General features: G+C 65.2%; 55 protein-coding genes (2 of these 55 cut by a window edge). 38 read left to right on the forward strand and 17 right to left on the reverse strand.

Features of this window, described 5'->3' with window-relative positions; all coding sequences use genetic code 11:
- The 9 genes from SG26_RS04365 to SG26_RS04405 all read left to right on the forward strand — a co-directional run.
- On the forward strand, positions 1-1382 hold the 3' portion of the coding sequence (locus SG26_RS04365) for a type II secretion system F family protein (protein WP_050036939.1). Its footprint begins 364 nt before the window's first position; the window shows 1382 of its 1746 coding nt (coding positions 365-1746); its start codon lies beyond the left edge, outside the window; its stop codon occupies positions 1380-1382.
- Positions 1383-1416: 34 nt separating this feature from the next.
- Positions 1417-1827: a hypothetical protein gene (locus SG26_RS04370; protein WP_255355540.1), complete on the forward strand. Its 411-nt coding sequence runs from the start codon at positions 1417-1419 to the stop codon at positions 1825-1827.
- A 30-nt stretch (positions 1828-1857) separates the two neighbouring features.
- Positions 1858-2253, forward strand: a complete 396-nt coding sequence (locus SG26_RS04375; RefSeq protein WP_014041062.1) for a hypothetical protein — start codon at positions 1858-1860, stop codon at positions 2251-2253.
- A gap of 8 nt (positions 2254-2261) precedes the next feature.
- A complete protein-coding gene (locus SG26_RS04380; protein WP_050036940.1) occupies positions 2262-3122 on the forward strand; it encodes a hypothetical protein in 861 nt (286 codons plus the stop codon).
- Positions 3110-6112, forward strand: a complete 3003-nt coding sequence (locus tag SG26_RS04385) for a hypothetical protein (protein WP_050036941.1) — start codon at positions 3110-3112, stop codon at positions 6110-6112. Before SG26_RS04380 ends, SG26_RS04385 begins: the two co-directional genes overlap by 13 nt.
- A gap of 50 nt (positions 6113-6162) precedes the next feature.
- The gene (locus SG26_RS04390; protein ID WP_050036942.1) at positions 6163-6591 is read left to right on the forward strand and encodes a DUF5791 family protein; all 429 of its coding nucleotides are present in this window, start codon (positions 6163-6165) and stop codon (positions 6589-6591) included.
- On the forward strand, positions 6588-7478 hold the full coding sequence (locus SG26_RS04395) for an SDR family oxidoreductase (RefSeq protein ID WP_050036943.1): 891 nt from the start codon (positions 6588-6590) through the stop codon (positions 7476-7478). The genes SG26_RS04390 and SG26_RS04395 overlap by 4 nt, the downstream gene beginning before the upstream one ends.
- A 49-nt stretch (positions 7479-7527) precedes the next feature.
- Positions 7528-8712: a bifunctional oligoribonuclease/PAP phosphatase NrnA gene (locus SG26_RS04400; protein ID WP_014041067.1), complete on the forward strand. Its 1185-nt coding sequence runs from the start codon at positions 7528-7530 to the stop codon at positions 8710-8712.
- 72 nt (positions 8713-8784) lie between these two features.
- Positions 8785-9870: an aldo/keto reductase gene (locus tag SG26_RS04405; RefSeq protein WP_014041068.1), complete on the forward strand. Its 1086-nt coding sequence runs from the start codon at positions 8785-8787 to the stop codon at positions 9868-9870.
- Here SG26_RS04405 and SG26_RS21510 read toward each other — a convergent pair whose 3' ends face one another.
- On the reverse strand, positions 9871-10041 hold the full coding sequence (locus SG26_RS21510) for an HVO_0758 family zinc finger protein (protein WP_004517187.1): 171 nt from the start codon (positions 10039-10041) through the stop codon (positions 9871-9873).
- A 119-nt stretch (positions 10042-10160) separates the two neighbouring features.
- Between SG26_RS21510 and SG26_RS04410 the strand changes: the two genes are divergently transcribed.
- The 5 genes from SG26_RS04410 (at position 10161) to SG26_RS04430 (ending at position 14470) form a co-directional block, all read left to right on the forward strand.
- Positions 10161-11297 (forward strand): MFS transporter, encoded by a 1137-nt coding sequence (locus SG26_RS04410; RefSeq protein ID WP_044951980.1) that lies wholly within the window; start codon positions 10161-10163, stop codon positions 11295-11297.
- Between the two features lie 32 nt (positions 11298-11329).
- Positions 11330-11800: a hypothetical protein gene (locus SG26_RS04415; RefSeq protein ID WP_050036944.1), complete on the forward strand. Its 471-nt coding sequence runs from the start codon at positions 11330-11332 to the stop codon at positions 11798-11800.
- Between the two features lie 89 nt (positions 11801-11889).
- Positions 11890-12510, forward strand: coding sequence for a CoA pyrophosphatase (locus tag SG26_RS04420; protein ID WP_014041071.1), 621 nt, complete (start codon positions 11890-11892; stop codon positions 12508-12510).
- A gap of 70 nt (positions 12511-12580) precedes the next feature.
- Positions 12581-13366, forward strand: a complete 786-nt coding sequence (locus SG26_RS04425; RefSeq protein WP_014041072.1) for a luciferase — start codon at positions 12581-12583, stop codon at positions 13364-13366.
- Positions 13367-14470, forward strand: a complete 1104-nt coding sequence (locus tag SG26_RS04430; RefSeq protein WP_050036945.1) for an FAD-binding oxidoreductase — start codon at positions 13367-13369, stop codon at positions 14468-14470.
- Positions 14471-14500: 30 nt separating this feature from the next.
- Here SG26_RS04430 and SG26_RS04435 read toward each other — a convergent pair whose 3' ends face one another.
- A complete protein-coding gene (locus SG26_RS04435) occupies positions 14501-15013 on the reverse strand; it encodes an Hsp20/alpha crystallin family protein (RefSeq protein ID WP_014041074.1) in 513 nt (170 codons plus the stop codon).
- A complete protein-coding gene (locus tag SG26_RS21515; RefSeq protein WP_004517194.1) occupies positions 15010-15168 on the reverse strand; it encodes a hypothetical protein in 159 nt (52 codons plus the stop codon). Before SG26_RS21515 ends, SG26_RS04435 begins: the two co-directional genes overlap by 4 nt.
- 105 nt (positions 15169-15273) lie before the next feature.
- Here SG26_RS21515 and SG26_RS04440 point away from each other — a divergent pair, with 105 nt between their 5' ends.
- The 3 genes from SG26_RS04440 (at position 15274) to SG26_RS04450 (ending at position 19790) form a co-directional block, all read left to right on the forward strand.
- A complete protein-coding gene (locus tag SG26_RS04440) occupies positions 15274-16071 on the forward strand; it encodes a DUF429 domain-containing protein (protein ID WP_050036946.1) in 798 nt (265 codons plus the stop codon).
- A gap of 69 nt (positions 16072-16140) precedes the next feature.
- Positions 16141-18063, forward strand: a complete 1923-nt coding sequence (locus tag SG26_RS04445) for an ABC transporter ATP-binding protein (RefSeq protein WP_050036947.1) — start codon at positions 16141-16143, stop codon at positions 18061-18063.
- Between the two features lie 272 nt (positions 18064-18335).
- Complete coding sequence (locus SG26_RS04450) at positions 18336-19790, forward strand: Na+/H+ antiporter NhaC family protein (RefSeq protein ID WP_050036948.1); 1455 nt, start codon at positions 18336-18338, stop codon at positions 19788-19790.
- A gap of 59 nt (positions 19791-19849) precedes the next feature.
- Here SG26_RS04450 and SG26_RS04455 read toward each other — a convergent pair whose 3' ends face one another.
- Positions 19850-20188, reverse strand: a complete 339-nt coding sequence (locus tag SG26_RS04455; protein ID WP_004957999.1) for a hypothetical protein — start codon at positions 20186-20188, stop codon at positions 19850-19852.
- A 148-nt stretch (positions 20189-20336) separates the two neighbouring features.
- Between SG26_RS04455 and SG26_RS04460 the strand changes: the two genes are divergently transcribed.
- From SG26_RS04460 to SG26_RS04490, 7 genes are all read left to right on the forward strand, one after another.
- The gene (locus SG26_RS04460) at positions 20337-22055 is read left to right on the forward strand and encodes a radical SAM protein (protein WP_014041080.1); all 1719 of its coding nucleotides are present in this window, start codon (positions 20337-20339) and stop codon (positions 22053-22055) included.
- Between the two features lie 68 nt (positions 22056-22123).
- Positions 22124-23941, forward strand: coding sequence for a flippase-like domain-containing protein (locus tag SG26_RS04465; RefSeq protein ID WP_014041081.1), 1818 nt, complete (start codon positions 22124-22126; stop codon positions 23939-23941).
- A gap of 380 nt (positions 23942-24321) precedes the next feature.
- Positions 24322-25164: a DUF726 domain-containing protein gene (locus SG26_RS04470; RefSeq protein WP_014041082.1), complete on the forward strand. Its 843-nt coding sequence runs from the start codon at positions 24322-24324 to the stop codon at positions 25162-25164.
- Positions 25165-25420: 256 nt separating this feature from the next.
- Positions 25421-26386, forward strand: coding sequence for a transcription initiation factor IIB family protein (locus SG26_RS04475; RefSeq protein ID WP_004517203.1), 966 nt, complete (start codon positions 25421-25423; stop codon positions 26384-26386).
- 443 nt (positions 26387-26829) lie between these two features.
- Positions 26830-27858: a site-specific DNA-methyltransferase gene (locus tag SG26_RS04480; protein ID WP_050036949.1), complete on the forward strand. Its 1029-nt coding sequence runs from the start codon at positions 26830-26832 to the stop codon at positions 27856-27858.
- 36 nt (positions 27859-27894) lie between these two features.
- Complete coding sequence (locus SG26_RS04485) at positions 27895-28584, forward strand: type I 3-dehydroquinate dehydratase (RefSeq protein ID WP_050036950.1); 690 nt, start codon at positions 27895-27897, stop codon at positions 28582-28584.
- Between the two features lie 84 nt (positions 28585-28668).
- On the forward strand, positions 28669-29085 hold the full coding sequence (locus tag SG26_RS04490; RefSeq protein WP_014041085.1) for a zinc ribbon domain-containing protein: 417 nt from the start codon (positions 28669-28671) through the stop codon (positions 29083-29085).
- A 36-nt stretch (positions 29086-29121) separates the two neighbouring features.
- On the opposite strand, the gene SG26_RS04495 is transcribed toward SG26_RS04490, so the two are convergent.
- The 5 genes from SG26_RS04495 to trpC all read right to left on the reverse strand — a co-directional run bounded on the left by SG26_RS04495 (position 29122) and on the right by trpC (position 34350).
- Positions 29122-30288 carry a 3-dehydroquinate synthase II gene (locus SG26_RS04495; RefSeq protein WP_014041086.1) on the reverse strand — a complete coding sequence of 389 codons (1167 nt, stop codon included), beginning with the start codon at positions 30286-30288 and terminating at the stop codon, positions 29122-29124.
- 228 nt (positions 30289-30516) lie between these two features.
- A complete protein-coding gene (locus SG26_RS04500; protein WP_014041087.1) occupies positions 30517-31320 on the reverse strand; it encodes a 2-amino-3,7-dideoxy-D-threo-hept-6-ulosonate synthase in 804 nt (267 codons plus the stop codon).
- Between the two features lie 26 nt (positions 31321-31346).
- Positions 31347-32228 (reverse strand): tryptophan synthase subunit alpha, encoded by an 882-nt coding sequence (gene trpA / locus SG26_RS04505; protein WP_050036951.1) that lies wholly within the window; start codon positions 32226-32228, stop codon positions 31347-31349.
- On the reverse strand, positions 32228-33538 hold the full coding sequence (gene trpB, locus SG26_RS04510) for a tryptophan synthase subunit beta (protein WP_050036952.1): 1311 nt from the start codon (positions 33536-33538) through the stop codon (positions 32228-32230). The genes trpA and trpB overlap by 1 nt, the downstream gene beginning before the upstream one ends.
- Positions 33535-34350, reverse strand: a complete 816-nt coding sequence (trpC, locus tag SG26_RS04515; protein ID WP_050036953.1) for an indole-3-glycerol phosphate synthase — start codon at positions 34348-34350, stop codon at positions 33535-33537. Before trpC ends, trpB begins: the two co-directional genes overlap by 4 nt.
- A 129-nt stretch (positions 34351-34479) precedes the next feature.
- Here trpC and SG26_RS04520 point away from each other — a divergent pair, with 129 nt between their 5' ends.
- From SG26_RS04520 to SG26_RS04530, 3 genes are all read left to right on the forward strand, one after another.
- A complete protein-coding gene (locus SG26_RS04520; RefSeq protein ID WP_044951990.1) occupies positions 34480-34977 on the forward strand; it encodes a GNAT family N-acetyltransferase in 498 nt (165 codons plus the stop codon).
- A gap of 100 nt (positions 34978-35077) precedes the next feature.
- Complete coding sequence (locus SG26_RS04525) at positions 35078-36265, forward strand: redox-regulated ATPase YchF (protein ID WP_004591222.1); 1188 nt, start codon at positions 35078-35080, stop codon at positions 36263-36265.
- 126 nt (positions 36266-36391) lie between these two features.
- Complete coding sequence (locus tag SG26_RS04530) at positions 36392-38032, forward strand: methyl-accepting chemotaxis protein (RefSeq protein ID WP_050038246.1); 1641 nt, start codon at positions 36392-36394, stop codon at positions 38030-38032.
- A gap of 63 nt (positions 38033-38095) precedes the next feature.
- Here the strand turns inward: SG26_RS04530 and SG26_RS04535 are convergent, their stop codons facing one another.
- The 3 genes from SG26_RS04535 to SG26_RS04545 form a co-directional block, all read right to left on the reverse strand.
- Positions 38096-38635, reverse strand: a complete 540-nt coding sequence (locus SG26_RS04535; RefSeq protein ID WP_050036954.1) for a hypothetical protein — start codon at positions 38633-38635, stop codon at positions 38096-38098.
- Positions 38636-38740: 105 nt separating this feature from the next.
- Positions 38741-39340, reverse strand: a complete 600-nt coding sequence (locus tag SG26_RS04540; RefSeq protein ID WP_014041095.1) for a hypothetical protein — start codon at positions 39338-39340, stop codon at positions 38741-38743.
- On the reverse strand, positions 39337-39993 hold the full coding sequence (locus tag SG26_RS04545; protein ID WP_014041096.1) for a thioredoxin domain-containing protein: 657 nt from the start codon (positions 39991-39993) through the stop codon (positions 39337-39339). Before SG26_RS04545 ends, SG26_RS04540 begins: the two co-directional genes overlap by 4 nt.
- Before the next feature lie 296 nt (positions 39994-40289).
- On the opposite strand from SG26_RS04545, the gene SG26_RS04550 reads away from it, so the two are divergent.
- From SG26_RS04550 to SG26_RS04580, 7 genes are all read left to right on the forward strand, one after another.
- Complete coding sequence (locus tag SG26_RS04550) at positions 40290-40541, forward strand: hypothetical protein (RefSeq protein ID WP_014041097.1); 252 nt, start codon at positions 40290-40292, stop codon at positions 40539-40541.
- Positions 40538-41008 (forward strand): hypothetical protein, encoded by a 471-nt coding sequence (locus tag SG26_RS04555; protein WP_014041098.1) that lies wholly within the window; start codon positions 40538-40540, stop codon positions 41006-41008. Before SG26_RS04550 ends, SG26_RS04555 begins: the two co-directional genes overlap by 4 nt.
- Before the next feature lie 313 nt (positions 41009-41321).
- Positions 41322-42341: a glycine betaine ABC transporter substrate-binding protein gene (locus SG26_RS04560; RefSeq protein WP_044951992.1), complete on the forward strand. Its 1020-nt coding sequence runs from the start codon at positions 41322-41324 to the stop codon at positions 42339-42341.
- Positions 42342-42347: 6 nt separating this feature from the next.
- Positions 42348-44780 (forward strand): methyl-accepting chemotaxis protein, encoded by a 2433-nt coding sequence (locus tag SG26_RS04565; RefSeq protein WP_050036955.1) that lies wholly within the window; start codon positions 42348-42350, stop codon positions 44778-44780.
- Positions 44781-45047: 267 nt separating this feature from the next.
- A complete protein-coding gene (locus SG26_RS04570) occupies positions 45048-45692 on the forward strand; it encodes a helix-turn-helix domain-containing protein (protein ID WP_050036956.1) in 645 nt (214 codons plus the stop codon).
- A gap of 119 nt (positions 45693-45811) precedes the next feature.
- On the forward strand, positions 45812-47401 hold the full coding sequence (locus tag SG26_RS04575) for an oleate hydratase (RefSeq protein WP_050036957.1): 1590 nt from the start codon (positions 45812-45814) through the stop codon (positions 47399-47401).
- A 56-nt stretch (positions 47402-47457) separates the two neighbouring features.
- Positions 47458-48834, forward strand: coding sequence for a hemolysin family protein (locus tag SG26_RS04580; protein WP_050036958.1), 1377 nt, complete (start codon positions 47458-47460; stop codon positions 48832-48834).
- Between the two features lie 65 nt (positions 48835-48899).
- Here the strand turns inward: SG26_RS04580 and SG26_RS04585 are convergent, their stop codons facing one another.
- The 3 genes from SG26_RS04585 to SG26_RS04595 form a co-directional block, all read right to left on the reverse strand.
- Entirely contained in the window at positions 48900-49619 is a 720-nt protein-coding gene (locus SG26_RS04585) for an aspartate/glutamate racemase family protein (RefSeq protein ID WP_050007550.1), read from the reverse strand.
- Positions 49620-49723: 104 nt separating this feature from the next.
- On the reverse strand, positions 49724-50914 hold the full coding sequence (gene eis, locus SG26_RS04590; RefSeq protein ID WP_050036959.1) for an enhanced intracellular survival protein Eis: 1191 nt from the start codon (positions 50912-50914) through the stop codon (positions 49724-49726).
- A gap of 79 nt (positions 50915-50993) precedes the next feature.
- A complete protein-coding gene (locus SG26_RS04595) occupies positions 50994-52058 on the reverse strand; it encodes a Brp/Blh family beta-carotene 15,15'-dioxygenase (RefSeq protein WP_050036960.1) in 1065 nt (354 codons plus the stop codon).
- Between the two features lie 149 nt (positions 52059-52207).
- Here SG26_RS04595 and SG26_RS04600 point away from each other — a divergent pair, with 149 nt between their 5' ends.
- On the forward strand, positions 52208-53731 hold the full coding sequence (locus tag SG26_RS04600; RefSeq protein WP_050036961.1) for an NAD(P)/FAD-dependent oxidoreductase: 1524 nt from the start codon (positions 52208-52210) through the stop codon (positions 53729-53731).
- Between the two features lie 118 nt (positions 53732-53849).
- Positions 53850-54398 carry a hypoxanthine/guanine phosphoribosyltransferase gene (gene hpt / locus SG26_RS04605; RefSeq protein ID WP_014041107.1) on the forward strand — a complete coding sequence of 183 codons (549 nt, stop codon included), beginning with the start codon at positions 53850-53852 and terminating at the stop codon, positions 54396-54398.
- Positions 54399-54416: 18 nt separating this feature from the next.
- Here the strand turns inward: hpt and SG26_RS04610 are convergent, their stop codons facing one another.
- Positions 54417-54725, reverse strand: coding sequence for a hypothetical protein (locus SG26_RS04610; protein WP_050036962.1), 309 nt, complete (start codon positions 54723-54725; stop codon positions 54417-54419).
- A gap of 117 nt (positions 54726-54842) precedes the next feature.
- Between SG26_RS04610 and SG26_RS04615 the strand changes: the two genes are divergently transcribed.
- Together SG26_RS04615 and SG26_RS04620 are read left to right on the forward strand one after the other, a co-directional pair.
- On the forward strand, positions 54843-55262 hold the full coding sequence (locus tag SG26_RS04615; RefSeq protein ID WP_014041109.1) for a disulfide bond formation protein B: 420 nt from the start codon (positions 54843-54845) through the stop codon (positions 55260-55262).
- A 62-nt stretch (positions 55263-55324) separates the two neighbouring features.
- A complete protein-coding gene (locus SG26_RS04620) occupies positions 55325-56356 on the forward strand; it encodes an aldo/keto reductase (RefSeq protein WP_050036963.1) in 1032 nt (343 codons plus the stop codon).
- A gap of 109 nt (positions 56357-56465) precedes the next feature.
- Here the strand turns inward: SG26_RS04620 and SG26_RS04625 are convergent, their stop codons facing one another.
- Positions 56466-57671, reverse strand: partial view of an MFS transporter gene (locus SG26_RS04625; protein WP_050036964.1) — the 3' portion only. 108 nt of this gene lie beyond the right edge of the window; 1206 of the gene's 1314 nt are visible here — the last part of the coding sequence; its start codon lies beyond the right edge, outside the window; it ends in the stop codon at positions 56466-56468.

The following is a 57671-nucleotide window of genomic DNA, read 5'->3' on the forward strand; positions in this document are numbered from 1 at the left end:
CGCTCGTCACGACACTGGTGCTCGGCGCAACGCTGTGGCCCAGTGCTGAGCGGGCGGCGGCGTTCGCCGGACGGGCCGGAAACGGCCTGCTCGCCACACGGCTGCAACACCATCGACAGCGAGCCGCGGGCACGCCACGGAGCGGTCTGGGAACGTTCGCGGCGGCCTGGAGCGACCGGTTCCCGGCGCTCGAACGCGCAGTCGGACTGGTCGAGAACGCGACGGCGGCCCCAGCCGAGGAACGGCCCGAGGTCCTCGAACGCGCGCGGCGATGCATCCTCGACGGGACGCGCGACGAGATGGCGGCCTTCGCGGCCTCGCTCCGCGGCCCAGCGACCGGCCTGTACGCGTTCGGTGTGCTCCTACCGCTGGCGATGGCGTCGCTGTTGCCCGCCGCCGCTGCCGCGGGTGTGCCAGTGACCGCCCCTGTGCTGGTCGGGACCTACGTCGTGGTCTTGCCCGGCGCACTGTTGGTCGCCTGTTGCTGGCTCCTGGGCCGGCGACCGGTCGCGTTCCCGCCGGCGACAATCCCGCGAAGCCACCCGGACGTGCCGGCATCGGCACTCCCGTCAGTTGTGGTCGGCATCGTCGCCGGAATCGGGGGGTGGCTCCTTGCCGGCGCGCTCGTCGCTGCGTGGGCGTCTCCTATCGGGGCACTCGGGGCCGGCGTCGGGAGCGCGCTCGTCAGCTACTACCGACCCGTCGCCGAGGTCCGGGCCCGTGTCACCGACATCGAAGCGGGCCTCCCCGACGCGCTGTCTGCCGTCGGTCGACGGCTGGGCCGCGGCCAGTCAGTCGAAGCCGCGCTCGTCGAGGCTGTCGACGAGACTCCCGAACCGACCAGCGCCGTCATCGAAGCCGCCGTCGCGCGTCAGGAGCGTCTCGGCACCAGTGTCGAGGGGGCGTTTCTGGGTCCCGGCGGCGCGCTCGCTGATGTTCCGAGCCATCGGGCCCGTCGGGTGGCGACACTGCTGGATACAGCCGCAACAATCGGGCCACCAGCGGGACCGTCCGTGGCGACGATGGGTGAGCATCTGGATGCGCTCCGCACCATCGAGCGTGAGACGCGTCGTGACCTCTCGCAAATAACCGAAACGCTGTCGAACACGGCCGCGCTGTTCGGTCCGCTGATCGGCGGCGCGACGGTTGCGCTGGCCGGGTCGATGGGCGGCGGCGAGCAGTTCAGCACTATTTCGAGCGCGCTGCTGGGCCCGGTCGTCGGCTGGTACGTTCTCGTCCTAGCTGTCCTGTTGACGGCGCTGTCGACGGGCCTGCACCGGGGCCTCGACCGGGCGCTCGTCGGCTACCGAACCGGTCTGGCGCTCCTGTCGGCCACGGCCACCTTCCTCGTCGCCGTGGTCGCTACCGGGCTGCTGGTCTGAGTGTTTAAATCGGAGGCCGCGGCCAGGCCGTTCTATGTTCGAGACGTACGTCGATACGCTGTACCTCTGGGTCGGTCTGGGAACGGTGAGCGTGGCCGTTCTTGGCGTCGTCGTCGGCCTGCCGACGACCGCACCGCCGGACGCGACGGCGACAGCCGCAACTATCGATGAGGTCACCACCAGCCCGCCCGGGTCCGTCGCACACCGACGAGTCGTCGCTACGGAGTGGCGGTTTAACGGGCGTGACCTCCGCCTTCGCAACGACGGCGGGACAGCCACCGCACGACTGATCCGAGCGGCTGTCCCGGCGCGGACCGACCGGCTACAGGCTGTGTTGAACGGTGAGCGACCGAAGGCGGTGTACGACTCGCCCGACGCCTTCCGTCGGGACACCCGCCAAACTCGGGCCGGTGACGACGGGTGGCGACCGGCCCCGACCGACTGACGGTCAGGCACGTCGCCTGGGGAGGGACCGATGTCACCATCGTCGGATAGAGCGACGACGGAGCCGCTGGCCGCACTCGTCGCCGTCTTCGCCGTCACGCTCGGCGTGGCGCTGTACGCCGGCGTAGTAGACGAAGCATTCGGAACGCTCGACGACGACCGCAATATCGCCACCCCGACCGCCGATGCTGTGGAACAGCGGCTCTCGTCGGCCGGCATCGTTCAGCCCGGCGCGCTCGACACCGCGCTCGATGCAGTGCCGGCGAATTACCACGGGAACGCGACCATCACGGCGACGGCTGGCGGGCGATGGAGCAGTGGCCAGAAGCCACCGAGCAGCGCCGACACCGAAACCAGAACAGTGAGCGTGCAGGTCGGGCCGGGGGCAGTCCGCCGGGGAACGCTCACCGTTCGGGTGTGGCGATGACCCGAGCCATGAGCGCCGTCGCCGACGTGACGGTGTTTCTTCTGCTCGTCGGTGCGGCCGCAGGGACTCTCGTGAGCGGTGTCGGGGTGGAAAAGCCGGTAGCAACCCCAAACCCTGCGGCCGAGCAAGCGTCGGCGCTGGCGACGAGCACCGCGAGCGTCGAGTACGATTTGCTCGTCCCACCGTCCGACCGCCACAGGCCACCCGACCACGCCACGCGACGGCAGCGGACGAGTCACGGGACCGTCGCGGAACTGCTCGGTGAGGCGGCGATGAGCGGTGTCACCGTGGACGGCGAACGGGTATCGAGCGCCGGCACGGACTTCGAGTCACGAGTCGCTGCGGCAACGCGTGACAGACTCCACAGCCGCGGGCATCGAACGTCCGTCCGTGTCACCTGGGCACCGTATCCCGGTGCGCCAGTCAGCGGCGAGTACCGTGTCGGCGACCGGCCCCCTGACAGCGTGGACGTTCGAGCGGCGACGGTAACAGTCCCGAGCGGGATGGAGAACGTCTCGGAGCCGGCCCGCGAAGCGGCGAAGACAAACGGCTACGATGGCGTGGCGACGGTCGTGGCTCGGAGCGTCGTCGACGGGCTGTTCCCGCCGACACAGTCGCGGTACGCTCTCCGTGGCGACTACCCCTCGGACGTGCTGCTGGCCGCGCGGTACGAGCGTATGGCCGACCTGACGGGGGCGAGCGTTGCCGTTGAGAAGCAATCGACGACAGAAATGAACCGCGACCTGACCGCGGCGCTCGCCGCCCGGCTTCAGACCGATATGCGGTCGCGGTACGACGCGCCAGCGGACGCCGCCCGCGCCGTTCGAGTGAGCCGTGTCCGCGTAACTGTCAGGACGTGGTCCCCGTGAGAGACGACACCCGCGGCCGGATCCCGTTCGCGTTGCTCGGCGTCCTCCTCCTGGTGAGCAGCCTCACGCTGGCCCCGACGTTCGTCACCGAGCCGGCCCCGAGCGAAACAGCCGTCGAGCGGGCGCTGAATCAGGCCACAGCGGAGACGCAGGTCGCCGTGCGGGACGGCGTCTCGACGGCTGGCCGGCAGGCGGCCGCGAACCCGGTCGTCACGCCGGCCGATACGCCCACTGGCCGGGTGCTGAACGACTCGACGGCGTTCCGGGACTCGCTCAGAATACGCGCCTATCTCCGGGTTGCGGACCGACTGGGGAGCGTCACCGGCCGAAGCGGTGACGTGACCGTGACCGCCAGTTTGCCGACGGTTTCTAACGCCAGCAACCTCCGGGCTGCGAAACGTCGCGTCTCGGTCGAACGCGCCGGGCCAAACGAGACCGCGATGCGGGCGACGGTCGAGAATGTCGTCCTGACGGTTCGGCGCAACGGCGCAGTGGTCTCGACGCGGCGGGTTTCGCCGACCGTCGTCGTCCCGAACCAGGCGCTCATGCTCCATGAGCAGGTATCGACCTACCAGACGCGGCTGAACAACGGTCTGGACAAGCCGGGCCTGAGCCAGCGGATGACAGCGCGGCTGTACCCGATGGCGTGGGCGAGAGGCTACGCCCAGTACGGCGGCGCAGGCATCGAGAACGTCGTCGCGAACCGGCACATCTCGCTGGCGACGAACGGCGCACTGCTCGGCGTCCAGCGGTCGACCTTCGGGCGGAGTGACCCCGCCGGTCGTCGTGCTCTGACAGAGGCGACAGCGATGACGGGAATCGAAGACGTCGTTCGGGGGAGCAGGGGTTCCGCTGTCTCCAGCGACGTGCTCGATCAGGCCGACTACAAACCGGTCAGCGAGACGCCGCCGCGCCCGAAGTCCACGGCCAGTCCGAGCCCGGGGGATTCGATGACCATCGGCGTCAACGAGACGGCCGACACCGCGTTCCGGTCCGTCACCGAGCCGTCGGCGCTCAACGAAACGCTCGAAGACGCGTACACCGTCGAGGTAGCGCTGGAAGTCGACGAGCACCGACTGGGCGGGGGGCCGCCGGGGAAGCCGGCCTCGCCGGGCAGCGAGTGGACACTAGTCGCCGACCGGACGACTACATCCGTTGAGGCGGTCGGGAACGCCAGCGGGGGTGTTGCGACGCCGGACGGCTGGCACAGATTGGAGACGTTCAGCCGGACCGTCGAGCGACAGTACACGCGGACCGCCGTTTGGCAGAACGGGTCAGTGCGTCGGCGCACGACTGTGTCGAGCACCGCGCGCTATCGCGTGACCGTCGCCGTCGTCGGCCGCCATCACGGCCGCTCAGTGGCACCGAACCGCTCGATTCGGACCGCACACGACGCCAGCGCAAGCCCGTTGAACGGGTCGAACCTCGCCGATGTGGAGCCGAAAGCGATGGACAGGCTCGTCGGCCACGCCGGGGGGAGAGACGAGACCGCCGAGCGAGTCGTCGACGACAGCCTGGGCCGGACGGAAGCGACGGTGACGGCCGACCGACCACCGGAACTGCACGAGTGGGTGTATCGGGACCTGATGGCTCTACGGGAGCCAATCCGCAACACGACCGTCACCGTCGAGCGCGGACGCGTCGGGACCTTCGAGACGAATCCCCCGCGGGAACTTCGGGAGCGGGTCGCACAGCGCCGTGCCGACCTCGCGGCCGTGCCGGACACCTACGACAGTACGGCCCAGAAGGCCCGCGCCGCGGCCCGGCTGACCTATCTGAATGCAGTGTTGACGGAGCTAGATAGGCAGGCCTCGGTTCGGGACAGTAACCGGAAGCGAGTCGACGCACAGCTAACGGAACGCACCGAGGGGTCGCTGCGTGCCCTCCGGAAAGGATTGACGGCCCGTGAGACGCGCGTCCCCCGGTCACGCCCGGTCCCGGTCGGTCCGGCCGGTCCCGTCAGGACGCGGGTCGATACGCAAACGCCGTATCTGACGCTGGCCGAACTGAACGAGAGTCGGTATCGCGCGCTGGACGGAAGCGAGCATCCGCTGGTGGCGCGGAACGCGAACGTGTTCACGGTCCCCTACGGCGACGCCGCCGACGCCGTCGTTGGCGGTGCGTTCGAGGGTGGCGATAGGGTGCGCCTTGCAACGGCAGCGAACGCACTCGCAGCCGCGAACGAAACCCTCGAAGACGAGTCGAGCGCCACGCTCGCTTCGGAACGTGATGCGCTCCAGCGGGAGGTGGAAGCGGCCAACGAGGAGCTGACGACGACGCTCTGGCTGGCAGTCTCCCAGCACACTGAAGCTGAACAGGGCGAGAGCAAGGCCATTGTCACTGAAGCGCTGTCGCCATGGGACACACCGGCGGCCCGAGCGCTGGCGCTGACCAACGGCTCCGCGCAGGAACGGGTCGCCCACGTCGCCGGTGCCCGGCTGAACCTCACGCGGGTCGAACGCGACCGTCTCCGCCTGACGCTGCTCTCAGTCGACACGCCAGCGACCAGACCGACGCTGGAGTCGACAAACGGGACGGCCTCGGCGGTACGGTCCGTTGCGAAAGACGAACTGAGCAAAGCGCTGGCGAACGCAGGGGAACAGAAGGTCCAGCAGTTCGCGAAGAAGCGTCTCGGAACGGACAAACTGCCGGCTGGCCTCCCGCTGGCACCGCCGGTCACCCCCTGGTACGCGACGGCGAACATCTGGTGGGTTACCGTCAAGGGCGAGTACGCCAGGTTCGCCGTCTCTGCGAGTCACGGCCCGCCGAGGGAGCCAGGCGCACGGACCACCTATGCGCGTGACGGGCACAACGTCACGCTCGACGTGGACGACGACGGATCGACAGAGCGATTGGGTACCGCCGACCGCGTCTCGTTCAGCGCCGATACGGGCGTTGTCGTCGTGGTACCGCCCAAACCGCGCGGGGTCGGTGACAAGGGCGGGACCGCCGTGGAGGAATCGAGCGGGTGGCCGCACGCAGGTACCTGACCCCGGGCCGCATAACGGAAGTGAAATACCCCGGGGCCATACCGACACCCATGCTTCGAGGCGAGTTTCCGGACGCGGGCGAGCAGTCCCACGAGGAGTTACTGGCGGCCTACAGCACTGTGCTGGCCGAGACAGTCGAGACAGTCGGCATCGAGGAAATCGTCGCCGAGACCGATCTCGATCAAGCGACAGTGACAGCGTTCGCCGACAGCGATATCGGCGACCGAACGCTCGATGAGGCGGTCTCGGTCCTGGCGACCCACCCGAACCGGCCGGACGCCGACGCGCTGCAGGCCGAGGCGCAAGACATCCTCCTGATGGGGATGACGACAGCCGTAATGGACGTGGAATCGCTGGCCTCCGGCATCGACGACGAACTGGAGCCGAAGGAGATCCAGCAGAAAATCGAGGGTAGATACCCGGTGACACTGGCCGAGTACGCCCTCCTGCACAGCTACATCGAGGGGGAGAAGCGGTGACGGAACGCGTCGCCATTCTAGGCTGTGGCTACGTCGGCTTGGAACTCGGACGGCAGTTGCGGAGCAGCCACGAGGTCGTGGGCGTTCGCCGGTCCGACGACGGCATCGCAGCTATAGAGGACGCCGGCTTCGAAGCGGTCCGCGCCGACGTGACCGACCCCGAGTCGCTGTCGGCGGTGCCGGACGCCGACTGGCTCGTCTTCGCCGCGAGTTCCGGCGGCAGGGGAGCTGAGGCCGCCCGCGAAGTGTACGTTGAGGGACTCCGGACGGCTATCGACCACTTCTGGTCGCGGGCGGACCCGCCCGAGCGACTGGTGTACACCTCCAGCACCGGCGTCTACGGCGACCACGACGGCGCGTGGGTCGACGAAGAGACGGGGCTGGACCCACAGACCGAGAAGACCGAGGTACTGGCCGAAGCAGAGCGCGTAGCCCGTGAGCGCCCCGTGGAACACGGCGGCCACGGCTCGGTCGCGCGCTTTGCCGGCCTGTACGGCCCGGACCGCTACCGACTGGAGCGGTATCTGGAGGGGCCTGTGACGGCCGGCTACCTTAACATGGTCCATCGGGTCGACGCGGCCGGTGCCGTGAGGCACCTGCTGACGGAGAACCACCGGGAGGAGGTCGTGCTTGTCGTCGACGACGAACCCGTCGAGAAGTGGGCGTTCGCCGACTGGCTGGCCGAACAGTGTGACGTCCCGTTCCCGCCGAAACAGACGACGGCGGAACGACTGGCCGACGACAGCCTCTCAGAGACGGCAAAACGCCGTATCCAGACGAGCAAGCGATGCTCGAACGACCGGCTTCGGGAACTGGGCTACGAATTCGAGTACCCGACGTTCCGGGAGGGGTACCGCGACGCCGTCCGGGAATACCGGCAAAATTAGCTGTATCGGGGGCGAACTTTATTACTGATAGGCTGGCGAACAGCGTGGTATGACACGCGTTGCCGCCGGCGGACTCCAGATCGACGCCGCCGCGGCGTTCGCTAGCGAGAATCCCCTGCTGGTCGCTGGTGTCGCTGTGGTCCTTCTCGCCCTCCTCGGTGCCGGCATCTGGTTGCGTCGGTATCTCAGCCGAACGCCCGGCGAGCGACTGCGTCGGACGCTGACCGGCTACGACCGGATCGCGGTGTTGATGCACCCGAACCCGGACCCGGACGCGATGGCCTCTGCCCTGGCCGTCAACCAACTCGTCGCCGGCACTGATACGTCAGCGTCGTTGCTGTACCCCGGGGAAATACGCCGCCCGGAGAACCGGGCCTTCCAGACGGTGCTGGATCTAGATTTCGACCACATCGAGACTGTCGACGACATCGACGGCGAGGCGGTCGTCCTCGTCGACCACAACACGGCACGCGGCTTCCCCGGTGCCGAAGAGATAGAACCGGTCGCCGTCATCGACCACCATCCCGGAAACGGCAGCGGGGACGAGTTCACGGACATCCGGTCCGATTACGGGGCCTGTGCGACCATCTTCGCGAGCTACTTCAATCAGTTGGAGTTCGAGTTCAGCGACACACAGGGGAACGGGGGTATCGATATCGACGCGTCACCGGCAGAGACCATCCCCTGTGCGCTGGCGACGGGGCTGATGTACGGTATCCAGTCGGACACCCGGTCGCTGACCAACGGGTGTAAGTCCGAGGACTTCGCGGCTGCCGCGTACCTCTACGATGGGATGGACAGCGACCTGCTCAACCGCATCGCGAACCCGCAGGTCGACGCCGAAGTCCTCGACGTGAAATCCCGAGCCATCGGGAAACGAGAGGTGCGAGCGCCCTACGCGTTCAGTGATGTGGGCGAGGTGTCGAACACGGACGCGATTCCGCAGGCGGCGGACGAACTGGAGACGTTAGAGGGCGTCTCAGCGGTCGTCGTTGTCGGCGAGAAGAAAGGGACCATGCGCATCGCCGGGCGCTCGCGGGACGACCGGGTCCACATCGGCCGGGCGATAGAGGCCGTCGTCGACGATATCCCGATGGCCGAGGGCGGCGGCCACGCTCGGATGGGCGGCGGCAAGGTCCCGGTCGAGCACATGGCCGGCCTCGGCCCCAGTAACGGCGTTTCCCGGGAAGATTTCCGCGAGCGGGTGTTCGATGCGATGAGCGGCGAACTGTGACAGGCGACTCCTGCGCTGTCGCCGACTCCAGTGAATCTCTGTCCTTTTGTCACTGCCCGACCAACACCCGGTATGGCCACACGGGAGGCGACCTGGGCGTACCGGGACGACCACGACGAGTTCGCGCGCACGTTCTACCGGCGGTTCGGCGACGGCGTCGTCTCCAGCATCGGCATCGGAACGTACCTCGGCGACCCGACCGACGAGCGGGACGCGAGTTACCACGACGCTATCGTGACGGCACTCGAATCCGGCATCAACGTCGTCGACACGGCGATAAACTACCGTCACCAGCGCTCCGAGCGGGTCGTCGGCGACGCCGTCGCGGACGCCGAGGTGGACCGCGATGCGATTGCCGTTGCGACGAAAGGAGGGTTCATCCCGTTCGACGGAGAGCGCCCGGCGGACCCCGGCGCGTTCGTCCGGTCGGAGTACCTCGACACCGGCATCGTGGACCGCGACGACCTCGTCGCGGGCCAGCATTGCATCGCGCCCGACTACATTGACGACCAGGTCGACCGCTCGCTCGCGAATCTGGGGCTGGACACCATCGACCTCTACTACGTCCACAATCCGGAGACGCAACTGAAATCCAAGTCCCGTGAAGCGGTGTACGACCAGCTAGAGGCAACCTTCGAGCGACTGGAGGAGCGCGCTGCAGCCGGCGACATCGAGCACTACGGTGTCGCGACGTGGGAGGCGTTCCGCGTGGCCGCTGCCCACGACAGCTATCTCTCGCTGCCCGAGGTCGTCGAGCGCGCACGCGCCGCGGCAGAGACGGTCGGCAACGCGGCGACGCATCTCCGCGCGATTCAGTTGCCGTTCAACGTCTCGATGGCCGACGCGTTCACCGTCGAATCCCACGACGGCGCGGAGGGGGCGCAGTCGGCGCTGTGGTTCGCTCACGAGGCCGGGCTGGACGTGTTCACCAGCGCATCCATCATGCAGGGCAAGCTGGCCGCAGCGGTCCCAGACGACGTGGCGGCGAAGCTCTCGGGCGAGACGAGCGCACAGCGCGCCATCAACTTCGCACGCAGCGCGCCGGGCGTGACCTGCTCGCTGGTCGGCACGGGCTCGGTCGAGCACGCCCGGGAGAACGTCGATGCCGGTCGGTACGAGCCGCTCGGTGCGGACGCGTTCGACGCCGTCTTCGAGTAGCTAGCTGAGTTCCTTCCACTTACCGTCGCACTCGGGGCAGACGCGCACTTTCCCGACCTCGTCCGGGTCGTTCTCCGTCGCGAGCGGCTCGTCACAGCTGGTACAGGAGAGCCGTCCGTAGTTGTCCTTCTCGACGTCGCCGGCCCGGAGGGCCTTCCTCACTGAGTCCATACCTGCCAGTGTGCTACCCGCGTGTAAAAACCCCGTGGCGGCGTTCCGGAACGTTGTTCATGGCTTCCGGTCTATCACCGGTCGTGTCTCGTCGCCGTATCTTCGGCTCGCTGTTGGGGATGGTGTTCTGCATCAACCTCGCGAGAGTCGTCTTTGCACCACTTATCGAGCCGATCCGGGCGACGACGGGTGCGTCCGATGCGACGCTCGGACTGCTCGCAACGATGGCCTGGGCCGGGAGCGCCCTCCCGAGGCTTCCCACCGGCGTCCTGCTGACCCGGATATCGCGGGCGAAGGTCATCTTCGGCTCCGGTGTCGTGTTGACGCTCGGGACGACGTTCACCGCGTTCGCGTTCGACCCGACGTTGTTGCTCGTCGGCGCGTTCACTATGGGGCTTGCCAGCGGCGTCTACCTGACTGCGGCGAACACGCTGGTCAGCGAACTGTACCCGGAGCGGCCCGGCCGCGCCCTCGGGCAACATGGGGTCGCTTCCCAGCTCGCCGCCGTCGGCGCGCCGGCGCTGATCTCGTTCGTACTCATCGTCGGAACGTGGCGGACCGCGCTGCAGGGGATAGCGGTCGCCGCGGGACTGGTGACCATCGCGTTCACGCTCATTGCGAGACGCTCGCAACTCCCCGACGCCGGGAGCGAAGACCGCGACCTCCTCGGCGCGGCGCGCGCCCAGTGGCACATCATCGTCACCAGCGTCGCCACCATCGGCGTCGCGGGCCTGGTCTGGAACGGACTGTTCAACTTCTACGTCACCTACGCCACGAGCGTTGGGCTGTCCGCGGGGTTAGGTCGAACGCTGCTGTTGCTCGCGTTCGGCGCCGGCGTACCGGCCTTCTACGTCAGCGGTCGGCTGGCCGACCGTCTCCCGTCGATTCCGTATCTCCTGACGATTCTGGCGGCCTTTACCGGCTGTGTGCTGGTGCTCCCGTCACTGACCGGATTCTGGTCGCTGGCCGCGTTCAGCGTCGTCGTCGGCTACGTCATCCACAGCATCTTCCCGGCGGTGGACGCGTACCTGCTCGGCTCGCTCCCGGACCGCCACCGCGCGAGCGCCTACGCCACCTACGGCGCGGGAATGATGGTGATGCAGGCCCCCGGGAGCGCGCTCGTCGGCCGACTGCTTGATGCCGGCGTCACGTTTCCGACACTGCTTCGCGGCATGGGAATCGCGTTGCTCGTCGTCCTCGTTGCGATGGTGTCGCTGCACCTCGACGGTCGCCTGCCGAGCGCAGCCCGAGCCTAAAGGCTGAAGCCGCTCGGTGCCGCGTCACCTGTATGGACCTGCAACCGGACGAGCTGGCTGGCGTCGTCGACCTCTTCGGCTCGCTCACCAGAGCGGAACTCGTCGACGCCTGCGGCGAACTCGCCTTCAAGCAGGGCGTCGACGCCGACCCGGACGCGGTCGCGGCGGCCATCGACGGCGCTATCGACTCGTATCACCTCGTCGCCGTCGACGACCACGCCGCCGATACACACGAGACGCTGCTGGTAGTCGGCCCGGTCGCGTTCCCGGCCCTGCCCGACGGCGCGGCCGACCTCCCGCATATCATGGACGTCCCGTCCCGCGACCTCGCGCGCGACGCTGTCATCGAGGCCGTCAAGTCCCGTTTCCGGGAGGACGCGGTGATGGCCGTCAAGAACGGCGACGAGGACCGCGTCGAGACACTGCTCGACGTGAGCTACGACATCGAAGCCTGGGAGAGCGTTGAAATGGACGGCCTCCGCGACCGTCTGGACGACGTGTGAGCCCGACATCCGTATTCTGCACCATTAAATCGGCTAGTTCGCAGGAGTGAGCCACCCGAATTAAGACGCTCGGGTACCTACGATGTGCTATGCAGTTCGACCGGGTCGCGGCCCACGAGCCAGTCGTCGTGGACGACGAGCCACAGGAGGCCGCCGTCATCGCCCCGGTGGTCACGCGACCCGAGGGCGAGGCGATACTGTTCACGAAACGCGCTGACCACCTGTCTGACCACCCCGGGCAGATGTCGTTCCCCGGCGGCGGCCGCGAACCCGAAGACGAGGACCTGCTGCGGACGGCGCTCCGGGAGGCCAACGAGGAGATCGGACTCGACCCGCTGGCAGTCAACGTCGTCGGCCGGCTGGACGACATCAGGACCATCACGCGCTACTCCGTGCGCCCGTTCGTCGGCCGGATCCCGGACCGCGACTATCTGCCCTCGGACGAGGAAGTCGCCGAGATCGTCCCCCTGCCGGTGTCGGAGCTGACGGACCTGGACAACTACGAGTCCGAACACCGCGACCATCCCCACTACGGCGAGATACGGCTCCACTTCTTCTACGTCGACGGCTACACCGTCTGGGGCGCGACGGCTCGGATGCTCGTCCAGTTGCTCGAACTCGCAACCGACTGGCGGATGCCGCCCGAGCCGGACCGCTACATGGAGCCGGACGACGACCTCCCGCCGAGCGTGCGCGACGAAGCTGAGTGACACAGAGTGGGTTGTGGTAGGGCCGAGAGCGACAGGATTTTGCGACCCCGAGACGTTGATCGCGTACTGGATGACCACGCTTACCGGTGCGACACTGGCGGCCGCCGGCATCGACGCGGTGGCGCTCAAGCCGACAGAAGTGGACGTGTCGCGGGCGACAGACCTCGACATCGAGACGCTCGCAATTGACTACGAGGGGGCGGCCCACGTCCCAGAACCGGACATTATCGAGCGACTGGCATCGACCGCCGACGTACGCGTCACCACGCCAGTCCGGGCCGACGGCTTCGATCCGCTGGGAGACGACAGCGGGTTCGACGCGCTGCCGGCCGGTGCGGGACACGTACTGGTCGCCGGCCACAGCGCGTATCTCTCGGAGGACGAGGCCGAACGGGCCGTCGCACCGCGGTTGCGGGCGGCCGTCGACGACGCCAGCGACCCCTGGGTCGGCACCGAGGGCATCGAACGCCTCGCGCTGGCGGTCGGGGGCACGCAGTACGAACTCCTCTCCCGGACGACGGCCCGCGACGTGCGGACGCTCCGGACGGCCGGCTTCGAGGGATCGATTGCCGTCTACGCCCCGCTGGTGCTCTCGAACAGCGAGGACGCGATGCTGGACGCCGTCGGCGACTACGCGGCCCGGCGCGGTCCGGTCCGGAACGCGCTGCCTGACGGTGCGCCGACGGACAGCCGAGCGACGGGTCGGGCCAGAGACGTACTCAAACAGGCCATCCGCGACTACGCGCTCGTCGGCTCCGTCGAGACAGTCGCCGAGCGAACCGAGCGACTCCACGACATCGGCGTCGACACAATTGTCGGCTATCCGGCGCGTGGGCTTGACCCCTTCCTCTCGTAAATGAACGTCGTCGTCGTCGGCGGCGGGGCCGTCGGTCTGTCGACCGCACTGACGCTGGGCCGTCACGGCGCGTCGGTCACGGTGTTCGAACGCGATGAACTGGGCAGCGGTGCGAGCGGCCGCGCCGCCGGCCTCTGCTACGACGCCTTCGCCGACGACGTGGACGCGGCCGTCGCCGCGGACGCGATCACTCGCTACCGCGACCTGGACCTGTTCGAGCCCCAGCCCTACGTCTGGGTCGCACGAGACGAGAGCGACGCCGCGGCCGTCCGCGAGCAGATCGCGGGGATGCAGCGAAACGGCGTCGCGGTCGAAGCGCTCACGCCGGCGGAACTCGGCGACCGCTACCCGGCGCTGGACACGAGCGGCATCGAGGTGGCCGGCCTCGCCAGCGACGCCGGCGTGCTCGACCCGGACGCTGTGGTAGCCACGCTCGCCGAAACAGCCCGCGAAGCGGGCTCGACCATCGAAACGGAAACCCCGGTCTCGCTCGCGTCGCCGACGACCGTCGAAACGCCGGACGAAACGCGGACGTTCGACGCGGTAGTGGTCGCGGCCGGCCCACAGACGAAGCCACTCGTTGCCGACATCGGCGTCTCGCTTGCGCTGAAAGCTTACCGGGCGCAGGCGCTCGTGACCGAGCCGGTCGACGCCGCGTTGCCATCGTTCTACGACGCGACGCGTGAGTTCTACTGGCGGTCGAAAGCCGACGCGCTGCTGGTCGGCGACGGCGCACACGAGGTCGACCCGACGGAGTGGAACCCGGAGGCTGACGCCGAGTTCGTCACTCGGAGCCTCGACCGTGTCGAGCAGTCAACGGCGCTCTCGCCGGCTTGTGACCGAGCCTGGTCTGGTCTGTGTACAGCGACGCCAGACGGCGCGCCGCTGGCCGGGCAGGTCGCCGACGGGCTCTGGGTGGCGACCGGCTGGCAGGGCCACGGGCTCATGCGCGCGCCAGCGATGGGCGACTATCTCGCCGCAGACGTTCTCAATCGCCCGAATCCGCTCTCCGAGCATTTGCCCGACCGGGTCGACCCAACGCGGTTCGACGGCTCCGAAGAGTTCGCCGCGCTGGACGACCCGACGCGTGACTGGGACGAGTAAATGCGCTGTGAGAAAGTGTATACGCTCCAATCAGGAGTCGTCTTCGCCCTCGTCAGCTGATTCGGCTTCGCCTTCGACATCGGTATTTGCATCCGCTTCGGTTCCCCCGTCAGTCCCGCTGTCGTCGGTTTCAACGCCCACATCCGTTGCCGCGTCCTCGTCGTGCCCAGGCTCAGCCTTCGGGACGCGGACGTGGAGCGTGCCGTTGCTCTTGAGTGTGGCCTGGGCCGTCTCCGGGTCGACAGCGGCGTCGCTCGGCAGGGTGACGCTTCCGTCGAGCGCGAGCCCGCGGCCGGGGTAGCGCATCTCGAAGCCCTCGTAGAAGTCACGGAAGCGGTCGATGCGGACCTCCACGCGGTCGTCGACGTACCGGACCTGAATGTCCGACGCCGTCGTGCCGGGCGCGTCGAAGACGACGAGGTAGGCGTCGTCCGACTCCAGCAGGTCCGAGGCCAGCGGCTTGTTCTCCTGCACCCGGCCGGCGGCCCGGCCGATGTTCTCGAAGATCGCGTCGCTGATCGAGGAGCCGATGTCCCGCATCATAGTTCCACTTCGTCGAGACAGTCCGTCCCGCCACAGTACGGACAGGAGAACGCCGCGAGTTCGACATCGTCCGGCATATCGTACGTGTAGTGCATCTCGAACATGTCGAGTTCGCAGCTGTCGTCCGTGCAGACGACCTCCATAGTGGCTGGCATACTATTCCGTTGGTCCGTCGGGGACAAACCCCTTACGGACGGGGAAGGGGCCACCCCGTTCGTGCCAGTCCCAACATTGATACCGTCACCGGCGTACTCGGGTGTATGAGTAAACGCGTCCTCGGGGTGGATTTCAGCGGCGCAGCGACCGCTGGCGACGCGCTCTGGGTCACCGAGGCGATCCCGACGGAAGACGGGCTGACGATTCAACGGTGCTACCGCGGGACGGACGAATGGGGCCGGGACCGTGAAGCGGCTCACGCTGGCCTTTTCGATCGCATCACCGACGATGATGTGGGCGCTGTCGGGCTGGATTTCCCGTTCAGTCTGCCACAGGCGCTGCTTGACGCGCAGTGCGGGGGGACCTGGGACGGCTTCGTCGACTGGCTTGCGAGCGGTAGCGGCCCGACTGACCCGGGGTCACTCTCAGAGGCGTGCCGGCACACCGCGGAGATGGCGACCGGCAACCGGGACCTGCGCCGGGAGACGGATTTCCGCCGCGGGGTGCTGTGTCCCTACACGAATCGGACGCGCAGTATGACCTTCTACGGCGTCCGGGACGTACTCGGAAAACTGCGAGACGACGACGCGACAGCCGTCGTGCCGATGCAGGGCTGGGATGCCGACACGCTGGTCGCGGAGGTGTACCCCGCGGCGACGTTCGGCTGGCTGGGCTGCTACCGCGAGGGGTACAAGAACGTCGATGACCCCCGGCAGCGCCGAGAGGCAAACGTCGCAGCGGTCGAAGCCTGTAGCGTTACGGTCGGCGATCACCGCGACACCTACCTCGGGAACCACGACGCGCTGGACTCGCTGGCCGCCGTGGTTTCGGCGGGCCGGCTGGCCGACGGTGCCGGACCGCCCGTCTCGGGTCCCGACAGTGAAGGCTGTATCTACGTTTGACGACGCAGTGAAGTCACCGTCTCCGGGTCGAAGCCCGGCATATATCAGTTTCCGGACCAACTAGCGTCTATGCCTGACGACCAGGGCGGCTTCGAGGGCGTCCGCGAGAACGTCGACGGCCACCCGATGGTCAACCTCGTCGGCTACGCCACCCCCTACTGGCTCCGTCTGCTCGTCGGCATTCTGGCGGCGTTCTGTACCCGGTTCGCCCGCCTCGTGCCGCCGATAATCGTCGCCGCGGCCATCGACCGTGTCGTCCTCAGCAGCGGCGAGCCGGGGCTGCTGACGGATGCCGGCCTGTTGCCGCCCGGCCAAATCACGGGCGAAGCCGCCCGTATCGCGTTCCTCCAGCGGCTGGTCGCCATCGCAGCCATCGCCTATCTCCTTCGGTCGGCGACGCGCTTTGCCTCCAGATATCTCCTCCAGTCGAGCGCCCAGAAGATACAGCGGGACCTCCGGAACGACACCTACGACCACCTGCAACACCTCTCGCTGTCCTTCTTTGCGAACCACCAGACCGGCGGGATGATGTCGATACTCAACAGCGACATCAACCGGCTGGAATCGTTCCTCAACACGGAGTTCCGCCAGATGATTCGGGTGGTGGCGACCGTCGGCGGTATCGCGGTCATCCTCTATCGGTACTCTCCGAAACTGGCGCTCATCGCGCTCGGCCCGGTGCCACTCATCGGCATCGCCAGCGGCTTCTTCCTCACCTGGATCGAGCCGAAATACCGCTCCATCCGCCAGACAGTGTCCCGGCTCAACACCCGGTTAGAGAACAACCTCAGCGGCGCGCCAGTCATCAAAGCGTTCGACCGCTACGACTTCGAGCGCAAGCGGGTGACCGACCAGAGCCAGGAGTATCACGACCAGAAGGTAGCCGCCCTGCGTATCCGCCGGGCCTTTTTCGCCGGCCTGCGACTGCTTACTGGTATCGCGTTCGTCCTGATTCTGTACGTCGCCGGGATGGACTTCATCACGGCTCCCGAGAGCGAAGCGGCGCTGTCGACCGGGGCGTTTGCCCTGTTTTTCCTGTATATCCGCCGGCTGTACTCGCCGATGCGCCGAATCGGGCGCTCCGCAAACAAGTACCAGCTCGCCAAGTCCAGCGCCGAGCGCGTGTTCGGGCTGCTGGGTCAGGACCCCGAAGTCACCGACCCCGCAGACCCGTACGAACCCGACAACATCGACGGGTCGGTCGAGTTCGACGACGTGACGTTCGGCTACGGTGACGAACCGCCGGTCGTCCGCGACGTGTCGCTTGACGTGCCCGATGGCGCGACAATCGGCCTTGCTGGGGCGACCGGAGCCGGCAAATCGACCTTGCTGAAACTGGTGCCGCGGTTCCACGACGTGGATGCTGGTGCGGTCCGGGTGGATGGCGTCGACGTGCGCGAGTACGGCCTCCAGAGCCTCAGGGGCGAAATCGCCATCGTCGAACAACAGCCGTACCTGTTCTCGGGGACCGTCGCCGAGAACATCGCCTACGGCGACCGCGAGGTACTCGACGCCGAACAGTTGGACGAGGAGACCGAAGAGGTCGGCTGGGAGACCGCACGCGACCGTGTCCGCGATGCGGCGAAAGCCGCACAGGCCCACGAGTTCATTCAAGACTTGCCGGATGGGTACGACACGCAGATCGGCGAGCGGGGCATCAAACTCTCGGGCGGCCAGCGGCAGCGGGTCGCCATCGCTCGCGCTCTGCTGAACGACCCCGAGATCATCATCTTCGACGAGGCGACCAGCGACGTGGACACGGAGACGGAAGACCGGATTCAGGAGAGCATCGAACAGTTGGTCGCGGACCGCACCGCCTTCGTCATCGCCCACCGCCTCTCGACAATTCAGGACGCGGACCGTATTGTCGTGATGGACGACGGGGAAATCGTCGAACGGGGTAGCCACGCTGACCTGCTCGCGGCCGACGGCGATTACGCCGATCTCTGGCACGCCCAGGCCGACGACCGAACGGTCAGCGCCGACGACTGAGACTGCGTCTGTTCGGCCGCCGCCGGTACTGGGTCAGCAGCGCCGAGATGCCCTAGTACCGTCGAGAACCCATTGAGTAGCCCGTTAAGCCCGGTCCACACCAACCAGCGTGAGCCGCTGGAGGGACGCATACTAAGTGCACATTAGTCCCGCTTTGCGTCTGTGATAGTGGTACTTGATAACAGTGCCTTCGAAAGAGATACTTTCTCATATGCACTACAGAGATATTATCGCTCTTTTTAATACATATGAGTTATTAGGTCGGCGTAAGCGTGACATCACTCACTCTCGAACCGCTGACGTACGAGGACATCCCGTCGGAGCGCCGTCCCGGGGTACTCCAAGCGTTGGTCCCCGTACTCGGTGTCGTTCTGTTCCTCGGCATCGGGTCCGGGTATCTGAAGCTGGCCCCACACGGGCCGTTGCTCTGGAGCATCGTGCTGACTGGCGCAGTCGGGAAATACTGGCTCGGCTACTCGTGGGACGACCTCTACGAGGGGCTCGCGGACAGTCTGCTGATGGGACTGCAGGCTATTCTCATTCTGTTCGTTATCTACGGGCTCATCGCGACGTGGGTCAGCGCGGGGACTATTCCCGGGCTGATGTACTACGGGCTCTCGATACTGACACCGGACGTGTTCCTGCCGGCGACAGCGCTGCTTGCGATGGTCGTCGCGTTCTCCATCGGATCGTCCTGGACGACGGCTGGCACCCTCGGCGTGGCCTTCATCGGCATCGGCTCCGGTCTCGGCGTGCCAACACCGATGACTGCCGGTGCCATCCTCTCGGGTGCCTACGCGGGCGACAAACAGTCCCCCCTCTCGGATACGACGAACCTCGCGGCCGCCGTGACGAACACCGACCTCTACGACCACATCCGGGCGATGCGCAACGGGACCGTGCTGGCGTTTGGTCTCTCAGTCCTGCTCTACGCTGCGCTGGGGCTGCGTACTGTCGGTGAAATCCCAACCGGGCGTGTCGCCGAAATACAGGGCGCACTCGCGGGCAGCTACGACCTCTCGGTGCTGGTACTCCTCCCGCTCGTTGTCACCTTCGGGCTGGCGCTGTACGGGATCCCCGCGCTCCCGACGCTGGTCGCCGGGGTCTTTGCCGGGACCTTCACGACCATCTTCGTTCAGGGCCGGTCGTTCACTGCCGCCTGGACCGTCTTTCTCGACGGGACGGCCCCTGAGACAGGGATGGACCTCGTGAACGACCTGCTGGCAAGCGGTGGCATCTCGGGGTCGGCCTGGACGATTGCTGTCGTCGTTGCGGCCCTCAGTCTCGGCGGACTCCTCGAACGGACCGGCGTCCTCGCCGTGCTCGCACACCACCTTGCGACTGCTGTCCGCGGCCCGCGCAGCCTTGTCGTCGGGACCGGCGTTTCGGCGATTTTCGTCAACGCCTTTTCCGCCCAGCAGTACATGAGCATCGTCGTTCCCGGACTCACGCTCCGGAACCTCTACGACGAGTACGGCCTGGCCAGCGACGACCTCTCACAGGCTATCGAATCCGCCGGAACCCCGACCGGCGCGCTCTTCCCGTGGCACGCCGGTGCCGTCTATATGTCCGCAGTCTTCGGGGTCGGAACGCTTGCCTACGCCCCGTACTACTTCTTCGCGTTCCTCTCGCCGCTGATCCTGTTTGCGACAACGCTGTTCGGCGGACGGTATGACGGGTCCCAACAAGCTGATTCAGCCCCGTCGTCTGCTGTCGCCGACGACTGAGTTCGTCTGCCCCCGGGTGATTCTGTCACTGCATCATCCCCTCCGGAAGCGCCGCTGGCCTACATCCGTTCGACAGTGAGATTGCGGTCCTCACAGAACGTTTCGAGTCGACGCCTGACCTTTCGAACCTCCTCGGATTCACGACCACCCGCATCGGCTGTCAATCCGTATCCACCGCCGCCAGCGATGATCGTCACCTCGCAAGTTGTCTCATCTATTAGCTCCAGCACGGTCGTCGCCTGTACCTCAGTGAGTTCCATGCGGTAGTGGTTCTCCGTAACCGCCACAACGAACCCGTTGCCGTCATACAGCTCGCGGGAATCTTCGGCGATATCGTGGAACGCTCTGGGCAGCGTGCTGGCCCCTTCGCCACGGACCGTAAATTCGACCCGTTCCATACACATCCATGGCACGGGCTGGGAGAAAGTGATTTTGTACCATGGGTGGCCGTGGTGCTGACTACGCCCTCTTTAGCTCGCACATGACCGTTCCTGTTTCCACGGCCGACCAGACACGGTTTTAGGCATCGAACGTCAAGCGAGGGGTATGACTGACCCCGAGACGCTCGACGTGACCATCGTCGACGGCTACGTCGACGAGCCCGCACACTTCGGGGTGCCGCCGTACATCTCGACGTACCCGCGGTACGCCGCCGGCGCGCTCGTCGATGCCGGCGTCCCCCGCAAGCAGATAACGTATCACACTATCGACGAACTCCGGGAGGACAACGCAGTCTGGCGAGACGTTGAGGCCGCCGACCTCATGGTGTACGTCGGCGGGATGACCGTCCCCGGCAAGTACGTCGGTGGGACGCCGGCCGAACCCGACGAGGTACGGGAACTCGCGTGGACGGCCGACGGGACTTCCATCATGGGCGGTCCGGTCCGATTCGGCGTCGGCGAGGCCAACGAGGGCGCGAGCGAGACGGCCCGCGACGACCTCGATTTCGACTTCCTGGCGATGGCGGACGTCGAGGCCGCAGTGTTCGACCTCGTGGACTCCGGCCTGGAGGGGTTCAACGACCGGTACCGTGACATCGAAGAGGAGACACGGTGGGCCCGCGCCGGCGCGTTCGTTGTCGAACAGCATCCGAATCACCCTGACTACCTCATCTGCGAGATGGAGACTTCCCGGGGCTGTCCGTACCGGTGTTCCTTCTGTACGGAGCCGATGTACGGCAACCCGGACTTCCGGCCGCCCGAGAGTGTTGTCGATGAAGTCGATGCCCTCTCGGACCGCGGCGTGAAGCACTTCCGACTGGGCCGGCAGGCCGATATCCTGGCCTACGGCGGTGACGGTGAGGCACCGAATCCCGACGCCCTGCGGCGGCTCTACGGCGGTATCCGCGACGTTGCGCCGGACCTTGAGACGCTGCATCTCGACAATATGAATCCCATCACGGTTGTGAAGTGGCCCGAGAAGGCTCGCGAGGGGATTCGCATCATCGCCGAGCACAACACGCCCGGCGACACCGCCGCGTTCGGCCTGGAGTCGGCCGACCCGAACGTGATGAGCGACAACAACCTCAACGTCACCGCCGACCAGTGTTTCGAGGCGGTGAAAATCGTCAACGAGGTGGCTGGCTGGCGACCCGGAGGAGATAAAGACACTGCCCCCAACTTTGGCGACGACGCCGCTCGGCGGCTCCCCAAACTCCTGCCCGGTATCAATCTCGTCCACGGGCTGAAAGGCGAGACGCGGGAGACCTTCGAGCACAACAAGCGGTTCCTCCAGCGGGTGTACGACGAGGGGCTCATGCTCCGGCGGGTGAACATCCGGCAGGTGATGGCCTTCGAGGGGACCGACATGGCCGACACCGGCGCAGAAATCGCTAAGGACCACAAACAACTGTTCAAGCAGTACAAACAGGAGGTCCGTGAGACCATCGATAACCCGATGCTCCAGCGGGTCGCACCACCGGGGACGGTACTCCCCGACGTGCATCTGGAGTATCATCAGGACGGCAAGACGTTCGGCCGACAACTTGGGACCTACCCGCTCCTCGTGGGCATCCCTGGCGAGCGCGAACTCGGCAGCGTCGTCGACATCGCAGTCACCGACCACGGCTATCGGTCGGTCACCGGCGTTCCCTACCCACTTGATCTCAACAGCGCGTCGATGAACGAACTCACCGCGATTCCCGGTATCGGCCGGAGCACCGCCGGCGACGTGGTGGTAAACAGACCCTACGAGTCGGTCGGAGATATCGACGTCGCGTCAATCGAGCGGTTCGCAACCACCCAGTCGCAGGAAGGCGCTGACTAACAGCCGGTTTGGTCCCGAAAGCATACCGAACGGAAAGTACTTTTCACTCCGGGGATGACCAAGAGCGTATGACTGCGGTCGAGGTGAGCGTCGTTCTCCCTGCCTACAACGAGGCAGACACCATCGAGCAGACGGTCTCGATAACGCTGGAGACGCTCGCCTCGTTTCTCCCCGAAGACGCGTACGAAGTCATCGTCGCGGAGGACGGCTGCTCGGACCGCACACCCGAAATCGCGACGCGACTCGCGAACGAGGACAGTCGGATCCGACACGTCCACAGCGACGACCGCCTCGGACGCGGCGGCGCGTTAGAGTACGCCTTCGACCAGGCCGACGGCGACACACTGGTGTATTTCGATACCGATCTGGCGACGGATATGTCGCATCTCGAAGAACTGGTCAACGCCGTCCGAATCGACGGCTACGACGTGGCGACGGGGTCACGGTGGATGCCCGAAAACCGAGCCGACCGGCCCGCAAAGCGTGGCATTCCGAGCTTCGGCTATAACACGCTCGTTCGGACGGTCCTCCGCTCGGATCTTAAGGACCATCAGTGCGGGTTCAAGTCGTTCGACCGGCAGGCACTGGAAACGCTGTTACCCATCGTTCAGGACGAGCACTGGTTCTGGGACACGGAACTGCTCGTGAAGGCCCAGCGCAACGGCTATCGGGTGAAGGAGTTCCCCGTCGACTGGACGCCGAAGGGCGATTCGAAGGTCGACATCGTCCGGGACGTGTTTGGCATGGGCAGTCAGATACTCCGGACCTTCTGGGAACTGTCGGTTAGCCCCCGGATTACACGCGAGGTGTCGCTCGGCGCGGGGACGATGCTGGTCGTCGTCGCACTCCTGTTGATGACGCAGTATCTCGACCCCGACCGCGTGCTCGCGGAGATGGCGGGCGCAGCGCCGGAAATCGTCGCGCTGAGCGCCGTCGTCTATGCCGTCTCGTGGCCGCTCCGGGGTATTCGCTACCGGGACATCCTCGTCTCGATGGGGTATCGGGAGCGGTGGGGCTTCCTGACGGGTGCAATATTTATCAGCCAGACCGGGAATCTCGTGTTTCCGGCGCGGGCCGGTGATGCGGTTCGGGCGTACGTCATCAAGGCCCGGCGTTCGATTCCGTACCCCTCCGGGTTCGCGTCGCTGGCCGTCGAGCGCGTGTTCGACCTGCTGACGATCACGCTGCTTGCCGGCGTCGTCATGATCGGGCTGGCTGTAACGGGGTCGGCCGAGCAGTTGCTGACCGCGCTGACTGGTGATACCGTCGGCGGCGACGCGGCCAGCAGCGGGCGAACTGCCGTGGCCGTGGCCAGCGGCGTCGGCCTCGCGGCGATCGGGGCGGTGGTGGCTATCGTCGCCAGTGCCCGGAGCGACCGGAACTTCGTCCGGGCGGTCATCGGGCGGCTGAGCAGCGACTCCTACGCCGACTACGTCGCCGGCGTCATCGAAGGGTTCGTCGGCGACGTACAGACGGTGGCTGCCGACGGGTCGGCCTTCACCCGTGTCGGCATCGGAAGCCTCCTCATTTGGACGTTCGACGTGATAACGGCCCTGATCGTCTTCGCGGCCTTCGGATACAGCCTGACGCCGTCGCTGGTGGCCGTTGGCTTCTTCGCGGTCAGCGTCGGGAACCTCGCAAAGGTCCTGCCGCTGACGCCCGGCGGTGTCGGCCTCTACGAGGGTGCGTTCACCGTCATCGTCGCGTCCCTGACGCCGGTCGGCGTCGCCGCGGCTATCGGCGTCGCTATCGTCGACCATGCGGTCAAGAACGTCGTCACCATCATCGGCGGCGTCGCATCGATGGCCTGGCTCAACGTCTCACTGACGACGGCCGTCGAGGAGTCCCAGTCCGCCGACGCTATCGAACCGGAAACAAACGACTGAGCGCATTCTGACGCGCCCCGAAATAGCACTCCGTCGCTACTGGGATTGCGCTGGTAATACTCGGGACAGTACAACAGCACTCTACTGAGATTGCTCTTCTAGAGTAACAATTGAAACGATTTCCACACTGATCACACTGCCGTCCTGCGATCCGGTGTGCATTGATTTTCAGTGGCTACTGTAGCTACCAGTCTCCAGAGCGGCGTATTTCTTTACTAATATTATAAATAAGGGCCCTTTTACCAACAACGTTAATTATAATAGTTAATATTATACAATACGGAAAACTACGCAGTTCTGCTATGTTTCAACGTAGCATACAATCGAGCGAACTGGGCAGGCAAACGCGACGCAGTTTCCTCAAGGCCTCGACCGGTGCTGTGGCATCGGTAGCAGCACTCGGTACGAGTGGCGCTGTACGGGGCGGCAAGTTCGGCGGTGATGACGGAGAGTACACAGCTCCAGCGGAGTTCCCACTCGTTTCGACGCGTGATCAGTTCACTGACGACGCTGAACTGAAGTCCGAGTATACAGAGACAGAGTACGAAACAGTGGGGGATTGGGAGTCGACCCGGGCCAGCGACGATACGGAACTCGTCATCTTCGTCCACGGCTGGAGTCTCGGAGAGACGGATGCCAGAAACGCCGCCTACACCTGCCAGATCGGGCTTGAAGAGAACGAGTACGACCAGTTCACCGTGGGGTTCACCTGGGATGCCGATAAGGGCGACGGCATCGGCTGGAGCGAGGGTGTCGCCATCGCCAAACAGAACGGTCCGAAGCTCGCACAGTGGGTTGCCGACCACAACGACAGCGGTGGGCTTCCAGTCCGGGTAATCGGACATTCGCTCGGCGCAAAGGTGGCTGTTGAAACGATGGCGTCGCTTCACGAGCGTGGACGCGAAGACGCAGTCGAGTCGGTGACGTTACTGGGTGGCGCTATCGGTGAATCCGTCGTTGAGCTCGACGAGGCATACGGCGAGTCCATCGAGTACGCCACCACGTCCTTCGACAACTTCCACAAGGACGACGACGCGGTGCTGGGGACTGCATTCAGTGCTGCCGAGTGGGCGGAAGCGGTCGGTGAAACGGGTGTGCAGAGTCCCGATGACGCCCCCGAGAACTACACCGAGCACGATGTAACAGAAACCGTTGCGGACCACAATTCATACTACGAGCCTGGCGAAGGGTGTCTGCCCACTGTCGTTGAGACGTTCGAGTAGAGAGGGACGTGGCGGCGGTGACGCTACCAGTTGTATACGATTATAACCGGGTTGTGGGAAATCAGTCAAAAATACCCGGCAGCTATTATATGAATGGTCATGCGACTAATGCACAAACGTGGGTTTCGTGACGTGTATCGGTGGTCTCCATGACAATACCGGAATGTTTTAATGACTTTCGTTCGAATACAGTGTTACCGACTGCCTCCGGGTTCTGTGATGTCTCCCACCCGGTGAGCACCCGCCTTCGCAACCAATGAGTGAACACACACGGACGCGACAGCAACACGAGGAACAGACGACTGAGTCGACGGAATCGGAGAGCACTGCGTGCCCGGAGTGCAGTGGCTCGCTCGTCATCGACGACGAACACGGCGAAACGGTCTGTGAGGACTGTGGCCTCGTCGTCGAGTCCGACGAAATCGACCGCGGCCCCGAGTGGCGCGCATTCGACTCCAGCGAGAAAGACGAGAAGTCCCGCGTCGGCGCACCGACGACGAACATGATGCACGACAAGGGCCTCTCGACGAACATCGACTGGCGCGACAAGGACGCCTACGGCAACTCCCTCTCTGGCAAACAACGCCAGAAGATGCAGCGTCTCCGCAAGTGGAACGAGCGGTTCCGCACTCGCGACTCCAAGGAGCGCAACCTCAAGCAGGCCCTCGGTGAAATCGACCGTATGGCCTCCGCGCTCGGACTGCCAGAAAACGTCCGCGAGACGGCCAGCGTCATCTACCGCCGCGCGCTGGACGAGGACCTGCTCCCCGGCCGCTCCATCGAGGGCGTTTCGACGGCGTCCGTCTACGCCGCCGCGCGACAGGCTGGCGTCCCACGCTCGCTCGACGAGATTACGGAGGTCTCCCGCGTCGAGAAGAGCGAAATCGCCCGGACCTACCGCTACGTCGTCCGCGAACTCTCGCTCGAAGTCCGCCCCGCGGACCCCGAGAGCTACGTCCCGCGGTTTGCCTCCTCGCTGGAACTGTCTGACGAGGCCGAACACCGCGCCCGCCAGCTCCTCCAGAACGCCAAGGAACAGGGCGTCCACTCCGGCAAGTCCCCGGTCGGCCTCGCCGCCGCCGCAGTGTACGCGGCCGCCCTGCTGACCAACGAGAAGACGACCCAGGCTGCCGTCTCCGAGGTCGCCGACATCTCCGAGGTCACCATCCGCAACCGCTACCACGAACTGCTGGAAGCCGAGCAGGACCTCCCCGTCGCGTAATTCGCGTTGAATCGCTGTGAGAATCAGTTTTTGTTTGATGTTTCAAGCGGAGTATTTGCTACTGCAGCGGACAGTCTGAACAGCCAGAAAGCCCCGGCCGGCTGAACTCGGGGGACTCGCTGTGGTCCTCGCTCGCCATGCTCACTGCGGTCCTTACTTCGTCCGCCTTCGTTCAGCCGCCCGCCCCTTTCAGTCCCACCCGATGTCAGATGGCCAATCAGCTACGGGTGGGAGTGAAAGGGGCCGACCCGCTCCGGGAACCTCAGCGATGTAAGCACCTACTGGAGCGCAACGAGCCGCGGGACCGAAGCGGGTCGGGATCTTTCTGGCTGTTTTCGGACGGTATTTCAAAATAAGGCACGGCCACCACAGAGCGACACACATCAACGACTCCCCCGACCGATAACCGCAAGACTAGAGTCGTCTCATCTGCTGGGACCGGTATGGAGACGACACACCGGGTTCGAACCGGTGACGCCCGTACGCTTGAGTGTCCCGACGACAGCGTCGAATTGGTGGTCACGTCCCCTCCGTACCCGATGATCGAGATGTGGGACGACATCTTCGCGGACCTGGACCCCGACATCGGGGCGGCGCTGGACCGCGGCGACGGTGACCGAGCGTTCACACTGATGCACGACGTGCTCGATGCGGTCTGGGCAGAGCTGAAACGCGTGCTGGTTCCCGGCGGCATCGCCTGCATCAACGTCGGGGACGCGACGCGGTCCCTGGAGGACGGCTTCCGCTCCTACCCCAACCACGCCGAAATAACCAACCGGCTGACCGACCACGGCCTGCGCGCGCTTCCCGATATTCTGTGGCGCAAACCGACCAACAGCGGCGCGAAGTTCATGGGCTCGGGGATGGTGCCGCCGAACGCCTATCCGACCCTGGAACACGAGCACATCCTCGTGTTCCGCAACGGGGAGCGCCGTCGCCTCGAACCCGGCGCTGACCGTCGCTACGAGAGCGCCTATTTCTGGGAGGAACGCAACGAGTGGTTCTCCGACCTCTGGGAACTGCCCGGCGAGACGCAGGGCATCGACGACGGGCTCCGGGACCGCTCGGGTGCCTTCCCGCTGACCGTGCCATACCGGCTCATCTCGATGTTCTCGGTGTACGGTGACACCGTACTCGACCCGTTTCTCGGCACCGGGACGACGACGCTGGCGGCGATGGTCGCTGGCCGGAACTCGGTCGGAGTGGACCGCGACCCGGACCTGCTGTCGGCGCTCGAAGACCGGGTCGCGGCCGCCCCGGAACGCTCTCGGACCATCGCTCAGGAGCGTCTCACCGACCACCGCTCGTGGGTAGAGCAACGGCGTGCCGACGGGAAAGAGCCGGGCTACGAGGCCGAACAGTACGACTTCGCGGTCAATACGAAACAGGAGCAACGGATTCAGTTCTACGCGGTCGACTCCGTCACGACGACCGATGACGGCTTCCGGGCCGCCCACGAGCCGGTCGAGTAAGCGCGGCTTTTTGTGTGGCTCCGTCGAAGCCGACCTATGGACTTCGAGTCGTTCACCCTGCTCGCCGCCACAGACGACCTCGGGGTGGAGCCGGCCGCCCGCGCTGACGCCGACGGGCTGGAGCTACGGATGGATTTCGCCGACGAGCCGCTGGCACAATTGGACGCCTACGACGGCGACCTCCCGATACTCGTCACGAACCGGCCGACGTGGGAGGGTGGCGAGGCCGCCGATACCGCAGGCCGCCTCGACGCGCTCGAAACCGCGCTCGAACACGACGCCGTGACGGCCGTCGACCTCGAACTCGCGGCGCTTGCGGGGGCTGGCGACCACGATGCCGGCCGCGTCGCCGACGCTGCCCGCGACCGCGGCGCGTCTGTCGTCGTCTCGACGCACAACTTCGAGTCGACGCCGGACCGCGACAACATCGTGAGTCGACTCGAACGGGCCTGTGCTCGCGGTGACGTGGGGAAAATGGCCAGCACAGCCCAGTCGCCGGACGACGTACTGGCGATGCTCGGGGCGACCCGCGAAATGACTGCCAGAGGCGAGCAGGTCGCCACGATGTGTATGGGTGCAGCCGGTCGTCACTCCAGAGCCGTCGCCCCTGTGTATGGCTCCCGCATCGGCTACGCACCGGTCGACCCCGCTGACGCAACCGCGCCGGGGCAGTACGACCTCGCGACGCTCCGGACGCTGGTCGGACAGCTACAGAGCGACGCCTGAACCGGTGGCCGCCGGTCACGGGGTTTTCCTCCGGACGGTGATCCTTCGGAAGATATAGGGGTATGCGAGACGGATTCGCGGAGTATGACTGACACAGGACGCAAGCGGCCGTTACTGGCCGTGGTGCTTGCGTTCATCTTCCCTGGGTTGGGACACTTCTACCTCCGCAAGTGGGGACGGGGACTGCTGTGGCTCGGGTTATTGTTCATGCTGTCGGTGGTGTTCGTCGTCACTGGCGCTATCGACCCCGTCACCCAGTTGAGCCTAGAGGCTATCTCGTCGTCGTATCAATCCAGACCCACCGAGGTGACAATCGGTTCGGTCGTGATCACGACGCTCAACGTCGTCGACGCCTACTGGGTCGCGGTCAACGAGAACCAGACACAGGAGGTCGAAGCCGGTATGACGTGTCCGAACTGCGGCAAGGAACTCGACGAGGACATCGATTTCTGTCACTGGTGTACAACGCAACTGGAACCGGTCGAGGCGGACCAGCAGTAACCTCCGGCTTGCGGTCCGTTCCGGGCCGAAGCCGGCTTACTTCTCGATGATACTTTCTTCGATCCGCTCGCCGAAGTGCGTCGCCGTGTCCTCGTGGTAGATGAGGATTTCGTCACCGGGTTCGAGGTTCGTGACGGCAGTTCGCCCGTCCCGGGTGTGGACTTTGATGGTCTCGGCGTTCTGGAGCAGCGTCTCGATGCGGTCGCCGTCCTCGGTTTCGGCCTGCACGCGGAACATCGGACGCTTCTCTATCTTCGCGCGGCCGACGATGGCCTCGCGAGTGTGCCCGTCTGCGTCGACGATCTGTACCTCGTCGCCGGACTGGAGTTCCGAGAGGTACTTCGTGCCGCCGTCGGGGGTCCGGACGTAGGCGTGGACCGCGCCAGCGTTGACGCGGAACGGCCTGCTGGCGACGTAGGGGGATTCAGCCGTCTCGGCGTGGACGAAAAAGAGCCCACGGGCCATCGAGCCGACGAGCATCCCTTCGTCGTGTTCCATCAGGCTGCCCGTGTCGATGCAGACGCGGTCAGCGGAGCCGGTCTGCTCGATAGCGGTGACCTCGGCGTACTCCAGGTCGAGCGATTCCCGCCCCATCTCGTCACGGACCTCGACCGTCTTGCGGATTTCGTCGAGGTCGTCGGTGTCCAGCAGGACGCCGTCAGCCCCGATTTCCAGCGTCTCGTAGGCCGTTCGTGCGTCCTCAGCGGTCCGGACACCGGCGATGAGGTCCGTCTCCTCGCCGACCCGGGCGATGAGGTTTTCGAGCGGAATGATCTGCCAGTTCTCGCCGATGACGATAGTGAAGTCGGCTTCGGCGGCGACCGCCTCGGCGAAGGCCTCGTAGTCCTCGTCGAAGATGCGGACGTAGCCGCCGTCGGGGGCGGCCCCGTTCTGCCGGAGCGTCGAGAGGTCCGCGGAGCCGGAGAAATCAGACGGGAGGTCGACCGTGCCGTCGCCCTCACCGTCTTTGCCGACGATGGTCGCATCGGCCCCCGAGTCCTCCGCCTCGGCCTCCATGACGTGGACGTCGCCATTAGTGAACGCGGCGATGTTTATTTCTCCGAGTTCCGAGGCGCGGTCGACATCTTCCTCGTCGACCAGTACCCAGTCGACGCCGGCCTCGATACCGGCGGTTATCCGTCGCTTGCGTGTCTCCCAGTCGCCGACTTCGCTGTCGGCCTTGAGCCAGACGCTTCGAGTCATACGCCCACGTGTGCGACGGCGGGGCTTGAACGTGGCGGATTGTGGGATTGAGCGACGCTTCGGGTGGTTGTGAGCCCGCCGGCAGGGAGTGGTCTCAAATAAACGGGACCGCCGCGGCTGTGTTCAGAGCCGGTCGGCCCGACGGGTGGTGACAGTGTGACCGGGCTAGCTGTCGCTATCGGAACGTCCAGCGTCGCAAAACCGATTCGCAGACGGCCTGCTCGGACCTCAGGCCTCGACGGCCAGTCCGGCCTCGCGAAGCGCTTCCTCGGTGGTGGCGTCGTCGTGGACGACGGCGGAGACGGCACGGGCAATCTTCTCCGGTTCGTCGTGCTGGAAAATAGAGCGGCCCATCGAGACGCCGGACGCCCCGGCGTCCATCGTTCCCCGGACCATACGAACGGTGTCTTCGTCAGTTCCTTTCGAGCCGCCGGCGATGACCACTGGCAGCGACGTGGACTCGACGACGTGCTGGAAGGTCTCGGCGGAACCGGTGTAGCCGGTCTTGACGATATCCGCGCCAAGTTCCTCGGCCAGCCGGACGGCGTGGCCGACGGACTGGTTGTAGTCCTCGTTCTCGGAGTCGATGTCGGGGCCGCGGGCGTAGGCCATCGCCAGCACCGGCAGGCCGTACTGGCTGGCCTCGGTCGTCAGTTCGGAGAGTTCCTCGATCTGTTCGGGTTCGTACTGGCTGCCGACGTTGATGTGGAACGAGACGGCGTCGGCCCCGGCGCGGATGGCGTCTTCGACCGTGCCGGTCACCCGTTTGTCCTGTTCGTCCGGGCCGATAGTAGTAGAGCCGTTGAGATGCGTGATGTAGCCCGCGTCGTTCTTGTTCGGGTGGACTCGTCCGGCGATACCCCGCTGGGTGAGGACGGCGTCCGCGCCGCCGCTAGTGACCGCGTCGATAGTCGATTCGATGTCTTTGAGGCCCTTTACGGCCCCCATTGTGATGCCGTGGTCCATCGGGATGATGACGTATGTGTCGTCTGTCCCGATGCGTTCGAGTCGTGCGCGTTTTCCTGCAGTCATGATATGAGACAGTGTGGCAAGTACGATTATGTGCGTTCCGGTTGCGGTCGTTCTGCCGCGCCCCGGAGCGCACCGTCTTTGAGTTCACGAGCCTTCGTTTCGAGCCGGTCGGCCACTTCGTCGACGGGGTCGCCGTTCTCGTGGCCCTCGGCGACAATATCGACCAGCGCGGAGCCGACGATGATACCGTCAGCGCCGGCAGAAACGATTCGCTCGGCGTGGTCGCCCGTCTTGATGCCGAACCCGACGGCCTTGGGCACGTCCCAGTCCGAGAGCCGGGCCAGCGATTCCTCGGTGGCGTCGTCCACGTCCTCGCGCGCGCCGGTGACGCCCAGGCGCGCCTGGACGTACACGTAGCCCGACACCTGTTCGAGCATCCGTTCGAGTCGGTCGCCTTTCGTCGTCGGCGCGACGATGAACACCAGGTCGAGACCGAACTCGTCGCAGGCCTGGCGGAGCGGGGCAGCCTCCTCGGCGGGCAGGTCCGGAACGACGAGGCCCTCGATGCCGACCGCGGCGGCTTTCTCGACGAAGGGGCGTGGACCCTGGCTCGCGGTTTCACCGCTCGCGTTTTCCGAGTCGCTTCGCGACTCGCTATCTCCCTCACCATACTGATAGATGAGATTGTAGTATGTCATACACACCAGCGGCACGTCGACGTCGAGATCCTCGACGAACTCGAAGAAGCGGTCGGGCGTCATCCCGGCTTCCAGCGAGCGGACGATAGCGTTCTGGATGGTCTTGCCCTCCGCGATTGGCTCGGAGAACGGCAGGCCGAGTTCGATGACGTCTGCCCCGCCGCGGGCCAGCGCCTCGACGTACTCCAGTGAGGCCTCGTAGCTCGGATCGCCGGCCGCGAGGTACGGGACGAAGGCGGGCTCGTCGGCAAAGGCGCGTTCGAGGCCCATCAGAGGCCACCTCCGCCGACCCGCTCGAAGATGGACATGTCCGGCGCGATGTCGAGGTCGCGCTTGCTCGTCTCCTCGATGACCGTTTCGAGGTCCTTGTCGCCGCGGCCGGAGACGTTGACGATGACGGTGTCACCGACCTCGTCGTGGTGCTCTTCGAGATAGCCGAAGGCGTGGGCCGTCTCCAGGGCCGGGATGATACCCTCATCCTGGGAGAGCCGGTGGAACGCTTCCAGCGCGATATCATCGTCGACGTTAACGGGGATGACGCGGTCCTCGTCGACGAGGTGGGCCAGTTCCGGGCCGACACCGGCGTAGTCAAGCCCCGCGGACACGGAGTGGGATTCCATGATCTGGCCGTCCGAGTCCTGCAGGAGCTTCGTGCGCGCACCGTGAAGAACGCCCTCGTCGCCAGTCGAGAGGGTGGCGGAGTTGGGCGCGACGCCCTCCTCCTCGTCGACCTGGAGCGAGGAGCCGCCGGCCTCGACGGCGTAGAGGTCGACACGGTCTCGCGGCTCGTCGTCGCTCGACTGTTCCGGGGAGCGTGGCTCCCCGTCATCGTCGACGAAATGGGCAAACGTGCCCATCGTGTTCGACCCGCCGCCGGCACAGGCGAGGACCGAATCGGGCAGCCCGCCGGTCTTCTCGATGGCCTGCTCGCGGGCCTCCTCGGAGATGACCGCCTGGAAGTCCCGAACCATCTTCGGGAACGGGTGCGGCCCGACGATGCTCCCGATGACGTAGTGGGTGTTCTCGACGGTGGTCGCCCAGTCCCGCATCGTCTCGGAAATGGCCTCCTTCAGCGTGCCGCGGCCGACGGTCACCGGATTCACTTCGGACCCGTTGATCCGCATCCGGAACACGTTGGGGCGCTGGCGCGCGATGTCGGTCTCGCCCATGTAGATCTCACAGGGCATGTCCAGATGGGCCGCCGCCATCGCCGTCGCCGTGCCGTGCTGGCCGGCCCCGGTCTCGGCGATGATGCGCTCCTTGCCCATGTACTTCGCCAGCAGCACCTGGCCCAGCGCGTTGTTGAGCTTGTGCGCGCCGCCATGCAGCAGATCCTCGCGCTTGAGATACACGTCCGTGTCGTACCGGGCCGAGAGCTGGTCCGCGTACTGTAGCGGCGTCGGTCGGCCGCCGAAGTCGGCCAGCCGCTCCCGGAACTCGTCCATGAAGCCGTCCTCGTTTTCGAGCACGTACCGCTGGTAGGCGTCGGTCAGCTCCTCGATAGCTGGCATCAGCGCCTCGGGCACGTACTGTCCACCGTACTCGCCGAACTTGGGGTCGTGTGCGTCGTCAGTACTCATGTGTCTGTAGTCGTCGTTTCAACCGCATCAGTGTCCGCATCTGTTAGTCGCCGCGTGTTCGCTTCCACGTCCGTCGCCGCGTCGTGGTCCATGATCGCCGAGCCGATCAGCAGCGCGTCCGCACCGGCGTCGCGCATCCGTGTAACGTCGTCCGGCGTCTGTATGCCGCTTTCCGCAATGAGTGTGACGCCGTCCGGGACTTCGGGCGCGACGGCTTCGAACGTTCCGAGGTCGACCTCCAGCTCCGCGAGGTCGCGGTTGTTGACGCCGATGATGTCCGCGCCCGTGCCGAGTGCTTTCTCGACCTCTGCCGCGGTGTGGGTCTCCACGAGGACCTGGAAACCGCGCTCGCGCGCGGCCGTGAGGAGATCAGCAAGGTCGTCGGTCCCGTCCGCTTCGAGAAAGCGGACGATGAGCAGGACGACGTCCGCTTCGACGACGTCCAGCTGGCTCTCGTGGAGGACGAAGTCTTTCCGCAGGACGGGCACGTCGACGGCGTCGCGGACCCGTTCGAGCGTCGCCGCCGACCCGCCGAAGTGGTCCGGCTCGGTCAGCACGGACAGCGCCGCTGCGCCGCCCGCAACCATCTGTCGAGCGAGGTCGACCGGGTCGTCGGTCCGCTCACCGTCCGCGGTCGGGCTCGTAGGCTTGATCTCCGCGATGACCGGCGTCCGCCCAGCATTCTCGGCCGCTTCGAAGGCATCGGCCAGCGACCGGGGTGTCACCGAGACCCGGTCTCCGCCGCCACCGCGCTCCCGCGCCGCGTCGAGAATCGACTGGACCGCTGGTGCAATCTCCTCACTGTAGTCCATTACTGAACACTAACGTACAGAAGTGTACATAAGAGTTGCCCTATTATCTCAGGGGACGCAGAACGCAATAGTTCCTCGCGTTGTCAAACAGGCCACAGTTCTATATTGTTCCGCGGTGCATGTTCACATATGTCGTTCCAGACAGCCATCCGGCCGGCCGAATCGGTGGACATCGCGGATATACGGCGGATCGCCAGGACCACATGGCATACCGTGTACGACGACATCCTCGGAGCAGAAACCGTGGAAGAGCACCTCAAAGAGGGGTATGCGCCGCCGCTATTGGAGCAGATGATCGAACTCGAAGAGGTCGGCCTGTTCGTCTCGACGGCCGACGACGACGTGGTGGCGTACATGAGCTGTGGGATGACGGACGCGACCGGCTTCGGCGACCTTGATCTGTACGTCCACCCGGACTACTGGGGGGAAGGTATCGGGACGAAGCTGCTGCATCGCGGGGAACAGCACTTGCACGAGCTCTCCGTGCGGAAAATCCGCGACGAGGTGCTGGCCGAGAACGAGGTCGGGAACGCGTTCTACCGCGCACACTTCGAGAAGGTCGGCGAGCGGACGACCGAGGTCGGCGGACAGGAACACCCCGTCAACGTGTACGAGCGGCGATTGTAAACGCCGGCTCACATTCGCAGCCCACAGTACGTGTGTGACTCACACGCTCTCGTAGCTCGTGTAACAGCGTTTAAGCCGCTGAAACCGCTTCATCGGTGCAATGAGCTACAAGATCGGACTCGTCGGCAAGCCCTCTGTCGGCAAGTCCACGTTTTTCAATGCGGCGACGATGAACGACGTGCCCGAGGGCGCGTACCCGTTCACGACAATCGACCCGTCGATGGGCGAGGCGTACGTCCGCGTCGACTGTGCCGCCCCGGAGTTCGACCACACCTGCACGCCCAACCACGGCTACTGCACGGAGGGTGTCCGGTTCGTCCCGACGAAACTCGTCGACGTGGCCGGCCTCGTCCCCGGCGCACACGAGGGGAAAGGGCTCGGAAACCAGTTCCTCACGGACCTCAACGAGGCCGATGTGCTCGTCCACGTCGTCGACTTCACCGGTGAGACTGATCTGGAGGGTGAACCCACCGAGGACCACGACCCGCGCGAGGACATCGACTTCCTCGAAGACGAGCTGGATATGTGGTATCTCGACATCTTAGAGAAGGGTATCGAGCGCTACCGCTCGGGCTATCACGGCGAGGACAAGGCCATCGAAGACGACCTCGCCGAGCAGATGTCGGCGTTCAAAATCAACGCCGACGAGATTAAACAGGTCGTGCTCGCGCTGGACCTGGAACTCGACCCCGACACCTGGGACGACGAAGACAGAGAGGCACTCGCTCGGGAGATCCGCATCCGGACCAAGCCGATGCTCATCGCGGCGAACAAGATGGACACCCCGGAGGCTCAGGCGAACTGGGAACCGATCACCGAGGACCCGGAGTACGAGCACCTCACGTTCGTCCCCGTCTCGGCCCACGCGGAGAAGGCGCTGAAAAACGGCAACGAGCAGGGCGTACTCGACTACCGGCCCGGCGACGAAGATTTCACCGTGACGGCGGACCTGCCCGAGGAGAAGGCCGCGGGGCTGGAACAGATCCGGGAGTTCGTTACCGAGTTCGGCGGCACTGGCGTCCAGCAGGCGCTGGAAACCGCGCTGTTCGAGGAACTGGGCGCAATCGCGGTGTTCCCCGGCGCTCGCAAGCCACAGGAGGACGGCACCTTCCTGCAGGACTGTTTCGTCCTCCCCGACGGGTCGACCGCCGAGGACTTCGCGTACTTCCTGCACACCGACATCGGCGAAGGGTTCCTCCACGCGCACGACGTGCGCACCGAGCGACAGATCGGTGCTGACACCGAACTCGACCACCGCGACGTGGTCGAAATTACGACAACGAACTGACACTGCAAAACTCACCGCTGATACTCCGGGGGTGCGATTTTTCATGGGGCGGGAGTGAACGTGTCACATGCACCCCGAAAGGTCCAGTTCCGTAGTCTGTTTGGAATCGATGTCGAGGCGGTTTCGATGACGACGGCAGATGATGCGACGGGCCCGCTCGGCCGACTCATGCTTGCGGTCGGTACTGTGCCGATGGCAATCGAGCCGTACCTGCCGACGCCGCTCCGTCGGACGTTCAGCGTCCGTGTGTTCCTGCTGGCAGCAATGTCGATCGTGGGCGCACCGGCGCTGGCTATCGTCCTGTTTTCCTCCGTGACAGCCGCCGCGGTGTTCATCGGGTTTGTCGTCGCCGTGACCGGGTTTCTGGGCTACTGTGAGATGTACCGCGCGATAATCGAGATCAACCGAAAGGCGACGGCAGTCGACAACGGCCAGTACGACATCGACTTCGGTGTCGACCGGATCGACGAGGTCGGAGACGCATACACGAAACTCGAACGGGCCGCGGCCTCGCTCGGCCGGAACATCGAGGAGGCAAACGAAGCCCAGGAACGCGCCGAGGAAGCGCGCGAAGCAGCCGAAGCGGCCCGTGAAACCGCGGAGTCCGAGCGCAGTGAGATGGAGGCGCTGAGCAGTCACCTCGAACTGAAAGCGACCCAGTACCGGACGACGCTCGACGAGGCGGCCGACGGCGACCTGACCGCACGCGTCGACACCGACAGCATCAGTGACGCCATGGCGGCCGTCGGGACCGCGATCAACGAGACGCTGGCTGCCCTCGAGACTGCCATCGGCAGCGGCCAGTCGACCTCGACACACATCGCAACCGAGAGCGAAACCGTGTTGACTGACGGTCAGCAGGTCCGTGACGAAACGCAGTCCGTGGCCGACACCGCGTCCGACATCGCGGACGGAGCAGAAACCCAGCGCCAGCAGCTAGACGACGCGGCGAGCGAACTCAGCGACCTCTCGGCAACCGTCGAGGAAATGGCCTCCTCCGTGGCCGAGATCGCCGACCAGAGCAACACTGCCGCAGACCTCGGCCGAGATGCACAGCAGTCCTCGTCGGAAGCCCAGAGCGCCGTCGACGAGATCCGACACCACTCGACGAGCGCCGCGAGCGAGGTCCAGCAACTCGACGACATCGCCGAAGACATGGCCGAGATCGTCGAAGTCATCGACGGCATCGCCGAGGAGACGAACATGCTCGCGCTGAACGCCTCCATCGAAGCTGCGCGTGCCGGCCAGGCAGGCTCGGGCTTTGCCGTCGTCGCGGACGAAATCAAACAGCTTGCGACCGAGACACAGGCCGCCACCGCCGACGTGGAGGACCTCATCGGATCGTTGCGGTCCCAGGTCGGGACGTCCGTCGACGCCATGGAGACGATGGAAGACGCTGTCGACCACGGAAGCAACACTATCTCCGAGACGATTACGACGCTTGAAGACGTGGTCGACGCCACTGTCGATGTCAACGGCGGCATTCAGGAGATCGACCGGGCGACCGACCAGCAGGCGACCAGCGCGCAGGAAGTCGTGCGGATAATCGACGACATCAACGATATCGCCGGTGACACCGCAACTGACGCCCGTGAGATGGCCACCACGGTCGATCAGCAGGGCCAGACCGTTGCCGGGATGGTCGACTCGGTGGAGCGGTTCGCCGACGACGCCGACACGCTCCACGACGAACTCTCACAGTTCGAGACCGCCGAGACCGACGTCGTGGACACGCCCGCCGGCCCCGGCTCCGCTACGGGTGACTGAGACGAATTGGGTACCCGTATCCCAGTCGCGCCAGCCAACACTGCCGTCCAACGGTTTGGAACTCTACAGCAGGAGGTGCGCCAGCAAGGCAATGATGGCAACTTTCTTGACGAGAATAACACCGATAATCAGTTGCGTCGTCGAGAGCGCCCGGACGCGCTCGATGCCCCGCCGGAGGAACGCGGGCGACTGGGCGAGTTCACGCACCAGCAACCGTACCTCCGCGCGGAACGTCTCGACCGCCGACCCCTCGCCGTCAGTGTAGGCGGCTTCCGGCCGGGGCAGCCACTGCGACCCCGTGTATTCGAGTTCGACCAGCGACCCCTCCAGATGACTTGCCTGCTCGAACTGCAGGCCGTTGGCTTCACAGAGGCGCTCGACCTTGGCGATGTCGCGGTCGCTGTTCAGGTCGTACCGCCGCTGTATCGGGTCGGTCGCCCAGTCGAACTGGAACCGACAGACGAGTTCGCTCTCGCCGACCCACACGTCGACGATTTCGGCCAGTTCGACCGTGCCGGCCGTCTCTTTCCGCTTTTTCTGGAGGTGCTCGTACTCGGTGGGGGACTCCATCGAGGCCGTCACCTGGGACTCCGTCTCGGGCATACCTTCTCGACACGAGTGTTCGGCTGACGACACTATACGTTTTCTCCCGCTTGAACGGTTGGAACTCCGTAACCGGGGCGAAACGAGGACCTGCCAACGAGACAGTCAGATATCCACCGGACACCCGTTGATCTCGCCGCCGCGCATCCCCTCGGCGAGCCAGTAGATAGAGAGGGTCAACACCGCGAGCGCCAGCAGCGCGAATTCCAGCCCATCCAGTGGCAGAAACAGCAACGAGGTCGAGACGCCGAGCAGCGACAGCAGGCCCAGCAGGACCGCCGACCCACAGGCCGCACAGCCCGCGCCGAGCGTTCCGAGGACGACACCCGCGACGCCCGCGCCGCCCTGCTGGAGGTCGAGGCCGTGTTCGCGGAAGTGGTAGGTCACCAGCCCGATGTCGATACCGGTGAGGGCGGCGACGACGACCAGCAGGATTCCCTGTGCAGGGTTGAACGACGTACCGACGAACGGGTACAGCTCCCCGAGCACGCGCAATCGGCTGGCGAGCGGGAGCGACCCACCGACCACGAGGTCCAGCACCAGCGGGACGTTCAGCGAGACGACGAACAGCGTCAGCGAGACGATTGCGGCGATCACGGCGACTGCCGCGTAGACTGGCAGCGTGAGCACGAGCCTGACCGTCCGGCCCATGAGCCGCCAGTCCCCGCGCGTCGTCGGCAGGCGGAGCCCCTCTGCGGTGCTCATCCGTCGTGCTCTCCCAGCGCCTCCGCGATGAGTTCGTAGCTGACGCTCCCGTTGACCTTCGTCACGAACTCGCCGTCCTCGAACAGCAGGATAATCGGCGTCGTCTCACCCAATCCGGCGTCCTCGGCCGCCTGGATATCGGCCTGAACGGCGTCATCGTGGGCACGGTTTCGGGCGTCGCTTGCGACCGCCTCGCCGTCTACCTCGGTCTCCTCGGTGAGAAACGTCGCCGTCCGCGCCAGAACGTTGTCCGGGTCGAACGACGACTGCTCGGCGAAGTAGTGATCGAACAGCGACCAGTACGCCTCGCTGTCGCGGGCGAACGTCGATTCCAGCGCCTGCGTCGCTGGCTCACCCCAGGGATAGATCACGGGGTAGGTCCGGACGACGTACGCGCCTTTGCCCGCGTCCACGATGTTCTCCCGAATGTCCGGCAGCGTGTTCTCGTGGAAGCGGCGACACGTAGGACAGGAGGGGTCTTCGAACGCCAGGATGACGTGGCCGCCCAGTTCGCCGCGGCGGGGCTGGGCGTCGAGGTCGGCGGCCGCCGGGTGGCTGTCGACGGATTCGACGCTGTCCGCCTCGCTACTGCACCCAGCGACTGCGCCGACGACACCCACCCCGGAAAGTGCTAGAAAGCGTCGTCTGTTCATATACGACTGGTTGGCCCGCGTTGGTTTAGCGTTTGTTCCACTATGTGGCCACGATGAGTAACCGTCTTGTCGCCAGCGGCGGTAGCATCTGCCGGCCGATGACGACGACTCACGGGGCCGAACCGGGGTGACTCCCCGGTGGTGACGAGCCCTATGAGTGCCGAGGCCGCTATTTTTGACGGTAGAAGTTGTCTCTGGGGCAGTCTGGTTGTGGCCACAGTAGACATAGGCCCCGGTCAGGGCTGCGCCGGACTGGCAGACGCGGATTTATGAACGGTGCCGAGCAAACGTATAGTATGGCCGCCGAAATTTCCGACCGTGTTCGAGAAATCGCGGAGGCCCGCGGCCTTCCGGAGTCCGAAGTGTTCGCGCGGGCACTCGAACGCGGGCTCGAAGACCTGTGGGAGGACCTCGTGCTCGCACAGTACCTCGATGGGGAACTCGACCGCGAGGAAGCCATCGAGCACGTCGGGCGGACGAAAGTCGAGCGAGCGGAGCGAGAGCGTGAGGTCGTCGAGGAAGACGTTGACTGGGGCTTGAACGCGTGACGCCTGCGGCCGTTTCGGACGCAGGACCGCTCATTCACCTCGCCGAAAGCGGTTCACTCGAACTGCTCTCGACGTTTGACACGCTCCTTGTCCCGGAGACGGTTTACGAGGAGGTCGACGCCGGTGGTGTTCCGGACGGGGTGGTCGACCTCTCGTACGAACTCGTCGAAGCCGACGAAAGCCGAGTCGGAACTGAGGAACTGGACGCCGGAGAATGCGCCGCGATTGCGGTCGCAATAGAGCGGGGCGTTGTTCTTCTAACCGACGATCTCGCCGCCCGAGAGACAGCATCCGACGCGGGCGTCGAAGTACGCGGTTCTATCGGCGTTATCGCGCTCGGGTATGGTCGCGGATTGCTCGACAGAGACGAAGCGGCATCCCGTATGCGAGCACTCCAGCGTGAGACGAGTCTTTTCGTGACCGAGGCGGTTGTGGAGCGCGGCATCCAGATGCTGGACGAACAGTAACGGGATGAGTGGACTCTATAGACGCTGTAAACACATTCACTATGGATAGATTGTGAGTCTTGAGTGCCGAGGCTCTTACCCCAACTGGTAGCTGTAGCTGACGACCGTTTGCCACGGGTATTTCTGCGGTTCGGTTGCAACTGACATGATCTGGATCTGGGACGACAGCGACTGCGATGACTCTCCTGTAGAGAGTCCCTCTGTGGAGATCCCCAACAGTTAGGGACTAAATTGTACACGATTTTATTGTTTTGCTATCAATGTTGATATTCTCGGCAACGGTTTTTTGACTATCATTAGCTCAGGTTGAGCAATGATAGATGAGAGAGGAGAGCCATGGACTGGGAGCCGGCGACGGTTACTCGGGATGCTCGCAACTGGCGGAACAGCCACGCTGGTCGGCTGTTCGACTGGCGGAGAGACGGAATCAAGTACAGCCGAAAGCGGGGGCGAAGCCGCCGGGTCGACCGACGGCTCGCTGTCAGTCGTTGTCAGCTCGAAAGGCTACACAGAGCAGTTGAACCTCGGGTACATCGCCTACGAATTGCTCGCCAACAACACGGGTGTGAGTCTTGTGGACGAAACCGGCTTCGGCGGGAACGCTGCACACGCCGAAGCGTATCAGGCCGGCGACATCCACGCGTACTACGATTACATGGGGTCACTGTGGGCTGCGCACCCGCCCAAGCACGACGAAGCCGACTTCGAGACACCTGACGAGCAGTACGAAGCGCTGAAGTCCGAGATGGAGTCGGAACACCCGATACGGATTCTCGACCGCGCGGACTGGCAGAACACATGGGCCGTGTTCATCCGCGAGGACGCTATCGAAGGGACCAGTATCGAGACAATCAGTGACCTCGCCGGTTACGTCAACGACGGGAACTACGACATTAGACCGGCGTTTGGCGACGGATTCAGGACTCGTAGCGACGGCTTCGATGCTTTGCTTGAATACTACGGGTTTGAGGGCGAGCATGTGGAGCGCTGGGAGGCAGAACAGGAGTTCATCGAGGCGGCGTCGGCGCAGGCGGCTGGCACGGCTGTCGACGAAGGCTACGCCGATCTCAGCTTCGGGTACAGCACCAGCGCGTGGCTCACAACCGTTGAAGACATCGTGTACCTCGATGACGACCGGAACTTCTGGCCGTTTTTCCACCCGGTCGGCGTCGTTCACGAGGACGTCGCGACGGACGCCGTGGTGTCGGCGCTGAACAAGATGCCGGACGCCATTCCGGACGCGAAAACGATGCAAGAGCTGAACAGTCACGCAACCGAGGTCGGCAGCCAGCAGGCGGTTGTTGACCACCTCACGGCCAACGGCTTCATCTGAATCAGTATGGAAGAATCTACAGCACATTCAGGCGACGGTGACGACGAATCAGCAGACGCGACAGCGTCAGCGGCCTCGGACACGACAGCGCTGGAGCGAGTGAAAGCCGTTGCGCTGCTGCCAGTCCGGTCGTACCTCGTCAAGTTCGCTGTTGCGTTGCTCGTGATCGTGGTACTCATCGCGGCCGGCGGGTTCTGGGTGCAGGGGAACGCAACTGCCACACTCGAAGACGACACGGCACAACAGCTCGTACAGGAGGTCAACGCCGAGTCCGGCCTGTTGAACGAGTGGATTGAGCGCAACGAACGGCCGGTGCTCGTCGCGTCAAACAATCCGCTGCTCGGTTTCAACGCGACGCGCGAAGACCAGCAGGCCTACACGGAACGGCTCGCCGCGGATGAGCTCCAGTCCGACCGCGTCGCTGCCGTCCACCTTGCAGACCCCACTGTCGGCACAGCGGGGGAGGCAAGGATTGTGGCGAGTACTGACGAAACGCTCCGCGGAACGCGTGTCACATCGGACGCACATCCGTGGGTCGACCGGACTCGGTCTATCGGCCGCGACACAGTGGTTTCATCGAACCCGTACACGAACGCGAACGGCAAGCGAGTGGTCAGTTCGATGAGTGTCGCCGCCGACTTCACGCACGTACTCGTGGTCGAGTACGACGCCAGCGACCTGAGCAAGCAGTTCAGCACTGGTATCGACGGGACGTTCACACAGGTGGTCCGCCCGACATCGAGTTCGACTGAGGTGTTGTTCTCCGACGCCGGCACCGATGCCGTCGGACAGCCGTACATCCCGAACCAGTCACAGTCCGACATCCCGGAGATCAGCACGGCTACCGAACAGGGCACCTTTACCGACACGCCAGCGAAGGACGCAGTGCTTGACACCGACCACGTCGCCGCGTACGCGACCATCCCCGGCACAAACTGGGTCGTCATCAAGCACACGCCTGCGGCGAACGCGTTCGCGCTGAGCGAGCAGATTCGGACCGATATCCTGGCGTTCATCCTGCTCGCGCTCGGTGGCGTTGTCGTCGTGGGTGGAACGATTGGACGGAACACGGCGACATCCGTGCAACAGCTCTCTGCGGCCGCTACTGCCATCGAGCAGGGAGAGTACAATGTCGACGTTTCGAGCTCTCGCCGGGACGAAATCGGTCAGTTGTTCACGTCTATCGGGAGTATGCGCGACGCACTCGTCTCGAAAATCGACGAAGCCGAGGCTGCCCGTGAGCAAGCAACAGACGCCCAGGAGGAGGCGGAAGAAGAGCGAGCCCGCGCCGAGCAGGCAAAGGAAGAGGCTGAGACGCTCGCGGCGGAACTCGAACAGCAAGCAGAGGTATACAGTGACGTGATGGAAGCGTGCGCGGACGGTGACCTGACCCGGCGTCTCCCCGAAAGCGAGACCGACAACGAGGCGATGGCGGCTATCGCGTCGTCGTTCAACGATATGCTCGCACAGTGGGAACGCACTATCGTCGACATTCAGGAGTTCGCGGAGACCGTCACAGCCGCCAGCGAGGAGGCCGAAGTCGGGGCGACTGACGCCGAGCGTGCGAGCGGCGAGGTCAGCGAATCGGTTCAGGAGATCGCGGCTGCCGCCGACGAGCAACGCGATATGCTGGACACAGTCTCGGGAGAGATGACTGACCTTTCGGCAGCTATCGAAGAGGTAGCTGCGTCCGCTGACTCGGTTGCGGAGCACTCGAATCAGACCGCTGACGTCGCCCGAAAGGGCGAAGACACGGCCAGAGACGCGCTCGAAAGTTCACGCAGAGTACAGGAGGCAATCGACACGACTGTCGAGAACGTCGAACAGTTAGACGAGCAGATGGCGGAAATCAGCACCATCGTCGAGCTGATCGCCGACATCGCCGAGCAGACGAATATGCTCGCGCTGAACGCGAACATCGAAGCCGCTCGTGCCGACAAAGACGGCGAAGGGTTTGCCGTCGTGGCCGACGAAGTCAAGGAACTCGCCGGGGAAACGCAGGTATCGGCGACCGAAATAGAGCAACTCATTACCGATGTCCAGTCCCAGACGGAGACGACTGTCGACGAGGCCAGAGTCGCTGAGGAGTCGATGGAAGCAGGCATCAGTGCGGTCGAAGAGGTCATGGAAGCGTTCACAGAAGTGTCGGAGTACGCCGACAAAACGGACGCCGGCGTCCAGGGGATCAGCGACACCACTGACGATCAGGCCGCCAGTACTGAAGAAGCGGTATCGATGACCGAGGAAGTCGCCGACCTCAGTGAATCCACTGCCGATGAGGTACAGAGCGTGTCCGCCGCCGCAGAGGAGCAGGCGGCCTCGATGTCGGAGATCAACGACAGTATCAAATCGCTGAGCGGGCAGGCCGAGCAGCTCAAGGCGCTCCTGTCGGAGTTTGACGTCGCTGTCGACGAAACCGAGCGATCCCGAGACCGCTGATCGACAACAGCGTGAGCACAGACTGACGCTCGGAGCGGTTCGGCACACGCGTTTTCCTGTACCGTTTCGCCGCGTGTATCCACCACAACGCGCAACGCGTCCCAGTACGAGCAGTGATGGAGTCGCAATCCGCGTTGCAGGGACAGCGTGAACCGCCTCGGCCTGCTCCGCCTGTGGATGTTCGTCGAGCGGCTCCGACCTCGCCGGTCGGTTTCGGCGCGTGGGAATCCCCAGTACGCCTTTATTTTGGTCGGGCGAGCAACACATATGAGCGTCATCTGTGAGTTCGAGTTGCAGTCCGCGGATATGCCGCTGTGTGCGGTCGCTGCCGAACTGGACACCCGGCTGATCGTCGACACCGTCGTCTCCGGAACGACCGCGGAGCCGGCACTCGTGTTCTCCGCGACAGGCGTCGAACCGGATGCCCTCGAATCGGCGTTGCTCGGCGACGAGTCCGTCGTGGAGTTTGTCGCCATGGACTCGGCTATCGTCGAGTCCCGCTATCGGGTCGTCCTCGATACGGACTACGTCGAGATGTACACCCAGCTCGTCGACCGGCAGACGTATCCGATGGGTGCGCTCGTGACCGAACACGGGTGGAAGGTGAGTACGCAGTTCGCCGACAGAGCGGACCTCGAAGCGTTCCGGGACGCCTGTCAGTCCAGCAGCGTCACGTTCCGCCCGCATCGGCTCTGCGAGACGGAACACGGCGGCGATGACTACGGACTCACCGCCCCGCAACGAGAGGCGCTGCTGGCAGCCCACCGACTGGGCTATTTCGCCGTCCCTCGCGGAGCAGACCTGACGGAACTCTCGGCAGAACTCGACGCGACCACGTCCGCGATCTCGGAGCGTCTCCGACGTGGAACGGACCAGCTGATCGACCACACGATTGCCAGCTCCGAACAGTGACAGCGGGCTACCCGGAGCGCGGCTATGTCGGCGAGATGTCCCCTCTTATAAACTGCTGTACATATGTTGGCAACAGTTAGGGCTGGGAGTTGCGTAGTACTACATGACGGTGACCCAAAATGACCATCCACCAGCACCCACACGTCACTGACCGCGACGCACACTTCGTCGGCGGCGGTATTGCCTCCCTCGCTGGGGCGGCGTTCCTCGTACGGGACGGCAATATGCCCGGCGAAAACATCCATGTCTACGAAAAGCTGGACGTCGTCGGTGGCGCGATGGACGGCGCTGGCGACCCGGACGAGGCCTACCTGATCCGGGGCGGCAGGATGTTCAACTATCCGGCGTACGAATGTACGTGGGACCTCTTCGAGTCCATCCCGTCGCTCGAAGACGACTCGCGGTCGGTCAAAGACGTGATGGACGAGTTCAACGAAGCGCACCCCTCGTACGCGAAAACGCGGCTGATGCACGAGGGCGAACGGATCGACGCGGGCGAGTACGGACTGACGAGCCAGCATCGACAGTCGATAGCTCGGTTGCTCCTCACGCCCGAACCGCGACTCGGTGACACGCGCATCGAAGAGTGGTTCGACGAGTCGTTCCTGGAGACGAACTTCTGGTACGTCTGGGCGACGATCTTCGCGTTCCAGCCGTGGCACAGCGTCGCCGAAGTCCGGCGGTACATGTACCGGTTCCTGCACGAGTTCCCGCGCCTGCACACCATGGAAGGTATCGACCGGACGAAGTACAACCAGTACGACTCGATGATCCTCCCGCTCCGGCGCTGGCTCGAAGACAGGGGCGTCTCCTTCGAGTACGGCCACGAGGTGACCGATATGGATATCGTCCCGTCGCGGACGGGGCGTACCGTCGAGCGGCTCTACTGTGAGACCGACAGCGGCACCGAGACGGTCCCCGTCGAGCCGTCCGACCTCGTGTTCGTGACGAACGGGTCGATGACCGACGGCTCGTCCATCGGCGGGATGGACGAGGCCCCCGAACTGAACGAAACCGGCGCGTCGTGGGAGCTGTGGAAGTCCATCGCCGAGGACAACCCACAGTTCGGCAACCCGTCGGTGTTCGCGGACAACGTCACGGAGACGAAGTGGGAGTCGTTCACCGTCACCCTGCACAACACCGAGCTGTTCGACCACATCGTCGATTTCACGAACGAGGAACCGGGCAACGGGCTCGTCACCTACCTCGGGTCGAACTGGCTGTTGTCGACAGTCGTCGCCGCCCAGCCACACTTCGCGAACCAGCCGGACGACGTGAAGGTATTCTGGGGCTACGCGCTGTTCCCGGACCGCGAGGGGAACTACGTGGAGAAACCGATGTCCGAGTGTACCGGCCGGGAGATCCTCCAAGAGCTGTGTTACCACCTGCAGTGCGAGGACCGGCTCCCGGGGCTACTCGACGACGTGACCTGCATCCCGGCGATGATGCCGTTCATCACGGCGCACTTCCAGCCCCGGGAGCCCGGTGACCGACCCGAAGTCGTTCCTGACGGGTCGAACAACCTGGCGTTCCTCGGACAGTACGCCGAACAGCCGCGGGACGTGGTGTTCACCGTCGAGTACTCGGTCCGGTCGGCGATGACCGCCGTCTACGAGATGCTCGACCTTGACCGGGAAGTCCCCCCGGTGACCAAACACTACCGGAAGCCCGGTGTCGTCGCGGACACTGTCCGCGCCGCGTACCGCTGAGGGAGGCGACGGCGGTACGGGCGCGGACATTCCAGCACTTTAGTACGGTGACGGAGATGGGTGTGTATGAACACACCGCCGCTCGCCGTCCGGAGGCTGCGATGGTAAACCTCGCGCTCTCGGCGGCACAGCTCGTCTTGGCGCTGGTACTCGTGGGACTGAACGGCTTTTTCGTCGCCGCGGAGTTCGCCTTCGTTCGCGTTCGCGGCACCTCTGTCGAACAGCTCGCTGACGAGGGGAAAGCCGGTGCGGGCTCGCTCCAGGCAGTGATGGCGGACTTGGACAACTACCTCGCGGTGACCCAGCTCGGGATTACGCTCGCCTCGCTGGGGCTGGGGTGGGTCGGTGAGCCCGCCGTGGCGGCGCTGCTGGAACCTGTTCTGGCACCGATACTGCCGGAGACCCTCCTCCACCTCGTGGCGTTCGCGATTGGGTTTACAATCATCACGTTCCTCCACGTCGTCTTCGGCGAACTCGCACCGAAGACGTTCGCGATTGCCCAGACCGAGCGGCTCTCACTGTTGCTCGCACCGCCGATGAAGCTGTTTTACTACCTGTTCTATCCTGGTATCGTCGTCTTCAACGGCTCGGCGAACGCCTTTACGCAACTGCTCGGCGTCCCGCCGGCCTCGGAAACGGACGAGACGCTCGGCGAGCGTGAGATACGCCGGGTGCTGGCTCGGTCCGGCGAAGAGGGGAACATCGACGCGGCGGAGGTCGACATGATAGAGCGCGTGTTCGACCTCGACGATACGGTCGTCCGGGAGGTCATGGTCCCGCGCCCCGACGTCGTGAGCGTGCCGGCCGACGCCACGCTGTCGGATATCCGGGCAGTCGTTTTCGACGAGGGACACACCCGCTATCCGGTGGTCGATGCCGACGACAGCGACCAGATCGTCGGGTTCATCGACGTCAAGGACGTGCTACGGGCCGGCGAGGAAGGCAACGAAAACACGACTGCCGGCGATATCGCCCACGAGATACCGGTCGTCCCGGAGACGACCGCTATCAACGACCTCCTGTTGCAGTTCCGGCAAGACCGCCGGCAGATGGCCGCGGTCATCGACGAATGGGGGTCGCTCGAAGGCATCGCGACCATCGAGGACGTGGTCGAGGCCGTCGTCGGCGACCTGCGCGACGAGTTCGACGTCGACGGCCGCGAACACGCCATCCGCAAGCGAAGCGACGGGAGCTACGACGCCGACGGCGGCGTCCCGCTGTCGACAGTCAGTGAGGCCCTCGGTGTCGACCTCGACAGCGACGCAGTCGAAACCGTCGGCGGGCTGGTACTGAGTCATCTCGACCGCGCGCCGGAAGTCGGTGATACCGCCGAAGCGGCCGGACACGCGTTCGAGGTGACAAGCGTCGACGGCACCCGTATCTCGACGGTTCGGATTCGAGCGAACGACGGCGACACCCCGACCACCGACTGAGCCGGTCCCAGACCCGGGTGACGAGAACAGGGCCAGTCACGGAGTGCCGCCCGTCTACAAGGGCATCAGTCCACGACGGCCGCCAGGCTTCGGTCAACGGCTCGCTCGACGTGCAGCGCCGTCGTGTCGAACAGCGGCGTGTCGGGGCAGTCCGACTGTTCGACGAGGAGTTCGATTTCGGTACAGCCGAGGACAATCCCTTGTGCCCCCGCCTCCACCAGCCCGTTGATGACGTCGAGATACCGCGCTCGTGAGTCGGGGCGCACCTCGCCGGCGGTCAGCTCATCGAAAATAATCCGGTCGACATCCTCACGGGCGCTCGGGTCGGGGACGACCGTCTCGATGCCGTGTGACGCGAACCGGTCGTGGTAGAACGCCCCCGACATCACGGCGTCCGTCCCCAGAACGCCGACGGTCTCGATGCCCGCAGCACGGATTGCCTCCGCCGCCACGTCGACGATGTGGAGGAACGGCACCGAGAGTGCCTCGACCAGTTGGGGCGCGACCCGGTGCATCGTGTTCGTCGCCATCACTACGAAGTCGGCTCCGGCGGCCTCCAGGTCCAGCGCCGCATCGACGAGGATTGACGCGGCGCTGTCCCAGGCCTGGTCACGGATACACTGCTCGATGGCGGCGAAGTTGACGCTCCGGATGACGATATCGCCTGCACTGTGCCCGCCGAGTGCGTCGTTGATTCTGTGGTCGATACGCCGATAGTAGGTCCGCGTCGACTCGCTACTCATCCCGCCGAGGACGCCGATTGTCTGCATTTCGTCTAGTGGCATCGTGGTGACACTCAGTGGCCCCTTCCCAGCGAGTTCGCTTAGCGGTTCCGCCCCCAAGCTCGCCAGTGAGCGTCGACTGGGAGGAGCTGTCTTGGGGAACGCTCTCAGAAGAACTCGCCCAGATACACCGGCTCGGACTGGAACACGGTAGCGAGCGGGTCCCGAACCGAGTCGTCGCGTATCTCCAGGCCGGCCACTCGTTCGGCGGCGTCGACGCCATGGGTCCCGACGGCCAGTTGAGAGAGGGTCGCGATGTCGATGCTCACGTCGGCCGCCGAATCGCTGGCTGGACGCGGGTCGACTGTCGCAGTGCCGCCGCTCACTGACAGTTCGAACAGACCGTCATTGCGGTCGAGCAGCGGGTCGCTGACCGAGAGCGTGCAGTCGAGGCCCCCATCGGGCCAGTCGAGGCGTTCAAGATGAGATATGTCGGTCAGCCGCACCATCGGCCCGGGCTCGACGGTACAGTCGACCGCGCCAGGGTCGTCGACGCGATGGAGGAGGTCGGCGTCGGGTGGCAACTGGAGCGTGACGCGCTCTATCTGTGCGCCGTGGGTCCCGAGGAACGCGAACAGCTCGCGGCGGGCCTCCTCGTCGGCGGCCGCGAACTGTGTGGCCGAGAGCGTGCGGTCGGCATCGTCCGCGACGGTGTACACGACGTACCCACGGAGGTCACCGTTGCGTTCGTAACCGTAGCAGTACGGGACGCCGTCGTCGTCCCAGTCGGCGAGCGTCCGCTCGCGCCACCACGCTTCTGAGCGGCGGAGCGAAAGCGCCGTCCCGGCGGCTGAAGCGGACTCAACCTGACGGAGACGCTCCCAGTCGTCGGCGTCGAGGCGGACCATTTGTCCGGCGGTGTCGTGGTCTGGAAGTGCCGACGGCGGCAGATCGAAGCGGCGATATGTGTTCGCCGTGCTCCAGCCCAGGCGGCGGTAGAACGGCGTCGAGAACGGCCAGAGGGTGACGAACCCGACATCGGCCTCGCGGTACTCGTGTAAGGCGTGCCGGCAGAGGTCGGCGGCGTATCCTTTTCGGCGGTGTTCGGGCGGCGTCGCAACCGCGCCGAGGCCGCCGACCGTCGCCGCTTCGCCGCGAACGGTCGTGTCGAGATGGTACAGTTTGCAGACTGCTCGAAGCGTGTCACCGTCGTAGAGGCCCCGCTGGTCGAACAGCGACGGCGGCCAGTCACTATCGGGGTCCGGCGTCACCGGACCCGTTTCGGGCGCGAACGCGTACTGAAGTATCCGCTGGCAGGCTTCGCGGTCAGTCGTCGGGACAGGGCGGAATTCGGACATACCGACGCAGGCGTTCGCCAGCTACAGAAACCTAGTCATCTGTGGACCGACGCCGTGGCTGTCTCCGAATACTGCGCCGTCACGGCACGTACCAGATACCCCGGTCACGGTCGAGGACCGACCCGACGATGATGTGCGGGAGCGCGACGATACTGATGAACACGCTCCAAAACGCCACCGCGCCGGGGAGCAGGTCGCTCGCCCCCAGTGGGTTCGGGAACGCCCAGTAGACGGCGGCGAGGACGCCGAAGGTGGCCAGCGCCCCGACGACGAGGACGACCCAGGCGCGCAGTGCAACGGTCGAGGCGTCCGCGCCGCCGAGCAGGTCCCAGCGCTCGTCGCCGACCGGCTCTTGTTCCACGGATGCCGTCCGCGCCACCTGTCGGGCGGAGTACCAGAACGGGAAGTACAGACCGACGGCGACGAGGACCGGAACGAACGCGAAGTATACCGCAAGCAGCAGCGACTCTCCGGCATCGACAAGCCAGGAGCGGCCGCCGCCGCGGGCGTAGCCAAGCAGGATGTGCGTCGTCAGAGCGAGTCCGTACCCCGACCCGATGACGAGCCGGGTTGTGTCGAATGACCCTGCGTACGACGAGAGGGCACCGGGTTCGACGAGGCCGACCATCAACGAACTGAACGCGTGGAACGTCTCCGGCCAGAACACGATGGGGACGAGCATCACCGCGCCGCCGCGGACGGTCGCCGCCAGACCGCGCTGGAACCGGGTCTGGAGGTGCTCGGTCCCGCTCGTGGCTTCCAGCACCTGTAGGCCGCCGATTCCGCCCTTCGCCATGGCGACGGTCAGCGCCAGCGCGAGGCCAGCGACTGGCGCAACGAGGAACAGGCCGACGAACCCGCCGATAGCCGCCAGATACACCGCGACGTAGCGCCAGCGAAACGAGGGGCGACGGCGGCGGAGGTTCTCGAAGTGCTCGTACCCGCCGTGGGGGAGATTGAGCGCGACCATCCCGACGAGATACACCACCATCTGGGCCCGGAGCGGAACCCTGACGCCGACGGTGCCGAGGAGACCGAACGTGACGGCGAGTACCAGCAGGCTCGCCCGCGAGAGCCAGAGCGACGGATGGCGGTCGGTGTCCCGATGCCGCTGCCAGACGGACCCCAGGCCGGTCGTGGGCATATCGTGGCCCTAGGGAAATACTCACAATAAACGAGACAAGCGATTCCAGCGAACTGGGAACGGCCCAGTGGATTAATGATGACAGTGTCTGTTGTGAGGTCTTGAGAATCCAGACAACCCTTTTTCAGTCATAGTCGCTAGCGGCTGCTATGCGTGATGGCCTCCCTCGCGACCGGACGGTGACCGTCGTCGGCGGCGGCTTCGGCGGCCTCTCGGCTGCGTGCTATCTCGCTGACGCCGGGGCCGACGTGCGACTGGTCGAACGCCACGACCGCCTCGGCGGCCACGCGGGCGTCCTCGAACGGGACGGCTTCCGGTTCGACACCGGCCCGTCGTGGTACCTGATGCCCGACGTGTTCGAGCGCTTCTTCGGCCACTTCGACCGCGAGCCCGCGGACTACTACGAACTGGAGCGACTGGACCCCCAGTACCGGGTGTTCTGGAAGGACGGGGACCGCGTGACGATGCAACCGAACCGCCAGAACGCCCGCGAGGTGTTCGAATCCTACGAGGACGGGGCCGGCGACGCACTGGCTGACTATCTCGACACGGCCGAGCGCAACTACGACCTGGCGATGGACCGGGTCGTCTACGAGGGCCGCGAACGACTGCGTGACTACGTCGACACCGACCTCCTCCCGCTTGCGCCGCGGGCGCGGCTGTTCGGCTCGATGGACGACTACGTCGGCCGCTACGTCGACCACCCGAAGCTCCGGCAACTGCTCGAATACACGCTGGTGTTTCTGGGCGGGGCGCCACACAACACCCCGGCGCTGTACAGCATCATGAGCCACGTCGACCTGAACATAAACGTGTTCTACCCGGAGGGCGGCATCGCCGGCGTCGTCGACAGCCTCGGGTCGCTGGCGCAAGAACTCGGTGTCGACATCCGGACCGGGACCGAGGTCCAGCACATCGCCGGCGAGGCGGGGGCGTTCGAACTGACTATCGACGACGGCGTCGTCGCCTCCGACATCGTGGTCAGCAACGCCAACCCCGCCTACACCGAGCAGAATCTGCTCGACCCCGCCGTTCGCGACCACGACCCGGACCACTGGGACGACCAGACCTACGCGCCATCCGCGTTCATGCTGTATCTCGGCATCGAGGGCGACGTGGGTCCGCTGGCGCATCACTCGCTGGTGCTGCCGACAGACTGGGACGACCACTTCGAGCAGATATTCGACCGTCCGGCGTGGCCCGACGACCCCGCCTACTATCTCTCGGTCACGTCGAAGACCGACGAGACGGTCGCCCCTGACGGTCACCACGCCGTCGTCGTCCTCGTCCCCATCGCACCGGGGCTCAACGACGGCCCCGAGATTCGACAGGAGTACCGGGAGTTCGTGCTGGACGACCTCGCGGAACAGACCGGCGTGGACCTCCGTGACCGCATCGTCGTCGAGGAGTCGGCCTGCGTGAGCGAGTTCGCCGAGCGCTTCGGCGACCCCCAGGGGACGGCGCTCGGGCTGGCCCACACGCTGTTCCAGACCGGGCCGCTTCGCCCCGGCCACCGCGCCGGCCTCGAGGGGCTCTACTACACCGGGGCCTACACGACCCCCGGTATCGGGATGCCGATGTGTCTCATCAGTGGCGAACACACCGCCCGCGATATCATCGAGGACAGCCCGTTCGAGACGAAACAGGACCGTTCGGCCTCGACGGCGGACTGACGCCGTCGCTTTCGGTTCGTCGTTTGTGTGGACCGTCCGAGTCACAACATGATACTGTAACGCACAGACCGCAGCCCAGCCTCGAACGGTTTATTGTCCCGCTTCAGGTAACGGGGGCATGGAGAAGCTCCGCGAGTCGCTGCACGAAGCTCCGATCATCGACAAGGACGGATACTCCTACCTGGTCCACCCGCTCAGCAACGGCGTCCCGATGCTGGAGCCGGAACTCCTCCGCGAGGTCGTCGTCGGCGTGACGCGGGCGGCCGACCTCGACGTGGACAAGATCGTCGCGCCGGAGGCGATGGGTATCCACATCGCGACCGCGCTCTCGCTCCAGACGGACATTCCGCTCGTGGTCATCCGCAAGCGTTCCTACGGCCTCGACGACGAGGTCCCGCTGCACAAGACCACCGGCTACTCCGAGTCGGAGATGTTCATCAACGACATCGAGGCGGGCGACGACCTGCTCATCGTCGACGACCTGCTCTCGACCGGCGGCACGATGGCCTCCATCTGCGAGGCGCTCGACGATATCGGGGCGGATATCTCGGACATCGTCGTCGTCTTCCGGAAACAGGGCGAGTCAGCGCTTGACGACACCGACTACGAAGTGACCAGCCTGCTCGATATCTCGGTCGATCAGAACGGCGTCACCATCCACGACTGAGAAGACTGCTGTCCCTGTTTACGCCTGCTCGACAGCGGCGGCCATGTGCTCTCGGGCTTCCTCGGGCGTCATCCCGCGAACGCCACACGCACAGGAGAGCAGTTCGGGGTCGGTCAGGTCGTCGACCTCCTCGGCGCTGGCCCGTTCGAGCGCGTCGTCCGCGGCGTCGTAGTCGAAGGTCACCCGATATGTGACCTGTGCCACCCCCTCGATCTGGTGGGACTCGTCGGGGTCGGGGTCGGGGTTTGCGATGGCCTCAGCGTGCTCTTCCTGCATCGCGGACTTCCACTGTTCGAGGTTCGCCTCGGGGTCCGAATCATCAGGCATACGCTGGCTGTCGGCGGCAGGCCTGAAAAAGCGAGCGCTGGCGCTCCGGTCAAGCGGGAGCCGAGAAAGAGGGCGACTCTCGGAACGCTTTTTCCGCCAGCAAACGCTGGCTTCCCTGTGGGCGATTCTCGATCCGATTCCGACCGAGCCCGGTTCCTGTTGGCCGCGGCGACTACCGTCGCCACCGTTGCGACGGCCGGCAGCCTCTATCTCTCGCTGGGCCTCGGGCTGACCCCCTGTCGGCTCTGCTGGTATCAGCGAATCCTCATGTATCCGCTGGTGGTCGTCCTCGGCGTCGCCGCCGTCGAGAACCGGCCCGGTGTCGTCCGGACGGCGCTGCCGCTGGCGGTGCCGGGGGCCGCCATCGCGGCCTACCACTCCTGGCTGCAGGTAAGCCAGACCACTTGCGGTCTCGGGGCGGTTAGCTGTGCCCAGATACAGTACCGGGTGTTCGGCCTGACCGTGCCGAACCTCTCGCTGACGGCGTTTCTCCTAGTGACCGGGCTGGTCGTCGCGGCGTCCGTGAAGCGGTCGTAGAGTACCGGTCAGCCTTCGCCGCGACCAAACCCCTTTTTCGGGTAGCCCCGCGTGGCTCCGGTATGGAATACACCAGACTCGGTTCGACCGGAACGACGGTTTCACAGCTGTGTTTCGGCACCTGGCGCTTCGGCCGGGAGACCGGCGGCGTCGTCGAAACCGACCGCGAGGAGGCCCACGAACTGCTGGACGCGGCGTGGGAGCGGGGCATCAACTTCATCGACACCGCCAACGTCTACGGCAACCCCAACGGGACCAGCGAGGAATACATCGGCGAGTGGCTCGACGACTACGACCGTGAGGACTTTGTCATCGCCTCGAAGGTGTACTTCCCCTTCGACGGTCGCGGCGAGCCCGGCCCCAACGACTCTGGTCTCGGCCGCAAGCACATCCGCGCACAGATCGAGGGGACGCTGGACCGCCTCGACACGGACTATCTCGACCTCTACTACATCCACCGCTGGGACGAGCACAGCGACATCGAGGAGACGCTGTCGACGCTCGACGACCTCGTCCGCGCGGGCAAGGTCCACCACCTCGGCGCGTCGACGATGGCCGCCTGGCAACTGACCAAGGCCCTCTGGAAGAGCGACGTCGAGGACTACGAACGCTTCGAGGTGACACAGCCGCTCTTCCACGCCGGCTACCGCGATGACGTGAAAGACTACCTCGATGTGTGTGCCGATCAGGACATCGCTGTCTGTCCGTACTCGCCGCTGGCCGGCGGCTTCCTCACGGGCAAGTACGAGCGCACGGACGACGACGACCCGACGGCCTTCGAGGGGCCGGAAGGCTCCCGAGGCTCGCTGTCCGACCGCTTCGAGGATTTCTACCTCTCGGAGCGCGGCTGGCACGTCCTCGACGAACTCCGCGCCGTCGCGGACGAACTCGACGCCACCCCCGCCCAGGTCGCGCTCCGCTGGCTCATCGAACAGCCGGATATCACCTGCGTCCCCATCGTCGGGGCCCGCACCGTCGACCAGCTCGACGAGAACGTCGGCGCGGCCGACATCTCGCTGTCCGACGACCAGTTCAACCGGATCGTGAGTGCCCGCTACGCCGAGGACGGCGAGCGCTGGGGCCACCGGGCGTAATCTACAAACTGACCGAACCGCGTTGTAGTCGGGATAGTCCGCTGTCGTTCGGAGGGGACTGGGATATACTCCTGACCCGGTCGGAACGCCCGGCCGACTGCCGACGGCTCTATGATGCCGATTTGCTGGCCCTGTCACCGGACGCAGTCACTGCCTCAGGCGCAATCGCCCCGAACAGCCAGACTGCGCCGCCAGCGACGAGAAACAGGCCGCCAAGCGCCGCAACTGCTGTGGTCGCCGTGGTTGCATCCGCCGCCACCCCAGCAGCAAGTGCCAGCGGCGTCCGGAGAGCCATATACGACATCGAGACCGCTGATAGCAACGTCGCCCGCCCGACCGCCTCGACATGGTCGTTAATATACCCGTTTGCGATGGGCTGGACCAGCGGCTTCGCGGTTCGGACTGTCGCGAACGTCGGTAGTACCACCAGCGCAATCCACAGCGGTACCACGAGCGCGACAGCCGTCAGGGCTGGCACGACGATCACGGCTTTGCGGACGCCGAGACGGGCCTCAATTGCGCCGGCGTAGTAGCCGCCAGCGGACGAGACTGCTGTCAGGGCGGCGTACAGCACACCCAGTCCGAGCGCGAGCGCCGCGCCGGCCTCACCTGCTCGCGCCGCCGCGATCGGACCACCAGCAGGGACCTCTACGCCGAGAGTGGCGACGTACGGCCCCAGCGTCTCGACCGCCATCGGCTGGACGTAGGTGTGAGAAACGCTCAACACGGCATAGAACAGTCCGATGTACAGTATCAGTGCTCGGAGCGGCGGTCGAGCCAGATGCGTGCGGATGACGGCGACGGTTTCCAGCGGATCGAGACGGTCGCCGGAGTCAGAGTCACCACCCCGGTCTGCGTACTGCCGGTTCTTCGGCAATGAAAGCAGTGCGACGGACCCGAGGCTATTGAAACCGACCGCAGCAACGAACGGATAGATCGGGTCCAGCCCGTACAGCAGGCCACCGACAACCATTGAGACTGCCGCAGTCCAGTTCTGCATCGCGTCACCCCGGCCGCGGATATGGCTGAACTGCCCGCTATCGAGTCGTTCAGAGAGTGTATCGTACAGCCACGCATCCATACTCCCCGAGCGTAACGTCAGCGCCAGCGCCCACAGTGCATAGAGGAAGCCGTACCAGAGAAACCCCGAAGCGAGAACGAAGCCTGCGAGTGAGGTAACGGTGAACAGCACGCTGAGAAGGAGGCTCGCACGCCGCCCGAGCCTGTCACCGACGTAGCCTGTTGGTATCTCGCCGACGACTGACAGCGCCGAACAGACCGCTGAGAGGACACCGACCTGTGTGAACGTCAGTGT

The organism is Haloarcula sp. CBA1115, assembly GCF_000827835.1.
GTDB classification, from domain to species: domain Archaea; phylum Halobacteriota; class Halobacteria; order Halobacteriales; family Haloarculaceae; genus Haloarcula; species Haloarcula hispanica.

What these genes read in the sequence shown, in the direction of transcription:
- SG26_RS04370 (WP_255355540.1), top strand. Translation starts at nt 1,417, where the DNA reads ATGTTCGAGACGTACGTCGATACGCTGTACCTCTGGGTCGGTCTGGGA.
- SG26_RS04375 (WP_014041062.1), top strand. Translation starts at nt 1,858, where the DNA reads ATGTCACCATCGTCGGATAGAGCGACGACGGAGCCGCTGGCCGCACTC.
- SG26_RS04380 (WP_050036940.1), top strand. Translation starts at nt 2,262, where the DNA reads ATGAGCGCCGTCGCCGACGTGACGGTGTTTCTTCTGCTCGTCGGTGCG.
- SG26_RS04390 (WP_050036942.1), top strand. Translation starts at nt 6,163, where the DNA reads ATGCTTCGAGGCGAGTTTCCGGACGCGGGCGAGCAGTCCCACGAGGAG.
- SG26_RS04400 (WP_014041067.1), top strand. Translation starts at nt 7,528, where the DNA reads ATGACACGCGTTGCCGCCGGCGGACTCCAGATCGACGCCGCCGCGGCG.
- SG26_RS04405 (WP_014041068.1), top strand. Translation starts at nt 8,785, where the DNA reads ATGGCCACACGGGAGGCGACCTGGGCGTACCGGGACGACCACGACGAG.
- SG26_RS21510 (WP_004517187.1), bottom strand. Translation starts at nt 10,041, where the DNA reads ATGGACTCAGTGAGGAAGGCCCTCCGGGCCGGCGACGTCGAGAAGGAC.
- SG26_RS04410 (WP_044951980.1), top strand. Translation starts at nt 10,161, where the DNA reads ATGGTGTTCTGCATCAACCTCGCGAGAGTCGTCTTTGCACCACTTATC.
- SG26_RS04415 (WP_050036944.1), top strand. Translation starts at nt 11,330, where the DNA reads ATGGACCTGCAACCGGACGAGCTGGCTGGCGTCGTCGACCTCTTCGGC.
- SG26_RS04420 (WP_014041071.1), top strand. Translation starts at nt 11,890, where the DNA reads ATGCAGTTCGACCGGGTCGCGGCCCACGAGCCAGTCGTCGTGGACGAC.
- SG26_RS04425 (WP_014041072.1), top strand. Translation starts at nt 12,581, where the DNA reads ATGACCACGCTTACCGGTGCGACACTGGCGGCCGCCGGCATCGACGCG.
- SG26_RS04430 (WP_050036945.1), top strand. Translation starts at nt 13,367, where the DNA reads ATGAACGTCGTCGTCGTCGGCGGCGGGGCCGTCGGTCTGTCGACCGCA.
- SG26_RS04435 (WP_014041074.1), bottom strand. Translation starts at nt 15,013, where the DNA reads ATGATGCGGGACATCGGCTCCTCGATCAGCGACGCGATCTTCGAGAAC.
- SG26_RS21515 (WP_004517194.1), bottom strand. Translation starts at nt 15,168, where the DNA reads ATGCCAGCCACTATGGAGGTCGTCTGCACGGACGACAGCTGCGAACTC.
- SG26_RS04440 (WP_050036946.1), top strand. Translation starts at nt 15,274, where the DNA reads ATGAGTAAACGCGTCCTCGGGGTGGATTTCAGCGGCGCAGCGACCGCT.
- SG26_RS04445 (WP_050036947.1), top strand. Translation starts at nt 16,141, where the DNA reads ATGCCTGACGACCAGGGCGGCTTCGAGGGCGTCCGCGAGAACGTCGAC.
- SG26_RS04455 (WP_004957999.1), bottom strand. Translation starts at nt 20,188, where the DNA reads ATGGAACGGGTCGAATTTACGGTCCGTGGCGAAGGGGCCAGCACGCTG.
- SG26_RS04460 (WP_014041080.1), top strand. Translation starts at nt 20,337, where the DNA reads ATGACTGACCCCGAGACGCTCGACGTGACCATCGTCGACGGCTACGTC.
- SG26_RS04465 (WP_014041081.1), top strand. Translation starts at nt 22,124, where the DNA reads ATGACTGCGGTCGAGGTGAGCGTCGTTCTCCCTGCCTACAACGAGGCA.
- SG26_RS04475 (WP_004517203.1), top strand. Translation starts at nt 25,421, where the DNA reads ATGAGTGAACACACACGGACGCGACAGCAACACGAGGAACAGACGACT.
- SG26_RS04480 (WP_050036949.1), top strand. Translation starts at nt 26,830, where the DNA reads ATGGAGACGACACACCGGGTTCGAACCGGTGACGCCCGTACGCTTGAG.
- SG26_RS04485 (WP_050036950.1), top strand. Translation starts at nt 27,895, where the DNA reads ATGGACTTCGAGTCGTTCACCCTGCTCGCCGCCACAGACGACCTCGGG.
- SG26_RS04490 (WP_014041085.1), top strand. Translation starts at nt 28,669, where the DNA reads ATGACTGACACAGGACGCAAGCGGCCGTTACTGGCCGTGGTGCTTGCG.
- SG26_RS04495 (WP_014041086.1), bottom strand. Translation starts at nt 30,288, where the DNA reads ATGACTCGAAGCGTCTGGCTCAAGGCCGACAGCGAAGTCGGCGACTGG.
- SG26_RS04500 (WP_014041087.1), bottom strand. Translation starts at nt 31,320, where the DNA reads ATGACTGCAGGAAAACGCGCACGACTCGAACGCATCGGGACAGACGAC.
- trpA (WP_050036951.1), bottom strand. Translation starts at nt 32,228, where the DNA reads ATGGGCCTCGAACGCGCCTTTGCCGACGAGCCCGCCTTCGTCCCGTAC.
- trpB (WP_050036952.1), bottom strand. Translation starts at nt 33,538, where the DNA reads ATGAGTACTGACGACGCACACGACCCCAAGTTCGGCGAGTACGGTGGA.
- trpC (WP_050036953.1), bottom strand. Translation starts at nt 34,350, where the DNA reads ATGGACTACAGTGAGGAGATTGCACCAGCGGTCCAGTCGATTCTCGAC.
- SG26_RS04520 (WP_044951990.1), top strand. Translation starts at nt 34,480, where the DNA reads ATGTCGTTCCAGACAGCCATCCGGCCGGCCGAATCGGTGGACATCGCG.
- SG26_RS04525 (WP_004591222.1), top strand. Translation starts at nt 35,078, where the DNA reads ATGAGCTACAAGATCGGACTCGTCGGCAAGCCCTCTGTCGGCAAGTCC.
- SG26_RS04530 (WP_050038246.1), top strand. Translation starts at nt 36,392, where the DNA reads ATGACGACGGCAGATGATGCGACGGGCCCGCTCGGCCGACTCATGCTT.
- SG26_RS04535 (WP_050036954.1), bottom strand. Translation starts at nt 38,635, where the DNA reads ATGCCCGAGACGGAGTCCCAGGTGACGGCCTCGATGGAGTCCCCCACC.
- SG26_RS04540 (WP_014041095.1), bottom strand. Translation starts at nt 39,340, where the DNA reads ATGAGCACCGCAGAGGGGCTCCGCCTGCCGACGACGCGCGGGGACTGG.
- SG26_RS04545 (WP_014041096.1), bottom strand. Translation starts at nt 39,993, where the DNA reads ATGAACAGACGACGCTTTCTAGCACTTTCCGGGGTGGGTGTCGTCGGC.
- SG26_RS04550 (WP_014041097.1), top strand. Translation starts at nt 40,290, where the DNA reads ATGGCCGCCGAAATTTCCGACCGTGTTCGAGAAATCGCGGAGGCCCGC.
- SG26_RS04560 (WP_044951992.1), top strand. Translation starts at nt 41,322, where the DNA reads ATGATAGATGAGAGAGGAGAGCCATGGACTGGGAGCCGGCGACGGTTA.
- SG26_RS04565 (WP_050036955.1), top strand. Translation starts at nt 42,348, where the DNA reads ATGGAAGAATCTACAGCACATTCAGGCGACGGTGACGACGAATCAGCA.
- SG26_RS04570 (WP_050036956.1), top strand. Translation starts at nt 45,048, where the DNA reads ATGAGCGTCATCTGTGAGTTCGAGTTGCAGTCCGCGGATATGCCGCTG.
- SG26_RS04575 (WP_050036957.1), top strand. Translation starts at nt 45,812, where the DNA reads ATGACCATCCACCAGCACCCACACGTCACTGACCGCGACGCACACTTC.
- SG26_RS04580 (WP_050036958.1), top strand. Translation starts at nt 47,458, where the DNA reads ATGGGTGTGTATGAACACACCGCCGCTCGCCGTCCGGAGGCTGCGATG.
- SG26_RS04585 (WP_050007550.1), bottom strand. Translation starts at nt 49,619, where the DNA reads ATGCCACTAGACGAAATGCAGACAATCGGCGTCCTCGGCGGGATGAGT.
- eis (WP_050036959.1), bottom strand. Translation starts at nt 50,914, where the DNA reads ATGTCCGAATTCCGCCCTGTCCCGACGACTGACCGCGAAGCCTGCCAG.
- SG26_RS04595 (WP_050036960.1), bottom strand. Translation starts at nt 52,058, where the DNA reads ATGCCCACGACCGGCCTGGGGTCCGTCTGGCAGCGGCATCGGGACACC.
- SG26_RS04600 (WP_050036961.1), top strand. Translation starts at nt 52,208, where the DNA reads ATGCGTGATGGCCTCCCTCGCGACCGGACGGTGACCGTCGTCGGCGGC.
- hpt (WP_014041107.1), top strand. Translation starts at nt 53,850, where the DNA reads ATGGAGAAGCTCCGCGAGTCGCTGCACGAAGCTCCGATCATCGACAAG.
- SG26_RS04610 (WP_050036962.1), bottom strand. Translation starts at nt 54,725, where the DNA reads ATGCCTGATGATTCGGACCCCGAGGCGAACCTCGAACAGTGGAAGTCC.
- SG26_RS04620 (WP_050036963.1), top strand. Translation starts at nt 55,325, where the DNA reads ATGGAATACACCAGACTCGGTTCGACCGGAACGACGGTTTCACAGCTG.